Annotated in this window: 63 protein-coding genes and 1 tRNA gene (2 of these 64 only partly in view); 28 read left to right on the forward strand and 36 right to left on the reverse strand. The window is 71.3% G+C overall.

Annotation, left to right across the window (positions count from 1 at the left end; translation table 11 throughout):
* Together LNK82_RS28155 and LNK82_RS28160 are read right to left on the reverse strand one after the other, a co-directional pair.
* Nucleotides 1–331 carry the start of an MBL fold metallo-hydrolase gene (locus tag LNK82_RS28155; RefSeq protein WP_230570024.1) on the reverse strand. The gene continues 443 nt to the left of window position 1, outside the view, so 331 of the gene's 774 nt are visible here — the first part of the coding sequence; the start codon lies at nt 329–331; the stop codon falls past the left edge of the window.
* The gene (locus tag LNK82_RS28160) at nt 328–1,131 is read right to left on the reverse strand and encodes an NUDIX hydrolase (RefSeq protein ID WP_230570025.1); all 804 of its coding nucleotides are present in this window, start codon (nt 1,129–1,131) and stop codon (nt 328–330) included. Before LNK82_RS28160 ends, LNK82_RS28155 begins: the two co-directional genes overlap by 4 nt.
* Before the next feature lie 28 nt (nt 1,132–1,159).
* Between LNK82_RS28160 and LNK82_RS28165 the strand changes: the two genes are divergently transcribed.
* Both LNK82_RS28165 and LNK82_RS28170 read left to right on the forward strand, forming a co-directional pair.
* A complete protein-coding gene (locus LNK82_RS28165) occupies nt 1,160–1,516 on the forward strand; it encodes a hypothetical protein (protein WP_230570026.1) in 357 nt (118 codons plus the stop codon).
* 8 nt (nt 1,517–1,524) lie between these two features.
* A complete protein-coding gene (locus LNK82_RS28170; protein WP_230570129.1) occupies nt 1,525–2,424 on the forward strand; it encodes a Gfo/Idh/MocA family protein in 900 nt (299 codons plus the stop codon).
* 57 nt (nt 2,425–2,481) lie between these two features.
* On the opposite strand, the gene LNK82_RS28175 is transcribed toward LNK82_RS28170, so the two are convergent.
* From LNK82_RS28175 to LNK82_RS28200, 6 genes are all read right to left on the reverse strand, one after another.
* Nucleotides 2,482–3,729 carry a hypothetical protein gene (locus tag LNK82_RS28175; protein WP_230570027.1) on the reverse strand — a complete coding sequence of 416 codons (1,248 nt, stop codon included), beginning with the start codon at nt 3,727–3,729 and terminating at the stop codon, nt 2,482–2,484.
* A 92-nt stretch (nt 3,730–3,821) separates the two neighbouring features.
* Nucleotides 3,822–4,424 (reverse strand): hypothetical protein, encoded by a 603-nt coding sequence (locus tag LNK82_RS28180; RefSeq protein ID WP_230570028.1) that lies wholly within the window; start codon nt 4,422–4,424, stop codon nt 3,822–3,824.
* A 1-nt stretch (nt 4,425) separates the two neighbouring features.
* Entirely contained in the window at nt 4,426–4,884 is a 459-nt protein-coding gene (locus LNK82_RS28185) for a RidA family protein (protein ID WP_230570029.1), read from the reverse strand.
* Nucleotides 4,881–5,036, reverse strand: a complete 156-nt coding sequence (gene sp36, locus LNK82_RS28190; protein WP_106616451.1) for a Sp36 family protein — start codon at nt 5,034–5,036, stop codon at nt 4,881–4,883. Before sp36 ends, LNK82_RS28185 begins: the two co-directional genes overlap by 4 nt.
* Nucleotides 5,037–5,105: 69 nt before the next feature.
* Nucleotides 5,106–5,288 (reverse strand): DUF397 domain-containing protein, encoded by a 183-nt coding sequence (locus LNK82_RS28195; protein WP_230570030.1) that lies wholly within the window; start codon nt 5,286–5,288, stop codon nt 5,106–5,108.
* Entirely contained in the window at nt 5,285–6,142 is an 858-nt protein-coding gene (locus LNK82_RS28200; RefSeq protein WP_230570031.1) for a helix-turn-helix domain-containing protein, read from the reverse strand. The genes LNK82_RS28195 and LNK82_RS28200 overlap by 4 nt, the downstream gene beginning before the upstream one ends.
* Before the next feature lie 95 nt (nt 6,143–6,237).
* Between LNK82_RS28200 and LNK82_RS28205 the strand changes: the two genes are divergently transcribed.
* Genes LNK82_RS28205 through bagB form a run of 4 tightly spaced genes read left to right on the forward strand, consistent with a single transcriptional unit; the run spans nt 6,238 to nt 8,951 of the window.
* Nucleotides 6,238–6,507: a hypothetical protein gene (locus LNK82_RS28205; RefSeq protein ID WP_230570032.1), complete on the forward strand. Its 270-nt coding sequence runs from the start codon at nt 6,238–6,240 to the stop codon at nt 6,505–6,507.
* A gap of 32 nt (nt 6,508–6,539) precedes the next feature.
* Nucleotides 6,540–6,791 (forward strand): hypothetical protein, encoded by a 252-nt coding sequence (locus LNK82_RS28210; protein ID WP_230570033.1) that lies wholly within the window; start codon nt 6,540–6,542, stop codon nt 6,789–6,791.
* Nucleotides 6,792–6,846: 55 nt separating this feature from the next.
* Nucleotides 6,847–7,839 carry an ATPase BagA gene (gene bagA / locus LNK82_RS28215; protein ID WP_230570034.1) on the forward strand — a complete coding sequence of 331 codons (993 nt, stop codon included), beginning with the start codon at nt 6,847–6,849 and terminating at the stop codon, nt 7,837–7,839.
* Nucleotides 7,836–8,951: an ATPase BagB gene (gene bagB, locus LNK82_RS28220; RefSeq protein WP_230570035.1), complete on the forward strand. Its 1,116-nt coding sequence runs from the start codon at nt 7,836–7,838 to the stop codon at nt 8,949–8,951. Before bagA ends, bagB begins: the two co-directional genes overlap by 4 nt.
* A gap of 13 nt (nt 8,952–8,964) precedes the next feature.
* Here bagB and LNK82_RS28225 read toward each other — a convergent pair whose 3' ends face one another.
* Complete coding sequence (locus LNK82_RS28225) at nt 8,965–9,261, reverse strand: WhiB family transcriptional regulator (protein ID WP_123744590.1); 297 nt, start codon at nt 9,259–9,261, stop codon at nt 8,965–8,967.
* A gap of 256 nt (nt 9,262–9,517) precedes the next feature.
* Here LNK82_RS28225 and LNK82_RS28230 point away from each other — a divergent pair, with 256 nt between their 5' ends.
* The gene (locus LNK82_RS28230) at nt 9,518–11,989 is read left to right on the forward strand and encodes a penicillin-binding protein (protein WP_230570036.1); all 2,472 of its coding nucleotides are present in this window, start codon (nt 9,518–9,520) and stop codon (nt 11,987–11,989) included.
* Nucleotides 11,990–12,544: 555 nt separating this feature from the next.
* Here LNK82_RS28230 and LNK82_RS28235 read toward each other — a convergent pair.
* Nucleotides 12,545–13,012: a GatB/YqeY domain-containing protein gene (locus LNK82_RS28235; RefSeq protein WP_230570037.1), complete on the reverse strand. Its 468-nt coding sequence runs from the start codon at nt 13,010–13,012 to the stop codon at nt 12,545–12,547.
* A 64-nt stretch (nt 13,013–13,076) separates the two neighbouring features.
* On the opposite strand from LNK82_RS28235, the gene LNK82_RS28240 reads away from it, so the two are divergent.
* From LNK82_RS28240 to LNK82_RS28250, 3 genes are all read left to right on the forward strand, one after another.
* Nucleotides 13,077–14,036, forward strand: a complete 960-nt coding sequence (locus tag LNK82_RS28240) for a metallophosphoesterase (RefSeq protein WP_230570038.1) — start codon at nt 13,077–13,079, stop codon at nt 14,034–14,036.
* A 24-nt stretch (nt 14,037–14,060) separates the two neighbouring features.
* Nucleotides 14,061–14,137: transfer RNA gene (locus LNK82_RS28245), tRNA-Pro, on the forward strand.
* A gap of 399 nt (nt 14,138–14,536) precedes the next feature.
* On the forward strand, nt 14,537–14,947 hold the full coding sequence (locus LNK82_RS28250) for a PASTA domain-containing protein (protein ID WP_230570039.1): 411 nt from the start codon (nt 14,537–14,539) through the stop codon (nt 14,945–14,947).
* A 682-nt stretch (nt 14,948–15,629) separates the two neighbouring features.
* On the opposite strand, the gene LNK82_RS28255 is transcribed toward LNK82_RS28250, so the two are convergent.
* The 3 genes from LNK82_RS28255 to LNK82_RS28265 all read right to left on the reverse strand — a co-directional run bounded on the left by LNK82_RS28255 (nt 15,630) and on the right by LNK82_RS28265 (nt 17,789).
* Nucleotides 15,630–15,989, reverse strand: a complete 360-nt coding sequence (locus tag LNK82_RS28255) for a helix-turn-helix domain-containing protein (RefSeq protein ID WP_230570040.1) — start codon at nt 15,987–15,989, stop codon at nt 15,630–15,632.
* Between the two features lie 733 nt (nt 15,990–16,722).
* Nucleotides 16,723–17,484 (reverse strand): class I SAM-dependent methyltransferase, encoded by a 762-nt coding sequence (locus LNK82_RS28260; protein ID WP_230570041.1) that lies wholly within the window; start codon nt 17,482–17,484, stop codon nt 16,723–16,725.
* Between the two features lie 104 nt (nt 17,485–17,588).
* Entirely contained in the window at nt 17,589–17,789 is a 201-nt protein-coding gene (locus tag LNK82_RS28265; protein ID WP_073897285.1) for a hypothetical protein, read from the reverse strand.
* A gap of 251 nt (nt 17,790–18,040) precedes the next feature.
* Between LNK82_RS28265 and LNK82_RS28270 the strand changes: the two genes are divergently transcribed.
* Nucleotides 18,041–18,265 (forward strand): hypothetical protein, encoded by a 225-nt coding sequence (locus tag LNK82_RS28270; protein WP_230570042.1) that lies wholly within the window; start codon nt 18,041–18,043, stop codon nt 18,263–18,265.
* Here the strand turns inward: LNK82_RS28270 and LNK82_RS28275 are convergent.
* Nucleotides 18,262–18,429 carry a hypothetical protein gene (locus LNK82_RS28275; protein WP_230570043.1) on the reverse strand — a complete coding sequence of 56 codons (168 nt, stop codon included), beginning with the start codon at nt 18,427–18,429 and terminating at the stop codon, nt 18,262–18,264. The genes LNK82_RS28270 and LNK82_RS28275 overlap by 4 nt on opposite strands.
* A gap of 29 nt (nt 18,430–18,458) precedes the next feature.
* Here LNK82_RS28275 and LNK82_RS28280 point away from each other — a divergent pair, with 29 nt between their 5' ends.
* Together LNK82_RS28280 and LNK82_RS28285 are read left to right on the forward strand one after the other, a co-directional pair.
* Entirely contained in the window at nt 18,459–19,253 is a 795-nt protein-coding gene (locus tag LNK82_RS28280; protein WP_230570044.1) for a class I SAM-dependent methyltransferase, read from the forward strand.
* Nucleotides 19,250–21,058 (forward strand): S9 family peptidase, encoded by a 1,809-nt coding sequence (locus tag LNK82_RS28285; RefSeq protein WP_230570045.1) that lies wholly within the window; start codon nt 19,250–19,252, stop codon nt 21,056–21,058. The genes LNK82_RS28280 and LNK82_RS28285 overlap by 4 nt, the downstream gene beginning before the upstream one ends.
* 252 nt (nt 21,059–21,310) lie before the next feature.
* Here LNK82_RS28285 and LNK82_RS28290 read toward each other — a convergent pair whose 3' ends face one another.
* From LNK82_RS28290 to LNK82_RS28300, 3 genes are all read right to left on the reverse strand, one after another.
* Nucleotides 21,311–21,796, reverse strand: a complete 486-nt coding sequence (locus LNK82_RS28290; RefSeq protein ID WP_230570046.1) for a Dps family protein — start codon at nt 21,794–21,796, stop codon at nt 21,311–21,313.
* A gap of 15 nt (nt 21,797–21,811) precedes the next feature.
* A complete protein-coding gene (locus tag LNK82_RS28295) occupies nt 21,812–22,234 on the reverse strand; it encodes an organic hydroperoxide resistance protein (protein ID WP_230570130.1) in 423 nt (140 codons plus the stop codon).
* Between the two features lie 113 nt (nt 22,235–22,347).
* Nucleotides 22,348–22,908 (reverse strand): NADPH-dependent FMN reductase, encoded by a 561-nt coding sequence (locus tag LNK82_RS28300; RefSeq protein WP_230570047.1) that lies wholly within the window; start codon nt 22,906–22,908, stop codon nt 22,348–22,350.
* A gap of 79 nt (nt 22,909–22,987) precedes the next feature.
* Here LNK82_RS28300 and LNK82_RS28305 point away from each other — a divergent pair, with 79 nt between their 5' ends.
* Nucleotides 22,988–24,055: an alpha/beta hydrolase gene (locus LNK82_RS28305; RefSeq protein ID WP_230570048.1), complete on the forward strand. Its 1,068-nt coding sequence runs from the start codon at nt 22,988–22,990 to the stop codon at nt 24,053–24,055.
* A gap of 41 nt (nt 24,056–24,096) precedes the next feature.
* Here LNK82_RS28305 and LNK82_RS28310 read toward each other — a convergent pair whose 3' ends face one another.
* From LNK82_RS28310 to LNK82_RS28320, 3 genes are read right to left on the reverse strand one after another with little or no spacing between them, the layout of a single operon-like run.
* Nucleotides 24,097–24,813: a hypothetical protein gene (locus tag LNK82_RS28310; RefSeq protein ID WP_230570049.1), complete on the reverse strand. Its 717-nt coding sequence runs from the start codon at nt 24,811–24,813 to the stop codon at nt 24,097–24,099.
* Nucleotides 24,810–25,130 carry a DUF2563 family protein gene (locus LNK82_RS28315; RefSeq protein ID WP_230570050.1) on the reverse strand — a complete coding sequence of 107 codons (321 nt, stop codon included), beginning with the start codon at nt 25,128–25,130 and terminating at the stop codon, nt 24,810–24,812. The genes LNK82_RS28310 and LNK82_RS28315 overlap by 4 nt, the downstream gene beginning before the upstream one ends.
* 26 nt (nt 25,131–25,156) lie before the next feature.
* Nucleotides 25,157–25,459 carry a YbaB/EbfC family nucleoid-associated protein gene (locus LNK82_RS28320; protein ID WP_230570051.1) on the reverse strand — a complete coding sequence of 101 codons (303 nt, stop codon included), beginning with the start codon at nt 25,457–25,459 and terminating at the stop codon, nt 25,157–25,159.
* A gap of 92 nt (nt 25,460–25,551) precedes the next feature.
* On the opposite strand from LNK82_RS28320, the gene LNK82_RS28325 reads away from it, so the two are divergent.
* Nucleotides 25,552–25,788, forward strand: coding sequence for a hypothetical protein (locus LNK82_RS28325; RefSeq protein WP_230570052.1), 237 nt, complete (start codon nt 25,552–25,554; stop codon nt 25,786–25,788).
* Between the two features lie 93 nt (nt 25,789–25,881).
* Here LNK82_RS28325 and LNK82_RS28330 read toward each other — a convergent pair whose 3' ends face one another.
* Nucleotides 25,882–27,330, reverse strand: coding sequence for a catalase (locus tag LNK82_RS28330; RefSeq protein ID WP_230570053.1), 1,449 nt, complete (start codon nt 27,328–27,330; stop codon nt 25,882–25,884).
* A complete protein-coding gene (locus LNK82_RS28335) occupies nt 27,327–27,776 on the reverse strand; it encodes a Fur family transcriptional regulator (RefSeq protein WP_230570054.1) in 450 nt (149 codons plus the stop codon). Before LNK82_RS28335 ends, LNK82_RS28330 begins: the two co-directional genes overlap by 4 nt.
* Nucleotides 27,777–27,861: 85 nt before the next feature.
* On the opposite strand from LNK82_RS28335, the gene LNK82_RS28340 reads away from it, so the two are divergent.
* Together LNK82_RS28340 and LNK82_RS28345 are read left to right on the forward strand one after the other, a co-directional pair.
* The gene (locus LNK82_RS28340; RefSeq protein WP_230570055.1) at nt 27,862–29,031 is read left to right on the forward strand and encodes an MFS transporter; all 1,170 of its coding nucleotides are present in this window, start codon (nt 27,862–27,864) and stop codon (nt 29,029–29,031) included.
* 62 nt (nt 29,032–29,093) lie between these two features.
* Entirely contained in the window at nt 29,094–29,738 is a 645-nt protein-coding gene (locus LNK82_RS28345; protein ID WP_230570056.1) for a class I SAM-dependent methyltransferase, read from the forward strand.
* Here LNK82_RS28345 and LNK82_RS28350 read toward each other — a convergent pair.
* Genes LNK82_RS28350 through LNK82_RS28360 form a run of 3 tightly spaced genes read right to left on the reverse strand, consistent with a single transcriptional unit; the run spans nt 29,735 to nt 33,511 of the window.
* Complete coding sequence (locus LNK82_RS28350; RefSeq protein WP_230570057.1) at nt 29,735–31,174, reverse strand: gluconokinase; 1,440 nt, start codon at nt 31,172–31,174, stop codon at nt 29,735–29,737. The genes LNK82_RS28345 and LNK82_RS28350 overlap by 4 nt on opposite strands.
* 10 nt (nt 31,175–31,184) lie before the next feature.
* Nucleotides 31,185–32,249 (reverse strand): aspartate-semialdehyde dehydrogenase, encoded by a 1,065-nt coding sequence (locus tag LNK82_RS28355; RefSeq protein ID WP_230570058.1) that lies wholly within the window; start codon nt 32,247–32,249, stop codon nt 31,185–31,187.
* Nucleotides 32,246–33,511, reverse strand: a complete 1,266-nt coding sequence (locus LNK82_RS28360) for an aspartate kinase (RefSeq protein ID WP_230570059.1) — start codon at nt 33,509–33,511, stop codon at nt 32,246–32,248. Before LNK82_RS28360 ends, LNK82_RS28355 begins: the two co-directional genes overlap by 4 nt.
* 101 nt (nt 33,512–33,612) lie before the next feature.
* Here LNK82_RS28360 and LNK82_RS28365 point away from each other — a divergent pair, with 101 nt between their 5' ends.
* Together LNK82_RS28365 and LNK82_RS28370 are read left to right on the forward strand one after the other, a co-directional pair.
* Nucleotides 33,613–34,812, forward strand: coding sequence for a glycosyltransferase family protein (locus tag LNK82_RS28365; protein WP_230570060.1), 1,200 nt, complete (start codon nt 33,613–33,615; stop codon nt 34,810–34,812).
* Between the two features lie 37 nt (nt 34,813–34,849).
* Nucleotides 34,850–35,455: a nitroreductase family protein gene (locus LNK82_RS28370; RefSeq protein ID WP_230570131.1), complete on the forward strand. Its 606-nt coding sequence runs from the start codon at nt 34,850–34,852 to the stop codon at nt 35,453–35,455.
* Here LNK82_RS28370 and LNK82_RS28375 read toward each other — a convergent pair.
* A complete protein-coding gene (locus LNK82_RS28375; protein ID WP_230570061.1) occupies nt 35,452–35,751 on the reverse strand; it encodes a hypothetical protein in 300 nt (99 codons plus the stop codon). The genes LNK82_RS28370 and LNK82_RS28375 overlap by 4 nt on opposite strands.
* A 227-nt stretch (nt 35,752–35,978) precedes the next feature.
* Here LNK82_RS28375 and leuA point away from each other — a divergent pair, with 227 nt between their 5' ends.
* Nucleotides 35,979–37,769, forward strand: coding sequence for a 2-isopropylmalate synthase (gene leuA / locus LNK82_RS28380; RefSeq protein ID WP_230570062.1), 1,791 nt, complete (start codon nt 35,979–35,981; stop codon nt 37,767–37,769).
* 46 nt (nt 37,770–37,815) lie between these two features.
* On the opposite strand, the gene LNK82_RS28385 is transcribed toward leuA, so the two are convergent.
* Nucleotides 37,816–38,943 carry an epoxide hydrolase family protein gene (locus tag LNK82_RS28385; RefSeq protein WP_230570063.1) on the reverse strand — a complete coding sequence of 376 codons (1,128 nt, stop codon included), beginning with the start codon at nt 38,941–38,943 and terminating at the stop codon, nt 37,816–37,818.
* A gap of 63 nt (nt 38,944–39,006) precedes the next feature.
* On the opposite strand from LNK82_RS28385, the gene LNK82_RS28390 reads away from it, so the two are divergent.
* The gene (locus LNK82_RS28390) at nt 39,007–39,966 is read left to right on the forward strand and encodes a helix-turn-helix transcriptional regulator (protein ID WP_230570064.1); all 960 of its coding nucleotides are present in this window, start codon (nt 39,007–39,009) and stop codon (nt 39,964–39,966) included.
* On the opposite strand, the gene LNK82_RS28395 is transcribed toward LNK82_RS28390, so the two are convergent.
* Complete coding sequence (locus tag LNK82_RS28395; protein WP_308257294.1) at nt 39,953–40,129, reverse strand: DUF397 domain-containing protein; 177 nt, start codon at nt 40,127–40,129, stop codon at nt 39,953–39,955. The two genes, LNK82_RS28390 and LNK82_RS28395, sit on opposite strands and share 14 nt — an antisense overlap.
* A gap of 14 nt (nt 40,130–40,143) precedes the next feature.
* Entirely contained in the window at nt 40,144–40,965 is an 822-nt protein-coding gene (locus LNK82_RS28400) for a helix-turn-helix domain-containing protein (protein ID WP_230570066.1), read from the reverse strand.
* A gap of 210 nt (nt 40,966–41,175) precedes the next feature.
* Between LNK82_RS28400 and LNK82_RS28405 the strand changes: the two genes are divergently transcribed.
* The 3 genes from LNK82_RS28405 (at nt 41,176) to LNK82_RS28415 (ending at nt 42,563) form a co-directional block, all read left to right on the forward strand.
* Nucleotides 41,176–41,463 (forward strand): hypothetical protein, encoded by a 288-nt coding sequence (locus LNK82_RS28405; protein ID WP_230570067.1) that lies wholly within the window; start codon nt 41,176–41,178, stop codon nt 41,461–41,463.
* Nucleotides 41,463–41,933, forward strand: a complete 471-nt coding sequence (locus tag LNK82_RS28410; RefSeq protein WP_230570068.1) for a helix-turn-helix domain-containing protein — start codon at nt 41,463–41,465, stop codon at nt 41,931–41,933. The genes LNK82_RS28405 and LNK82_RS28410 overlap by 1 nt, the downstream gene beginning before the upstream one ends.
* A gap of 72 nt (nt 41,934–42,005) precedes the next feature.
* On the forward strand, nt 42,006–42,563 hold the full coding sequence (locus LNK82_RS28415) for a DedA family protein (protein ID WP_230570069.1): 558 nt from the start codon (nt 42,006–42,008) through the stop codon (nt 42,561–42,563).
* Here the strand turns inward: LNK82_RS28415 and LNK82_RS28420 are convergent.
* Nucleotides 42,547–43,146, reverse strand: coding sequence for a TetR/AcrR family transcriptional regulator (locus tag LNK82_RS28420; RefSeq protein WP_308257295.1), 600 nt, complete (start codon nt 43,144–43,146; stop codon nt 42,547–42,549). The two genes, LNK82_RS28415 and LNK82_RS28420, sit on opposite strands and share 17 nt — an antisense overlap.
* Before the next feature lie 73 nt (nt 43,147–43,219).
* Between LNK82_RS28420 and LNK82_RS28425 the strand changes: the two genes are divergently transcribed.
* Nucleotides 43,220–43,783, forward strand: coding sequence for a TIGR03086 family metal-binding protein (locus LNK82_RS28425; protein ID WP_230570071.1), 564 nt, complete (start codon nt 43,220–43,222; stop codon nt 43,781–43,783).
* A gap of 227 nt (nt 43,784–44,010) precedes the next feature.
* Complete coding sequence (locus LNK82_RS28430) at nt 44,011–44,298, forward strand: hypothetical protein (RefSeq protein ID WP_230570072.1); 288 nt, start codon at nt 44,011–44,013, stop codon at nt 44,296–44,298.
* Here LNK82_RS28430 and LNK82_RS28435 read toward each other — a convergent pair.
* Nucleotides 44,295–44,723: a winged helix-turn-helix transcriptional regulator gene (locus tag LNK82_RS28435; RefSeq protein ID WP_230570073.1), complete on the reverse strand. Its 429-nt coding sequence runs from the start codon at nt 44,721–44,723 to the stop codon at nt 44,295–44,297. The two genes, LNK82_RS28430 and LNK82_RS28435, sit on opposite strands and share 4 nt — an antisense overlap.
* An 81-nt stretch (nt 44,724–44,804) precedes the next feature.
* Between LNK82_RS28435 and LNK82_RS28440 the strand changes: the two genes are divergently transcribed.
* A complete protein-coding gene (locus LNK82_RS28440; RefSeq protein ID WP_230570074.1) occupies nt 44,805–45,506 on the forward strand; it encodes an SDR family oxidoreductase in 702 nt (233 codons plus the stop codon).
* A gap of 43 nt (nt 45,507–45,549) precedes the next feature.
* On the opposite strand, the gene LNK82_RS28445 is transcribed toward LNK82_RS28440, so the two are convergent.
* From LNK82_RS28445 to LNK82_RS28465, 5 genes are all read right to left on the reverse strand, one after another.
* Nucleotides 45,550–46,692, reverse strand: coding sequence for an ABC transporter ATP-binding protein (locus LNK82_RS28445; RefSeq protein WP_230570075.1), 1,143 nt, complete (start codon nt 46,690–46,692; stop codon nt 45,550–45,552).
* A complete protein-coding gene (locus LNK82_RS28450; RefSeq protein ID WP_230570076.1) occupies nt 46,689–47,687 on the reverse strand; it encodes an ABC transporter ATP-binding protein in 999 nt (332 codons plus the stop codon). The genes LNK82_RS28445 and LNK82_RS28450 overlap by 4 nt, the downstream gene beginning before the upstream one ends.
* Before the next feature lie 6 nt (nt 47,688–47,693).
* Nucleotides 47,694–48,620, reverse strand: a complete 927-nt coding sequence (locus tag LNK82_RS28455) for an ABC transporter permease (RefSeq protein WP_230570077.1) — start codon at nt 48,618–48,620, stop codon at nt 47,694–47,696.
* Nucleotides 48,617–49,621 (reverse strand): ABC transporter permease, encoded by a 1,005-nt coding sequence (locus LNK82_RS28460; protein ID WP_230570078.1) that lies wholly within the window; start codon nt 49,619–49,621, stop codon nt 48,617–48,619. The genes LNK82_RS28455 and LNK82_RS28460 overlap by 4 nt, the downstream gene beginning before the upstream one ends.
* 72 nt (nt 49,622–49,693) lie before the next feature.
* Nucleotides 49,694–51,373, reverse strand: a complete 1,680-nt coding sequence (locus tag LNK82_RS28465; RefSeq protein ID WP_230570079.1) for an ABC transporter substrate-binding protein — start codon at nt 51,371–51,373, stop codon at nt 49,694–49,696.
* A gap of 231 nt (nt 51,374–51,604) precedes the next feature.
* Here LNK82_RS28465 and LNK82_RS28470 point away from each other — a divergent pair, with 231 nt between their 5' ends.
* Nucleotides 51,605–53,821, forward strand: the 5' portion of a protein-coding gene (locus tag LNK82_RS28470) for an AfsR/SARP family transcriptional regulator (protein ID WP_230570080.1). It continues 1,044 nt past the right edge of the window; only the first 2,217 of its 3,261 coding nucleotides appear in the window; the start codon lies at nt 51,605–51,607; the stop codon falls past the right edge of the window.

Consider the following 53,821-nt stretch of genomic DNA (forward strand, 5'->3'; position numbering starts at 1 on the left):
CCTCCGCCAACCCCTCCCCACCCAACCGGAACGCCGGATCCACGGACCGCACCGGCGCATCCACCAGTCGCCCGAACGAACGTGCCCCATCCGAGTGGTCAGGGTGACCGTGCGTCAGCAGCACCACCTCCACCGGCGCTTCCAACGCGATCCGCCCCAGATGCACGTCGTCCGCAGGCCCGGGATCAACCACCACGCACGACGCCGACCCGGGCGCGCGCAGCACCCAGGTGTTCGTCCCCTCCAACGTCATCACACCGGGGTTCTCCGCCAGCAGCACCGCCGCCGTGGGCGTGACCTGCCGCAACACCCCATAAGCCAACCCGCTCACGGCACGACCACCCGGAACACCGACCCCTCCCGCACCAGCTTCGGAATCACCTTCGACACCGTCCGGGGCGCGTCCACCACCGCCGCCACCGACCCCAACTCGTCCAACTCCGACAACGTCACCCAAGTGGGCGGCATCAACGCCCGCCGCCCGTCCTTCCACTCCGCCAACGCCTCCGCGGGCCGCTGCCAAGCCGCGTCCGAAGCCTCCGTGGTCACCCCGTCGGCACTCTGCCCCTCCGGCAGCACCGCCACGAAGAAGTACGTGTCATACCGCCGGGGCTCCTCCACCGGCGTCAACCAGTTCGCCCACGGCCGCAGCAGGTCCGCCCGCAGCACCAACCCCTCCGAAGCCAGGAACTGCGCCAACGACAACTCCCGCCCCACCAACGCCGCACGCGCCGCGGCGTAAGCGGCCGTGTCGGCCACCACCGACGACGACGAAGGCCCGGCCAGCAGCACCCCGGACTCCTCGAACGTCTCCCGCACCGCCGCGCACACCAACGCCGTGGCCAACTCGACGGAACACCCGAACCGCGAGGCCCACCACGACGGCGGCGGCCCGCTCCACGCCAAGGACGTGTCCGCGTCACGCCGGTCGACCCCACCACCGGGGAACACCGTCATCCCACCCGCGAACGCCATCCCGGCCACCCGCCGCAGCAGGAACGCCTCCAGCCCCGCCGCGCCATCACGCACCAGCACCACGGTCGCCGCGTCACGGGGCTCCACCGGGGGCCCGCTGAAGTCCGGGGGCACCGCGGAGGCCGGCAACACGAGTTCATCGGGGAGTTCGCGCACGACCCGAGCCTACGAGGATCATCCGCATGTGGACACCACGCGCAAAGGCTGCCTCCTCAACGTCCTGCTGTTCGTCACGGGCGCGATCCTGGGCACGGCCCTGACGGCGACGGCCGCCGTGATCCTCTTCCTCCCCGGCAGCTCCACGACCAGCACGAACGAGGGCTCGCCGAACGTCTACGTCAAAGAGCGCTCGAGCCTGATCGGCGGCACGCACCACGAGGTCTGGCTCGGCCGGACACCCGACTACGGCCACGTCGTCGAGATCCCGAGCGGCTGGGACACCACGCCCGAGGTCGAACGCCGCCCGGACGGCGTCGAGCTGCGGTTCGACCACGGCGGCCGGATCTTCGTCCCGCAATCGAGTTACGTCGGCGGCCGATGAAAGGCAGGATGGGCCAAGTGGACGAACAGCTGCGCGTAGGACTCGTCGGTGCCGGCCCGTGGGCGACCATGGTGCACGCGCCGGGCATCGCCGACCACCCGGGCACCCGCCTGACCACGATCTGGGCCCGTCGCGAAGAGGCGGCCACCGAACTGGCCGCGGCTCACGACGCGGCCATCGCCAAGACACCCGACGAGCTCATCGCGGACGTGGACGCGGTGGCGTTCGCCGTTCCGCCGGGCGTCCAGGCCGAGATCGCGATCAAGGCCGCCGAGCAGGGCAAGCACCTCATCCTCGAGAAGCCGATCGCGGCCGGTCTCGCCGACGCCGAACGCCTCGCCGACGCCGTCAAGGCCAACGGCGTCGCGTCACTGGTGGTCCTCACCAAGCGCTACGCCCCCGAGACCCGCGAACAACTGGCCCAACTCGAGCAGCAAGGCGGCTGGGTGGGCGGCAGCGCGCGCTGGCTCACCGGAGCGCTCCTCGGCGGCCCGTTCTCGCACTCGCCGTGGCGGCACGAACGCGGCCCGCTGGACGACATCGGCCCGCACGCGTTCGACCTGCTCGACGCCACCCTGGGCACGATCACCGACGTCATCGCGGCCAACCGCTCCGAGCACGGCCTGTGGCAGATCGTGTTCCGGCACGAGGGCGGCGCGACCAGCGTGGCCACGATGACCATGACGTTGCCGCTCGACCCGGGCATCGCCGAGGTGATCGTCTACGGCGAGCACGGCCACCGCGTGCTGGCGGACCGCGGCACGACCGCGCAACAGGCCTTCACGAACCTGCTGGACGACTTCGTGGCCATGATCGACAGCGGCACCACCGAGCACCCGCTGGACGTCCGCCGCGGCCTGCACCTGCAGCGGATCATCGACCTGGCCCGGAGGAAGGCCGAAGCGTGAAGCAGCTCGGCCCTGCCGCCCCCTCACCAGGGACGACAGGGCCGAGCTGTGGCACCTCTAGCCGGGGTACTTGCCGTTCGTCGGCTTGGGCGTCCCGTTGACGAACTCGGGACCACCCGGCCACGACTGCTGCTCCCGCTGCGCCAGCTCCTCGTGCAGCTGCTGCAACAACGCCCGTTCCCGGTCGCTGAGCTTGGCGTCCACGGTCGGCGGCAGCTGCACGGCGGCGGGCGCCTGCCCCTCCGCCAACGCGGCCTGCAACGCGGCCAGGTCGTCCGGCCCGAGCTCCGTGGTGACCTCGGCCCGCGACAGCGGGTGGTCGTCCGGGAACGCGAACATCGGCATCGGCGGCCGTTCGTCGACCACGGGCGGCGGCTCGACGGGTGTCTCCTCGACGCGCACGTCCAGCACCTCGTCCGGGTGAACGTCGACCACCTCGTCGACGACCTGGACGTCATCGACCCGAACGTCGTCCACACGAGCGTGGTCGACGTGGACGTGGTCGACGTGGACGTCCTCGACGCGCGCTTCCTCGACGTGGACGTCCTCGACCGGCTCTCGCACCGGCAGCCGCTTCACCGGCTTGGGTGGGAACGGCTGCACGCCCTCGTAGGACTCGACGCGCGCCCGACGTGACTTGGAGCCGTTCTGGGGTTCGACAGGCACCGGTTCCGGCTCGACCACCGGTGCCTGGCCCCGCGGTTCACCGTCGAACCACGCGGCCGAGTCCGGTGGTGGTTGCGGGCTCGTGGACCCCGACGGGAAGAACACCTCGCGCGCCGTGGTGACGGCCGCCGCGTGGTACTCGCCGAGTTGGGTGCCCACGGACAGCACCTCGACCGCCGCCCGGATGCCCGCCTTGCGCAGCACGGTGTCCACCCGGTAGGCGGTGGCCGGCGCGAAACCCGCCGGGCCGATGTCCACCAGGACGAGCCGCTGCGGCAGCGGTCCGGGCGTCGCGCCGGCCGGGGTGGACCGCCACGTGGCACGCACGCCGCGCACGTCCGGCAGCACCGACACCGTCTTGCCCAGCACGTCGCCCAGGCCCTCGGCCGGGTCGGACTCCACGCTGAACCGGTGCTTGACCACCGGCACGCGCTCCACCGCGAACAGCTTGTCCGCCAGCGTCCGGTCCGACCGGACCTCGCCCAGCAGCCAGCCGATCTCGTGGCGTTCCTCCGGCGACACCGGGATGCGGCCGGCCAGCAGGCAGCCGACGACGAGCTCCACGGCTCTGTCCAGCTCAGCGACCGCCAGCAGCTCCCGAGCCTGTGTCAACGCGTCGTCGTCGACACGTCCGGCCAACGCCAACAGGAGGTCGTGTAAACGGACGGGGAGTCCCACTCCGTCGTTCGTCACGCCTGTTCTCCTTCCGGCTCGCGCGGGAGCGCCGAGCTCTATACGGGCACCAAGTGCCCGTCGGCGTCAGCGCCGGCGCACACCAGCTCCGATGCCGCCAACGCCGCCCTGTGGTAGGGCGGCAGGTCCAGTCCGGCGGGCAGGACCTCAACACACGGGTCGTGCTCGCCGAGCGCCCGCAGCACTCGCTGGAGCTCACCGGTCAGCCGGGCTTCGCCGGTCGAGGCGGTGACCAGGATCAGCCTCCTGGGTCCGCCCTCGCCCAGCCGCCACGAGGACCGGACTTCGCCGACCCCGAGGCGTCCCCGCAAGGTCGCTCCGAGCACCACGGTCGCGGAATCACCCATCGACACCCGATCGGGTGATTCCGGGGAGAAGGTGTAGCCGGATTCGGGCAGTTCGTCCAGCCCTTTGACAGAACTGATCGTGGACCGGTCGGCCCCGTGCGGCACGAGGGCGTCCGCCAGCAGGCGCTGCTCGTAGTCCGTCAGACCGATCCTGTCGTGCAGCAACGTGCGCGGGAGGGCTCTCGCGAGCACCGCGACGGCGTCCGTGGCGGCCCAGTCCCGGAACCTCCAGAGGAGGTCGTCCGGCAGCCGCCCGGCCAGCCTCAGCAACAGCTCGTGGCACGTGTCCGACATCTCACTCCCCGATCTCGACGATCAGTTCCACCTCGACCGGCGCGCCCAACGGCAACTCGGCGACGCCGACCGCGGCCCGCGCGTGCCGCCCTGCTTCACCGAACACCTCGGCGAGCAGGTCGGAGGCCCCGTTGATCACGGCGGGCTGGCCCGTGAAGCCGTCGGCGGAGGCGACGAACCCGACCAGTTTGACGACGCGCACGACCTTGTCCAGGCCGACCAGCGCGTCGACGGCGGCCAACGCGTTCAGCGCGCAGGTGCGGGCGTGCGCCTTGGCCTCTTCGGGGCTGATGTCGCCGCCGACCTTGCCGGTGGCCGCGAGCGAGCCCTTGACGAACGGCAGCTGCCCGGACGTGAAGACCAGCTGCCCGGTGCGCGCGGCGGGCACGTAGGAGGCGACCGGAGCCGCGACCTCGGGCAGTTCGACACCCAGCTCGGCCAGACGTGCCGTCCAGCTCATGCCTTGGGCCGCTTCAGGTAGGCGACGTGCTGCTCACCGCTCGGGTTCGGCAGCACGGTGACCAGCTCCCAGCCGTCGTCACCCCACTGGTCCAGGATCGCCTTGGTGGCGTGGATCAACAGCGGGACCGTCGCGTACTCCCACTTCTGCATGAGCGGCAGCCTAGCGGGGTGTCGAATGGGGGCACCCGTCCGAGTACCCCCATTCGTGTCACGCCGTGCTCAGACCCGAGACCGCTTCACATCGGCCAGGAACGCGGAGAAGGCCCGCACGCCGAACTCCAACGTCCCGCCGTCCCGGTTCTTGGTGTCCCGCACCCCGGCGACCTGCCCACCGATCGCCAACTCGACGCACTGGGCGTCAGAACCGCTCCTGCTGCTCTTGCGCCATGTCCGGTCGGTCATGCCACTCCCAGTCTCTGCCGTACTGCCCGGATGAGGCCCACGGAGTCCTCCGCCGTGAGCGCGAGGCGCGCAGCGTCGTCCCAGACCGCTGACAGCACCTCGGCTTCCTCATCGTCTACGGGGATCATCCCGGTCAGGGCTTCCACATAGGCGGCGCGCGGCTCGTCCGACTGGTCGAAGTCGAGCAGGAACATCGCCCCGACCTGGGCCCCGTACGCCCCGGCCGCGTGGGACAGGACCTGGATCGTCACGTTCGGCCGCCCTGCCATCTCCACGAGGTGGTCCAACTGGTCCGCCATCACCTCGGGGCCGCCGACCAGGCGGTGGAGTGCGCCTTCGTCGATCAAAGCTTGGTACTCGACCGGGTTCTCCCTGGTCAATGCCGCCTGCCGATCGGACCGCTCGGCCGCCGCGTGCGCATCCCAGCTGTCGCCGATGATGCGCCGGCGCGCGGCGCGTGCGAGGGCTTCGGCGTAGCCGGCGGTCTGGAGCAGGCCGGGGATCAGGGCCGAGTCCAGGGTGCGTTCCCGCACCGCCTCCAGCTCGTCCATCCGGAGGCGCTTGTAGTTGGCGGGCAGGTCGCGGGCGTGCTCGATCGCCGAGGGGTCGACGTCGGCGACCTCCCAGAGCTGGAGCGCGTGCGTCTTCTCCTCCGGGGTCGCCCCGATGACGTCGAGCACCATGGCCAATGCGGGCCAGCGCGCCAGGGCCTCGCCGGACAGCATGCGGGTGATCGTCGGGCGCGACACCCGCGACTGCTTGACGACGTCGTCCACCTTGAGCCCGGACCTGTCCAGGATCGGGCGGATGTGACGTCCGAGGCGTCGCTTGCCGCGCGTCGAGCCGATAGCCATTCGATCACCCTAACCACTGTCCGTGACGGTCCATCCATCGAACTTCACTCGTTCGATTTCCAAGATTTGAACAGCTCGAACGGTAGCATTCAGCCATGGAAGACGCAGATGTGGTCGCGGAGGCTCCGAAGCTGTTCGCGATCGTCCAGGAGGACGCCGAGGACGGGTGGGTCGCGGCGTGGGGCCTGGACTTCGGGGACGGCACGGCGGAGGTGACGGGTCCGGAGGGTGGTCCGGGCCTGCGGATCTCGACCACGAGCGCGGAGCGGGCGCTCTGGTACTTCGCGATCGACAGGACGGCGCGGGCGCGCCTGGTGTGGGTGGAGGGGGAGGAGGTGGTGCCGGAGCCCCAAAGCGTGACGTGACTGGGCGATCACGCGGCGCTAGCGTTGATCACGTGGAAACGTGGCGGATCGTCGCCACCAGCGCGTTCCTGCTGGGCGGGCTGGTGATGATCCTGGTCGGGATGGCGCAGGCGCGCGATCGCAAGGGCGCCAAGCGGCCCGACGTGATGCGGGCGTTGCTGGTCGGGGCGGTGATCGTCGCGGTCGTGGCGGTGCTGATCGCGTACGTGCTGCCGTCGGTCCTGGCGTGGGGCGTCGTCGCGGCGACCGCCATCGCGGTGGTGTTCGTCACCATGTGGGACTGACCGTGGCAGGCGGCGTGGCCAGCGGTTCTCAGGGCGGCGCGCATAGGCTGATCTGGTGAACGGCTGGACCGACGAACTCGCCCGTGCGCGACTGCACGTGGTGACGGGCAAGGGCGGGACCGGCAAGACCACGGTCGCCGCCGCGCTCGCGCTGGCGCTGGCCACCGGTGGACGGCGCGTGCTGCTGGTGGAGGTGGAGAACCGGCAGGGCATCGCGCAGCTGTTCGACCGCCCGCCGCTGCCGTACTCCGAGGAGCGGATCGCGTCCGCGCCCGGTGGCGGCGAGGTGCGCGCGCTCGCGGTGGACCCCGAGGCGGCGTTGCTCGAGTACCTCGACATGTTCTACAACCTCGGCTTCGCCGGCCGGACGTTGAAGAAGATGGGCGCGATCGAGTTCGCCACCACGCTCGCCCCCGGCCTGCGGGACGTGCTGCTCACCGGCAAGGTCAAGGAGTGCGTGCGCCGCGCGGGCAAGACCGGGCGGCACGAGTACGACGCCGTCGTGCTCGACGCGCCGCCGACCGGTCGGGTGGTCCGGTTCCTGGACGTCACCAGGGCCATGGCCGACCTCGCCAAGGTGGGGCCGATCAAGGGTCAGAGCGACGGCGTGGTCAACCTGCTGCACTCCGGTGACACGGCGGTGCACCTGGTCGCGCTGCTCGAGGAGATGCCGGTGCGGGAGACGTTGGACGCGGTCGCCGAGCTGGACGCCGCCGACCTGCGGCCGGGCGCGGTGTTCGTGAACCGGGTCAGCCCGCCGCGGCTGCCCGCGCGGTCGGTCGCGTCGGCGTCCGAGGGGCGGGTCGACGTCGGCCGGGTGCGCACCGGGCTGGAGGCGGCCGGTCTCGACGTGGACGGCGACGTGCTGGACGGGCTGGTCGAGCAGACCGTGGAGCACGCGTTGCGCGTCCGCATGGAGGAACGGGCGAAGGAGAAGCTGGCCGAGGCGGACCTGCCGACGCTGGAACTGCCGGAGGTGACCGACGGGGTGGACGTGGCCGCGCTCTACGAGCTGGCCGAGGTGCTGGTCGGGCGGGGTGTGCGGTGAACCGGCTCGACGTGGACGCGCTGCTGGACGACCCGGCGACCCGGGTGCTGGTGTGCTGCGGGTCCGGTGGCGTCGGCAAGACGACCACGGCGGCGGCGCTGGCCGTGCGCGCCGCCGAACGCGGCAGGCGTGCCGTCGTGCTGACCATCGACCCGGCGCGCAGGCTGGCGCAGTCGCTCGGCCTCGGCGAGCTGGACAACCAGCCGCGGCGCGTCGAGGTGGAGGGCGTCAAGGGCGAGCTGCACGCGATGATGCTGGACATGCGTCGCACGTTCGACGACATGGTGTGGCAGCACGCCGGTCGTGAGCGGGCGGAGCAGATCCTCGCGAACCCGTTCTACCAGACGATTTCCACGTCGTTCTCCGGCACGCAGGAGTACATGGCGATGGAGAAGCTCGGCCAGCTGGTCGAGCGCGACGAGTGGGACCTGGTCGTCGTGGACACGCCGCCGAGCCGGTCGGCGCTGGACTTCCTGGACGCGCCGCAGCGGTTGTCGACGGTGCTGGACGGCAAGCTGATCCGGATGCTGTCGGCGCCCGCCCGGGCGGGCGGGCGCGGCATCCGCAAGATCGTGGGCGCGGGCTTCGGCCTGTTCACCAAGGCCGTGTCCACGATCGTCGGCGGCCAACTCCTGCAGGACGCTTCGACGTTCGTGCAGGCGTTCGACAGCATGTTCGGTGGCTTCCGGCAACGCGCCCAGGCCACCTACGAGCTGCTGCGATCACCCGGAACCGGATTTCTGGTGGTCGCGGCGGCCGAACCGGACGCGTTGCGCGAAGCCAGCTACTTCGTGGAGCGGTTGAGCGCGGAACGGATGCCGTTGACCGGCCTGGTCGCGAACCGGACGCACCCGGTGCTGGCCCCCTTGCCGGCACCAGGCGCGTTGGCGGCGGCGGACCGGCTCGAGCGCACTGGGGACGCTCCGCTGGCTGCCGCGGTGTTGCGGGTGCACGCGGATCGCGTGGCCGTCGCCGATCGGGAGAAGCGACTGCTCGCGCGGTTCACCCGTGCGCACCCCGGTGTTCCGCTGATCGGGGTACCCGCGCTGCCTACCGACGTGCACGACCTGGACGGCCTGCACGAGATCGGTCGGCGGTTGGCGGGCGAGTAGGGAGTCCGGCCGGTCAGCCGACCGCGGACTCCTCGTGGTGCTCCTGACGTGCGGTGTCGAGGAGCTCGTGCCATGAGGTGACGTCCGGGCGACGCCGCAGCAACGCCCGCCGTTCACGCTCCGTCATGCCGCCCCACACACCGAATTCGATCCGGTTGTCCAGGGCCTCGGCGAGGCACTCGGTGCGCACCGGGCATCCCAGGCACACCACCTTCGCCTTGCGCTGCTCCGCGCCGCGCACGAAGAGCTGGTCCGGCTCTTCGTCACGGCACGAGGCCTTGATCCGCCAATCCCCCTGCACCTGCTGCATATCCCCCACCTCAGTTCACACAGTGCCCAGACGTTCTAAATCCGCCACACCCCTGCCGCGGATGCCGTAGGCTCACCATCGAGTGGTCATGCCGTTGGCTGCTGTCTTGGACAGTGACGGACTGTAGAGCCTTCCGGTTCCACCTCCAACCCTGGGTTGCCCACCTGTTACCTGTCTTGAGTACGAGTACTCATCCTGCGTAATCAACTGTGCGCGAATCCGATCACCTCTTCAGGTGCCGCGTACGCTGACCTGCATGCGAGCCAGGAACGGCGTGCTGAAACTGCTCGGGCTGTGTCTGCTGGCGGGAGTGCTGCTGGCAGGCATGTTGTTCCCTGTCGTCGGCTCGCTGGGGATGGTGTCGAACAGAGCCAGCGACACGGTCGACAGCATCTCCGCCGACCTGGTCACCACCGACCCGCCGTTGATCTCCACGATCACCGACAAGGACGGCGCGCCGATCGCCTACCTGTACGACCAGTACCGCGTGCTCGTCGAGCCCGACATGATCTCGCCGACGATGAAGGCCGCGCTGGTCTCGGTCGAGGACCGCCGGTTCTACGAGCACCAGGGCGTGGACTGGCGGGGCACGATCCGGGCCGGGCTGACGAACCAGTTCAGCGGCTCGGTCACGCAGGGCGCTTCCACGCTCACGCAGCAGTACGTGAAGAACTACCTCGTGCACGTCGTCGCGCGCAACAACCAGGTGGAGCAGCAGAAGGCGCAGGAGCAGACGGTCGCGCGCAAGGCCCGCGAGTGGCGGATCTCGTTGCAGCTGGAGAGCCAGCTGAGCAAGGAGGAGATCCTCACCCGGTACCTGAACGTGGTGCCGTTCGGCTCGACGATCTACGGCATCGCGGCGGCGTCGCAGGCGTACTTCAACACCACGGCGGACAAGTTGACCGTGCCGCAGGCGGCGATGCTCGCGGGCATGGTCAACAGCCCGTCCGCGCTGAACCCGGAGGTGTTCCCGGAGAAGGCGTTGGAGCGGCGCAACCAGGTGATCGACAAGATGGTCGAGAACGACAAGCTGTCGCGTGACGCCGCCGAGGCCGCGAAGGCCGAGCCGCTCGGTCTGGCGACGCCGGTGCGGACGCCGCCCAGCGGGTGCGTCGGGGCCGGGCCGGAGCACGGGTTCTTCTGCTCCTACGCGCTGAACTACTTGGAGCGCAACGGTTTCAGCCAGGAGCAGCTGAAGACCGGCGGCTACACGATCCGGACCACTTTGGACCGCACGATCACCGATCACGCGAAGCGCGCGGCCGAGGCCCAGGTCGCGAAGTCGACCGACGGGATCGCGAACACGATGGCGGTCGTGCGGCCGGGCAAGGAGCGGCACGACGTCGTGGCGCTGGTGGCGAACCGCGACTACGGGTTGAAGGCCGACCAGTTCCAGACGCAGTTCGACCTGCCGTCGGGGGTGGAGAACAAGTTCGGGGCCGGGTCGGTCTACAAGGTGTTCACGGCCGCGGCGGCGTTGGAGAAGGGCATGGGCATCGAGAGCACGATGGCCACGCCGAACTCGTACGTGTCAAGGGTCTTCAAGGGTGGTGGGGACAAGTGCCCGCCGGCACCGGAGCCTGCCACGCGGTGGTACTGCCTGGGCAACGCGTCGTCGACGTACCCGCCGCAGATGTCGTTGCAGACGGCGTTGCAGACCTCGCCGAACACCGGGTTCGTGATCCTGGAAGAGCAGCTGGGCATGGACCCGGTGGTGGACATGGCGTCCCGGTTGGGGATGCGCCAGACGATGGCGACGAACATCGCGGGCGTGCGGCCGGACCCGAAGGCGAAGAGCAAGGAGCTGCGGATCTCGCAGACCGAGTTCTACAAGTCCAACGGCGGCAACGCTTCGTTCACGTTGAGCCCGGCCCCGGTGAGCACGTTGGAGCTGGCGAACGTCGCGGCGACGATCATGAGCGGCGGCGTGTGGTGCCCGCCGTCGCCGATCGCCCAGATCGTGGACCGCGCCGGCCAGCCGGTGCCGATCAACGAGGCGCCGTGCGAGCAGGTCGTGGCCGAGCCGTTGGCGAACGGGTTGGCCGTCGGCATGTCGAAGGACGACCAGGGCAGCGGAACCGCCGCCGCCGCGGCGCGGCAGTTCAAGTGGACCCGGCCGATGCTGGGCAAGACGGGGACGACGGAGGACTACAAGTCGGCCGCGTTCATCGGCGCGACGCCGGACTTCGCCGGTGCGGTGCAGACGTTCAACGACGGCGTGGAGCCGCGCGGGATCTGCGTCAACGGCGGCCCGCCGCGCTTGTGCGGCAAGGGTGACATCTACGGCGGCACCGTTCCCGCGCGGACGTGGTTCGACATGATGACGAAGGTCCACGAAGGACTGCCGGTGCGCGGCATGCCGGCCGTCGAGGAGCGCTACCTGAAGGGCGGCAGCGAGATCCGGGTGCCCGACGTCGTCGGCCGGAACGTCAACGACGCCACCAGGATCCTCGAACAGGCCGGCTACAAGGTCTCCGCGCAGAACCGCAACTCCGAGCAGCCCAAGGGCCAAGTGGTCAGCCAAACACCGCGCGGCAGCGCCCTGAAGGGCACCGTGATCACCCTGCTGGTCTCCACGGGCTACGTCCCCCCACCGCAGGCGAGCGATCCCCCGCCGACCACCGAATCCCCCAACCCGGGCCAAGGCCAACCGGGCCGTCCAGGCGACCCGGGCCACCCCACGGGCCCACCACAGATCACCATCCCCACCGACCCACCCCGCCGCTGACCACCCCACCGGCTTGGCGCGGCGCACCGCCCCGTCACTACCCGCCCGCTCCCGCACCCCGCCACCACCCGCCGAGACCCGGGGTCCTTGGCTGCGGTCCGCGTGCGGCCAGGCTGCGCGCGGCGGTGCGGCCCCGGGCCGGCAGGCCTGGCCGTGCGGCAATGGCGCGGGCACGGGGGGTCCGAACGTCCCCGAGGCCCCACTGGCTCCGGGGTCCGGCGTGGCGGTTCGGTTTGTCGGGTCGTCGGCCCGGTGCCGTGGGCTGTGGCCGTGGCGGCGGGCGGTCGCCGTGGCGCGGTGGCGGTGTGGCGGTGGCGGTGGGCGGTCGGGGGTGGTTTCGGCGGTTCCGCTGGTTTCAACCGAGGTGCGGTAACAGTGTTTCCGTACATTTTCGCGCGATGATCACCCGATCGTGTACGTCCTGACCGCCCCGACTGCCTCGACCGCAGGTCGACCGCCGACCACGCGACCCCAACCGCAACCGTCTCGCGTTCCCGCGCAGGCGCGGGCGAGTCGTCTGCGGACCGGCTCCAGACTACCGCGATCAGCGGCGCCTCAGGCGAGCTTGGCCTTGACCGCGGCGGCGACTCGGCCGCCGTCCGCACGACCCGCCACCTGGCCGTTGACGATCTTCATGACCTGGCCCATCTGCCGCTGGCCGGGCTGTTCCCCCAGCTGCTCGGCCACCTGGGCGATCGCGGCGTCGACCAAGGTCGCCAACTCGGCGTCGTCGAGCTGCGCCGGCAGGTAGGCCTCCAGCACCTTGGACTCGGCCTGCTCCAACTCGGCCTGCTCGGTCCGCCCGGCGCCGGCGAACGCCTCCGCCGCCTCCTTGCGCTTCTTCACCTCACGGGTGATGACCTTGAGCACCTCGTCGTCGCTCAGCTCGCGAGCGCTCTTGCCGGAGACCTCTTCGGTGGTCAGGGCGGCCAACGTCATCCGCAGCGCACCAGCCCGCACCGTCTCCCGGCCCTTGATCGCCGCCGTCAGGTCCGCCTGCAACCGCGCCTTCAACTCCGCCATGAGCCGGAACGGTACCGGGAAGCCCGTCTCACCCCGAATCGGTCAACCCCCTACCCTCGACTACGTGAACACGCTCGTCCGAACGCTGCTTGCCACGACCGCCCTGGGCACCGCCACGCTCGCCTACGCCGCGGGCATCGAGCGCAGGCGGTGGACGTTGCGCGAAGCGACGGTGCCGGTGCTCGCGCCGGGCTCGTCGCCGCTGCGCGTGCTGCACCTCTCCGACCTCCACATGATGCCGGGCCAGAAGTCCAAGCAGCGGTGGGTCGCGGCGTTGGACGAGTTGGAGCCGGACCTCGTCGTGAACACCGGGGACAACCTGGCTCACAAGCAGGCCGTGCCCGCCGTGGTGCGCGCGCTGGGTCCGCTGCTGAACCGTCCCGGCGTGTTCGTGTTCGGCAGCAACGACTACTACGCGCCGCGCCCGAAGAACCCGGCCCGCTACCTGCTGCCGTCGGCGAAGACGCGGCGCGTGCACGGCATCCCGCTGCCGTGGAAGGACCTGCGCGCGGCGATGATCGAGCGCGGCTGGCTGGACCTGACCCACGCGCGCCGCCGGTTCGAGGTGAACGGCCTGGAGGTCTTCGCCGCGGGCCTGGACGACCCGCACCTCAAGCGCGACCGGTTCGACGAGATCAGCGGCCCGCTGCCGGACGTGCCGCTGCGGCTGGGCGTGACGCACTCCCCCGAGCCGCGCGTGCTGGACCCGTTCGCGGCGGAGGGCTACGACTTGGTGCTGGCGGGCCACACGCACGGCGGCCAGCTGCGCATCCCGGGCTACGGCGCGATCGTGACGAACTGCGAACTGGACCGCTCGCGTGCGCGGGGCGTCTCGCGGTGGGGCGCGCACATGTGGCTGAACGTGTCGGCCGGCCTGGGCACGTCGCCGTACGCGCCGGTGCGCTTCGCGTGCCCGCCGGAGGCGAGCCTGTTGACCTTGGTGCCGCGTCCTGTCGACGCAGGTCAGGACGTGTCCGAAGCGAAAAGGGATACCCGGTTCGGAGTGGGTGGGAACGTCAGGTAGAGTTCTCCTCGTTCGATCGCAAGCCGGGGTGTGGCGCAGTTTGGTAGCGCGCTTCGTTCGGGACGAAGAGGTCGCAGGTTCAAATCCTGTCACCCCGACCAGGTCAGAGGCCCTTTCCTCCGCAAGGAGGAGGGGCCTCTTCCCGTTTCGGGAGAACCGGGAGAGACGATCATCGAATTTCGGATCATCGCGCGATCTCCAGAACTCGCCCCGACGGGGCGCTCCCGCGTCCGCAACAACTCGCCCAATCCCGTCACCGGCGACCCCGGCGCCATCGCCGTCCGCGCGTCCAGCGCCGCCTCCCACCGATCGGTGGCGGCGGAGCGGTAGGCAGCGCCGGTGCAGATCAGCGAGGACGAAGTGCGGCGACCGACGGCGGCTCAGCCATCGACCACAGTGACGTCGATCCAGTGGTTGGCGCCACCCGCACGCCCTCGACGGCGTAACGCGCTAGGTCCAACGGCCGACATGGGCAGGCGAAGCACTCCGAAGGGAAACTCGTGAAGACTCGCTTAGCCGTCACGCTCGCCGCCGCAGCACTGCTCGCCGCCTGCTCTCCGACCACCAGCAGCGCGCCCGACGTGACTCCGACCCAGGACGCCGCCAAGACCACCACGATCGCCGAGACCACCGTCGCGCCGGTCACCACCACAACGACCGCCGCACCGCCCGCGCCCGCCGCACCCACGACGTGCACCGTTCCAGACGTCGTCGGCATGGTCCACCAGACCGCCCAGGACACCATGCAGGCGGCTGGTCTGTACAACCTCCGCGAGCAGGACTCCACCGGCCAGGGCCGGGTTCTGGTCCTCGACCGCAATTGGACCACCACCGCGCAGAGCGTCGCCGCCGGCCAGGTCGTGGACTGCATGACCGAGATCTTGCTGTCTGCCAAGAAGATCGGCGAGTAGCCCTCCTGCGCCGGCCTGTGCGGTGGACCCCGACCGGCGAGATCTCCGACCTGTCGATCCGACTCGCCCGCAAGTACGCGGTCAAGACCGACAGAACCGTCACACGGGACATCAGCCTGTTGGCGAAGCACGGACTGCTTCTGCGTCGCCGAGGTCGTGCGTCCGAACCTCACACTGCTCCACACCTTCGTTCCGCTCCGACTCCAACCCGACGCAGACCGAGAGACGCGGAGGCGCCCGCCGCACGCGGTGCGGCCTCTGCGCTGTGATGCCACCCGACCGGTGATGCAGGTCTGGTAGCGAGAAGCCCTGCCCTCCGATGCGGCGGACAGGGCCGTGGGCGGGTCGGCACAAGGTCTCGGAGGTCCGCACACCCAGTGCGGACCCTGCGCGGAACTCAGTAGCGGGTGATCGCGGTCTTGATCGCGTCGAAGGACACGGCGGCGACCGGTTGCGCCGACCCGTTGATGCGCTGCCGCGTGGGGTTGGTCGCTGGACACCGGCCGCGCGCAACGCCTCAGCGAACGGCTTGGCCTCTTAGCCGATGCGGTCGGCGAGTTCGGACACCGCGACTAGGCCCGTCTCATCATCCCCGATGACGTCGAGGCTTGAGCCGGTGGCGGGCGCGGTCACGGGTGGTGAGGCCGTGACGCGCGCTCTCTGCTCGGTCGGCCCGGCTCGGTCACACGCCCCGCAGTGGCGGGTACGGCTGGTCCGGCTCGGGCGGTGCGTTCTGCTTGTTCAGGTTCCTGGCTTCCTGGAGTTGGTCCTCCAGGGTGACGATGCGGCACGCGGCGTCGAGGCTCATGCCCTGGTCGACCAGTTCCCGGACCCGGGCGGCCAACCGGAGTTGGTACCGGGAGTAGCGGCGGTGGCCGCCTGACGAGCGCTCCGGCTCGATCAGCTTCGCCTCGTCGAGGCCCCGCAGGAAACCCGGCGTGGTGCCGAGCATCTCCGCGGCCCTGCCCATCGTGAAGGCGGGGTAGTGGTCGTCGTCCAAGTTGTCCGCCGCGGGTCGCGGCTCGTTCGTTTCTGGGGTCATCGCACCTCCGCGCCACGAGGGGCCCGGTGCCGTCTGTCGGCACCGGGCCCCAGGGTTTTGGGGTGCCCCCCAACGGCCACGCGGGCGGGTTTACCGGGGCGCGGGAGGGTCGGGGGGGCCCGCCCCCCCCCGCGCCCGGGGGGGCCGGGGGCGGGCGGCCGCCCCCGCGCCCCAGGGTTATGGGTTCCCACCATCCGGCCTCGCGGCCGGTTTACCGTGTCCGCGTCATCCGCCCGTACAGCGGCGGAGACTGCGTGGATCGCGTTTGCGTAACCGGAGACCACCTTCCAATCTTTCTGGACTGCGGTACCCGCCTGGCCCGACTTCAGCCCGAGGCAGGCGATCCGATGGTGTTCAACCCTTCCCTTCTTCTCTGGTTTCCGGACTTCCTCGCCACTCGTTCGACGGCCGACACCGGACTTCTCGCTTGCTCCGGCTCACCTCGCCGACCGCCCGGCCACCGCGCTGGAACCCCTTCCACTGATCGGCTCCAGCTCGCCTGACCGCCTTGCCACTGCACGCGCGGGTCTGTCGGCTCGGGGTGCGACTTGCTGTCCTGCGTAAATCGCTTGCACTCCCGGTACTGCACGCGCCGACTGCCCTCGCATCACGGGTAGTTCGTCATCTCCCGTGCCGATCGGACGTTCTCTCTCGTACAAGGAGAACACTACACACGTCGAGGTGCGAATGTCTACTCCGGCGATCATAGATTTGCTCGATCGGGCAGCGGCGACTACCTGACCTGGGGAGATGTCAGTCGCGCCTTCCAGATCTCCTCGCTCGGCCACTGGCTCGCCCACGCGGACGACACCTCGTGGAACTCGCGGTTCGCCGGGGTGGGCGCTTGGATCTCGATCAGGTCGTCCACGGTGAAGCCGGACGAGCGCAGCAGCCGCAGCATGTCGCCGTGCGGCAGGGTGAACTCGGTGGCGTCGCCGTAGTCGACCCGGCTCAGGCCGAACTGCGGGCGCATGAGCGACGTGGACGCCGTCGTGCCGTCGCGGGCGCACAGGGCGAACAGCGGCGACCGGTGGAGGAAGACCAGGTGGCCGCCGGGCCGCAGCAGGCGTGCGGCTTCCGGGATCCAGCGGTGCGGGTCGCACCAGAGGGAGGCGCCGTACTCGCTGATCGCGAGGTCGAAGGTGGCGTCGTCGCGGGGCACGCTCTGGGCGTCGCCGAGGAGCAGCGGGAAGTCGAGGCCGAACTCGGCCTGCATCTCGCGGGCGGTGTCGAGTTGGCGGGCCGAGATGTCGATGCCGACGGGACGGGCGCCGAGCCGGGCGAGCCACGCGGACACGTAGGCGGTGCCGCAGCCGAGTTCGATGACGTCCATGCCGGCCAGGTCGGGCGGCAGGACGGAGACCTCGGACTCGGGGGTGGCCCACAGGCCCCACTGCGGCTCGGTCTTCGCCCAGTGCTCACGGGCCAGTGGTCCGTGCGCCGCCGCGGCGGTGTCTTCCCAGTGACGGCGGTTGAGTTCCGTGTGGTCGATCATCCGCCCATTGGAGTGGCTCGCCCACCCACTGGCGAGCGCTTTTCACGCGCCGGAGCGGCCGGGAGGGTTCACGCCGGTCCTCCCGGCCGCGCGTCGACCGGACGTCACTTGACGTGCGGTCGCAGCTCCGCGAGGCGCCGGAGGAGTTCGCCGACCTCGTTCCAGTCGAGCTTCGCGGACTCGCCGGGCGGGGTGTGGATGCAGACGTTGCCCTCTTCGGTGAGCGACACCTCCAGCGTCCGCCGACGACCCAGGGCGTCGACGCACCCGACGCGACCGCCCTGCCGAACCGTGTTCTCGATCATCGGTCAGACCTCCCTGCGCTGCCACCCGTGTAATCCGTGATTCGTTCGGACCAACGCGGACGTTACGAACTACTCCTCGCTGTTTCTTAATTCGTCCACCGCCGCCTTCCGTGAAGCTTCGTCACGTTCGGTTACACCGTTCGAGTGAATGTTGACGGTTCAAGTGACGTTGCGTAACGAGCGGCAGGGCTCAGGCGACGACGAGTCAACGCGTCGCGCCGCCGCCACCGCCGCCAGCAGGGAGATGCCCGATGACCACCACGACCACCAGCACCGCCGCCGTCAAGAGCTGGGTCCCCGTCGTCGCCACGATCCAGGTCACGCTCGGATTAGCCGGTCTGGTGGCGGTTCTCGCCTCGCCCACCGCGGCCGTCGTCGTCGCGACCGCGGTGGCGCTGATCGCCCTCACGTGCCGCGCCCTGCTCCGCGCGTCACGCCAGGTGGACCGGATCCTGGCCGAGGAACTCGACCGCTAGTCCACCCCGCAGCCGGTCAGGTCGCGCACGACCGGGTCACGCTCCGTCGCGTCCGGCGCCCGGAACGTCTCACGCAACGTGAACGCGAACGGCGCCGGACCGTCCAGCGTCGCGAGCACCCGGCCGATGTTCACCTGCGCCATGTCGTACCCATCCCCGATCACGACCGCACGCCGGACGGGAACATCGACTCATGGGAGATCTCACCGAGGTGCGGCGGGTGTACGGGACGGGCGACCTGGCGGCGTTGCCGGTGTTCGCGGGCGGCTTCATCAACTTCGGCTACTGGGCGGGCATCCCGCTGGACGGCGGGCTGACCGTCGAGCAGCGGATCGCCTCGCAGGAGGCCCTGTACGACCTGGTCGTGGCCGCGCTGTCGATCGGGCCGGGCGACCGGGTGCTGGAGGTCGGCTCGGGGCACGGCCTGGGCGCGCGCCGCGTCCTGCGCCGCGGGCCGGCGGTGGTCCGGGGCGTCGACCTGGTGCCGGAGCAGGTCGCGCGGGCGGCGCGGGCCAACGACGACCCGCGGGTGGCGTTCGTCCGGGGCGCGTGCGACGACCTCCCGTTCCCCGCCGGCTCGTTCGACGCGCTGCTGTCCGTGGAGGCCGCGCAGCACTTCGAGGACGTCCCGGGGTTCGCGCGCGAGAGCGCCCGCGTGCTCGCGCCGGGCGGCCGGTTCGCCGTCGCCACGTTCTTCACCAGGACGGATGACGCGCCCGAGCGGCTGGCCGGGTTGCTGAAGACGTTCGCCTCCGGCCTCGACCACGCCCACCGCGTCGACGACGTGGTGCGCGACCTGCGTGGAGCCGGGTTCGCCGACGTCACCGCCCGCAGCGTCGGCGAGCACGTGTGGCGCGGCCTGGACCGGTGGCTCGAGCTGGGGCCGCGCCCCGACCACTGGGACCGCAACTGGTTGCGCGCCGTCGAGCAGGGTCTCCTGGACTACTACCTGGTCACCGCGCGGAAGCCGGCAGGATCGGGTGCGTGACGACGCACCCGACCGCCGAAGTGCCCGACCCGCTGTTCGCCGACGCCGAGGCCGAAGCCCGCTGGCGGGCCCGCTTCACGGCCCCGCGCGTGAGCCTGCCCGGGTGGGCCGACGACGCACCCGACCGCAGCCTGTACCTGTCGAACTCCAGCGGGGTGTGGGAGATCTACGCCTGGGACCGCGCGAGCGACACCCACCGCAAGGTGACCGACCGCCCGAACGGCACGTCGCACGGCGCGCTCAGCCCCGACGGTGACACGATCTGGTGGTTCGCCGACACCGACGGTGACGAGTTCGGCACGTGGGTCAGCGAGCCGTTCCAGCCGGGCAGCGACCCGAAGCCCGCGGTGGACGGCGTGCAGGCGGGCTACCCGGCCGGGTTGGAGATCGGGCACGAGGTCGTGGCGGTCGGCACGTCCACCGACGACGGCACCACCGTGTACGTGGCGCGGGGCGGCGGGCCGGCCGAGGTGATCTACGCGCACGAGAACGACGGCGGCGTGTCGGCGTTGTCCAAGGACGAGACGCTGGTCGTGCTGTCGCACTCGGAGCACGGCGACAACCGGCACGCGGCCCTGCGCGTAGTCACCCCGTCGGGTGAAAAAGTCGCCGAGAAGTGGGACGGGCCGGGCAAGGGCCTGGACGCGATCGCGTTCAGCCCGGTGCGGGGCGACAACCGGCTGCTGGTCGGGCACGAGCGGCGCGGCAAGGAGGAGCTGCTGATCTGGGACGTCGCGGCGGACACCGAGACCGAGGTCGTGGTCGACCTGCCCGGCGAGATCAGCGCCGACTGGTACCCGGACGCGAAGTCGCTGCTGGTCGTGCACACGTTCCAGGCCCGCAACACGCTGCACCGCTACGACCTGGCCACCGGCGTGCTGCACGCGTTGGACACCCCGCACGGCTCGGTCGGCGGCGCGAACGTGCGGCCGGACGGCGCCGTGGAGTACTCGTGGTCGTCGGCCGCGCGGCCGGGCGTGGTGCGGGTGCTGGACGTGGACGGCGACGAGCGCGTGCTGCTGGAGCCGCCCGGCCACAAGGCGCCGCCGTCGGTCGACCTGACCGACGTGTTCGTGGGCGAGGTGCACGCCCTGGTCGCCCGGCCCGCCGGCGCGCCGGACGGTCCGCTGCCGACGGTGTTCCACCTGCACGGCGGGCCGCACTCGGCGGACGAGGACCGGTTCTCCGCGTACCGCGCGGTGTGGTTGGACGCCGGGTTCGCCGTGGTGCACGTGAACTACCGCGGGTCCACCGGGTACGGGTCGAAGTGGCGTGACGCGATCGAGGGCCGGCCGGGGTTGACCGAGCTGGAGGACGTGGCGGCGGTGCACGAGTGGGCCGTCGGGTCCGGTTTCGCCGACCCGGCGAAGTGCGTGGTCAACGGCGCGTCGTGGGGCGGGTACCTGTCGCTGCTGGCGCTGGGCACGCAGCCGGAGCGGTGGGCGGCCGGTGTCGCGGGCGTGCCGGTGGCCGACTACCTGGCCGCGTACGAGGACGAGATGGAGCCGCTGCGGGCGTTCGACCGGGCGTTGTTCGGCGGTTCGCCGGAGGAACTGCCCGACCGGTACCGCGAGTGCTCGCCGTTGACGTACGTGGACGCGGTACGCGCGCCGGTGCTCGTGCTGGCGGGGGAGAACGACCCGCGCTGCCCGATCCGGCAGATCGACAACTACCTGGAGCGGTTGGCGGCGCGGGGGGCGGCTTACGAGGTGTACCGGTACGACGCCGGGCACGGGTCGCTCGTGGTCGCGGAGACGATCCGGCAGACGGCCGCCGAGGTCGCGTTCGTGCAGCGCGTGCTCTAGGCGCGGCCGGGCCGGGTCGGGCGGACCGAGCCGCAGGGCGCGGCCGAGCTGGGCGGACACCGGCCTGCGGGGCGAAGCTGCGCAGGAGTCCCCGCCCAGGGGATCCCTGTTTTCGATGTTACCGCTGGGGTCCGACATCTTCGGGGGCCGCCGGATGTCCGGCGGCCCCCGAAAGGTCGGTCGCGTCTCCGCTCGGTCAGGTCGCGGGTCAGGTCGGCGGGTCAGGCCCGCCGCGCGGCCAGGCAGGGCGGGTCAGGCCTGCTGCGCCTGCCACATCCAGTGCGCCTGCTCGAAGTTCTTCGTGATCTCGATCAGCAGGTCCTGGGTGACGAGGTCGGACTTGTCGGTCTCGTCGATGCGCTTGCGCAGCCGCCCGATCAGCTCGCCCAGCGCCGTGACGACGGCCGCGACGACCTCGTCCTCCTTCAGCCACCCGCCGGGGAACTCCGGCACGCCCGAGCCCTCCGCCACGGTCTTCGCCTTGCCGTCCGGCGAGATGCCGAGCGCGGCGGCCCGTTCAGCCACCTCGTCGGTGTACGTGCGGGCGGTCGTGACGAGTTCGTCCAGCTGGAGGTGGACGCTGCGGAAGTTCTTGCCGACCACGTTCCAGTGCGCCTGCTTGGCCACCAGGGACATGTCGACCAGGTCGACCAGCGTGGCCTGGAGCACCGCCCCGACCGACGCCTTGTCCGCGTCGGACAGCGGACTGGTGATCGGAGACTTCTGCGACTTGCTCATGGGTCTGACGCCTCCTCAGACGGTGGTCGTGAGGGCCACCTCGATGTTGCCTCGCGTAGCGTTGGAGTAGGGGCAGATCCGGTGCGCCGCGGCGGCCAGCTGCTCGGCCACGTCCTGCTCGACGCCCGGGATGTGCGCCACCAGCTCGACGGCCAGCTGGAAGCCGCCGCTGCCGTTGGCGCCGAGGTCGACCTTCGCGGTCACCGACGTCTCGCCGATCTTGACCTTCGCCTGCCGCGCGGCGACCTTCAGCGCGCTGTGGAAGCACGCCGCGTACCCGGCCGCGAACAGCTGCTCGGGGTTGGTCCGGTCGCCGCCGGGGCCGCCCAGCTCCTTGGGCGTGGAGAGCTGCTCGTCGATCACGCCGTCGGAGGAGCGGACCTCTCCGTTGCGACCGTCTCCGACTGCGATGGCTTCCGCGGTGTAGAGCACCTGCATCTTCAACGCTCTCCTTCGAGCTGGTGGTCGGGCCCGTCGATCAGCCCAACACCCGGCCGAAGCCGAACCACACCCGGTCGTGTGGCAGCTCACGCCCCCTCACACGTACCCGCTCAGCCCGCCCTCGACACGGCGAACTCGGCCACCTGTCGCCCGATCGTGCGGAGTTGGTCGGCGACGGACGGCACCGTGCAGCCGCCTTCCAGGTCGAACTCGACCTCGCGCGAGTTCACCGCCGCGCCCAGCGGCGTGGGCCAGCCGCGCAGCGCGTGCACGATCGAGCGCAACGCGGTCAGCGTGGTCACCGACGCCTGCCAGCCCTGGGCCGTGGCCACGCAGCCGACCGCGCGGCCGTCCAGGTAGGGGCGCTCGTCGCCGCGCAGGTCCTCGATGTAGTCCAGGGCGTTCTTGACCAGGCCGGACACCGTGCCGTGGTAGCCGGGCGAGACCAGCACGACGCCGTCCGCGCCGCGCAGCGCCTCGACCAACCGGTGCGCGTTCTCCGTGCGGTCCGGGATGGCCGGGTCGTAGAACGGGAGCACCAGGTCGGGCCCGGAGACCTCGACCACCTTCGCGCCCGCGTCCACGGCGCCCTCCAAGGCGATCCTCATCGCGCGCTCGGACTGCGAGTTGGGGCGGAGGGATCCGCCGATGCCCACCACGGTGACCGTCATGGTGCCCGATCCTGCCACCTGGACCTAACTGGAGGTCCAGTGCTCGCCCCAACCCCTACCGGCGAGTAACGTACGTCTCATGTCGAAGCTCGCCGAGTCGATCCCCCCCGGTGTCCTGGCCGGTGCCCTGCGCTTCGCGTTCGGCCTGCCCGCGCCGCTGCGCAGGCTGATCGCCGGCCGTCCCATCACGGTGGACGGCCAGCGGCTGCACCCGGAAGCCCAGCTGCTGCTGAGGTTGCAGCAGCTCAGCGGCGAGGACTGGCAGACGACCACGCCCGCCGCGAACCGCCTCGCGCTGACCCGCACCAACGCGCTGGTGTGCGGTCCCGTCATCGGTGGCGTGGCGGTGCGCCCGCTGTCGCTGGACGGCGTCGGCGCGCGGTTCTACGAGCCGACCGGGCTGGCCGCCGGTTCGCCGCTGCTGGTCTTCTACCACGGCGGCGGGTGGGTCAGCGGCGACCTGGACAGCCACGACAACCTGTGCCGGTTCCTCGCCGTCGAGGGCGGGGTGCGGGTGCTGTCGGCCGACTACCGGCTCGCGCCGGAGCACCCGTTCCCGGCGGCGGCGGACGACGCGCGGGCGGCGTTCGAGTACGCGGTGGCGCACGCCGATGAGCTCAGGGTCGACCCGCGGCGGATCGCGCTGGGCGGTGACAGCGCGGGCGGCAACCTGGCGGCCGTCACGGCGTTGCACGCGGGCGAGGTGAAGCCGGTGTTCCTGCTGCTGTTCTACCCGGCGGTGGACGCGTCGGTGCGGCGGCGGTCGCGGGAGCTGTTCGGCAACGGGTTCTTCCTCACCGACCAGAAGATGGACTGGTTCCTGGACCACTACGCGCCCTCGCGCGACACGCACACCGACCCGCGGCTGTCGGTGCTGCTGGCGGAGGACTTGAGCGGGCTGCCGCCCACGTACCTGGCGACGGCCGGGTTCGACCCGTTGCGGGACGAGGGCGAGGCGTTCGCGGAGAAGTTGGCGCGGCAGGGCGTGCCGGTGGTGCTGCGGCGGTACGAGGGGCTGTTCCACGGCTACGCGAACATCCTCGGCGTCGGCGGCGTGTTCCGGGAGGCGGTCGCGGAGGCGGTCGGGTCGCTGCGCACCGGGTTGGCGCTGGCGAACACGCGGCAGGACATCCCCGAGACCGCGTGACGCGCGGCCGGTCGCCCGGGTGGGCGACCGGCCCCTTCAGCTCAGTCGCCGCTGCCCGCGGCGCCGCCGGACGCGCCCGCTCCCGCCTGCCCGCCCTCCGGCGTGCCGGCCTCGCCCCCGCCCTGCGGGACGCCGCCTTCGCCGGGGCCTCCCGTCGTGCCGCCTGCCGACGGTCCGCCGCTCTCGGCGTCGTCCATCGTGGCGTTGAGCTCCGCCCGGAGCGTGGCGACCTCGTCCTGCACCGACTGGCAGACCTTGATGACGTCGGCGACGGCGGTGTGCACGGTCTCCTCCGCCTCCGCGCCCTCGCCGGTCACGTCGTCGAGCCAGCTGCCGTCCAGCACCATCGAGACGGCGGGGTCGGCGTGGGCGGCGATCGCCAGGACCTGGTCGGCCGCGGTGCCGGCGAGCTGGTCCATCCGCGCGGAGATCCGGTCGACCTCCTTGATCAGCTCCTCCAGCCGCTTGCGCTCGTCGACCAGCGCGTCGAGCTCCTCGGCCATCTCGGCGCGGGCGGAGTCCGACGCGGACCCCTCTGAGCTCGCCTCGTGCTCGGCGATCGCGGCCTGCTGCTGCTCGATCGCCTTGTCGAGGTCGGCGGCGGCCGTGCGGAGCCGGTCGACGTAGCCCTGGACCGCCTGCGGGTCGTAGTCGATCTGCCCGATCGCGCCGATCGGGTCGGGCGAGCCGACCGCGCCGGCGGCCTGGGCCAGCCGCGCGCAGCCGTCCATCGCCTTCCGCAGTGCCGGGTGGGTCATCGCAGGCCCTCCCCGGAGCGGTTGACGCCCTCGGCGCTGTCCGCGTCCGACCGGTCGTACTCGTCGGCGTCCCGGCGCACCTTGTCGGCGATCTCGGCCAGCCGGTCGCGACGGCGCGCGATCCCGTCCCGCCGGCGCCCGACGATCGCGTCCAGGTCCGCCGCGAGCCCGGCGCCCGGGCCGGAGACGCCGAACGCGCCGCTCGGGACGGTGGTGTCGCCCAACGAGCTCGCCACCGCGTCCGCGTGGTCGCCCGCGCGGCGGAACCCGTCGGCGGACCGGCGCATCCGGTCGCTGTCGACCTTGAAACCTGCCATGACCTCCCCCTTCGCTCCTCTGGCCGCTACCGCGCGCCCAGGTAGTACGAACGCCGCTCCGCCACCAGCTCGCGCGCCTGGCGCTGCGCCTCGGACGCGGCCTGGAGGACCGCGTTCGCCAGCACCTTCGGGTCGACCCGGCCGACCAGCGTCGCGTTGACCGCGACCTCGACGACCTTGGCCGTGTGGTCGACCCCGATCTCGACCAGGCCGCTGTCGTCGCGGCCGAAGACGACCCGGTCGGCGAGGTCGCGCTTGAGCGCGAGCCGCGCCTGGTCGAGTCGTTCGGCGCGGGCCGCCAGCTCGTCCAGTGAAGGCTGATCCGTCATGCGCACGACCCCCGATCGGCGGCACGGTGTCCCCGTTCGGACGAAGATCAACCGAGCCTGGTTCCGTTATTCGTTACGGTAATCTGAAGATCGTGGGCTACTGGGTGAGGGTCAGGGTGGGTGACCCGCCACCGCCCCCCATTCCGATCACGGACAGCGAGCCCCGCTGGGTTCGGGCCACCCGGCGCCACGCCGTGGCCGCGCCGCCGCGTCCCGCCGACGGTGAGGCCGTCGCGGAGTCGGAGACGCGGAAGACGTGGCTGGTGGACTCGTTCGAGCTGGTCGTGCCGCGTTACCCGTGGCAGAAGGGCCGGGAGACCGGTCCATGAGGACAGGGCCGCCCGGACGAATCCGGACGGCCCTGTCGGGGTGTGCACTATCAGGGGTGCACAATTCGGGGTAGCACTATTCGGGTGGCACGGTCACTTGCCGAAGGCGGCGGCGATCTTGTCGCCGGTCTCCTTGTCGATGTTGCGCCAGTACTCGAAGACCCGCTCCAGCACCGGCTCGGACACGCCGTTGGACGCGTGCGCGATCACGGTCTGCACCAGGCGCTCGCGCTGGCCCGCGTCCATCACCTCGCGGATCAGGGTGCCCGCCTGGCCGAAGTCGTCGTCCTCCGCGTGCAGCTTGTAAGCCGAACGGGTGACCGCGTCCTCGACGCCGTACGACGACGCCACCTCGCCGGCCGCCTCGACGGACGCGTGCGGGCCGCCGTAGGAGTTCGGCGCGTACACCGGGTCGACGGCGTTGGTGAAACGCATCGCGCCGTCCTTGGAGTACGAGTTCACCGGCGACTTCGGCCGGTTCACCGGCAGCTCGTTGTAGTTCGCGCCGATGCGGTACCGGTGGGCGTCCGGGTACGAGAAGATCCGGCCGATCAGCATCTTGTCCGGCGACGTGCCGATGCCGGGCACCAGGTTGGTCGGCTCGAACGCGGCCTGCTCGATCTCCGCGAAGTAGTCGGCCGGGTTGCGGTCCAGCACGAGCTTGCCCACCTTGATCAGCGGGTAGTCGGCGTGCGGCCACACCTTGGTCAGGTCGAACGGGTTGAAGCGGTACGTCGCGGCGTCCGCGTAGGGCATCACCTGGACGTGCAGCGTCCACGACGGGAACTCGCCGCGCTCGATGGCGTGCCACAGGTCGGCGCGGTGCGCGTCGGCGTCCTCGCCGGCGATCTTCGCGGCCTGCTCCGAGGTCAGGGTCTCGATGCCCTGGTCGGTCTTGAAGTGGTACTTCACCCAGAAGCGCTCGCCGGCGGCGTTCTCCCACAGGTACGTGTGCGAGCCGTAGCCGTTCTGGTGGCGCCACGTCTTCGGGATGCCCCGGTCGCCCATCAACCACGTCACCTGGTGCGCGGTCTGCGGCTGCAGCGTCCAGAAGTCCCACTGCATGTCGTGGTCGCGGCGGCCGGTGTCGGCGCGGCGCTTCTGCGAGCGGATGAAGTCCGGGAACTTGATCGGGTCGCGCAGGAAGAACACCGGCGTGTTGTTCCCGACGATGTCGTAGTTGCCCTGCGTCGTGTAGAACTTCAGCGCGAAACCGCGCGGGTCGCGCCAGGTGTCGGGCGAGCCGAGCTCACCGGCGACGGTGGAGAAGCGCAGCAGCGTCTCGGTCTTGACCCCGGGCTGGAACAGGGCCGCCTTGGTGAAGCGGCTGATGTCCTCGGTCGTCTCGAAGTAACCGAACGCACCGCCACCCTTGGCGTGCACGACCCGCTCGGGCACCCGCTCCCGGTTGAACTGGGCGTTCTTCTCGATCAGGTAGTGGTCCTGCAGCAGGATCGGGCCGTTGGCGCCGAGGGTCAGCGAGTGGTCGTCGCTCGCGACCGGGATGCCTGCGTTATTGGTGGTGTGACGCGCTTCGGTCACGCTGGTAGCTCCTTCTGAGGGGTTCGGCAGTCGGTGCCCAGGCAATCCGGGCAGAGACCCCAGAAGAGGACCTCCGCCTCGTCCACGGCGAAGCCGACCGTGTCCGAGGGTTCCAAGCAGGGCGCGGCGCCGTGGACGCAGTCGACGTCCTCGGTCCGCCCGCAGTCCCGGCAGACGAGGTGGTGGTGGTTGTCGCCGGTCCGCGTCTCGTACCGCGCCGGGTGCCCGGCGGGTTCGATCCGGCGCAGCAACCCGGTCCGCGCGCACGCGTGCAGCACGTCGTAGACGGCCTGCGTCGACACGGACCCCAACCTGGCCCGCACGCCCTCGGCGACCGCGTCGGCCGTGGCGTGGGGGTGCTCGGCGAGCCATTCGAGCACCGCGATCCGGGGCGCGGTGATGCGCAGCCCGGCGTCCTTGAGCAGCTCGCGTGGTCCTGGGGTCATGGCTCCACCACTCCACCACGCTTTCTGGAACCAGTCAAGAAAACGAACGGTTAAACCTGTTGCCCGCGCGAGTGAAGATGAGCACGTGAACGTCTCTCATTACCTGGCCGTCCTCCGAACGCCGCGCGTGCCCGGTTTCATGCTGTTGATGCTGCTGGCGCGCGTGCCCCCGACGGCGGCGGGCATGACGATCACCATGCACGTGCTCCTCGGCCTGGAACGGGGTTACGGCGCCGCGGGCCTGGTCGGGGCGGTCAGCACGGTCGGCATCGCGCTGGGCTCACCGCTGATGGGCCACCTGGTCGACCGCCGTGGTCTGCGCGCGATGCTGGTCCTGTCGATGGTCACCGAGGGCGTCTTCTGGTTCGTCGCGCCGCTGCTGTCCTACGAGGTGCTGCTCGTCACGTGCTTCATCACCGGCATCACCGTGATGCCCGTCATGTCGCTCGGCCGCCAGATCCTGACCGCGCTCGTGCCGGACGACCGCAGGCGCACCGCGCTGGCGATGGACTCGATGGCCGTCGAGGTCTCGTTCATGGCCGGGCCGGCGCTGGGCGTGGCGCTCACCACGCAGGCGTCGAGTCGGACGGCGATGTGGGCGATCGGCGCGTCCATGGTCCTGATCGGCGCGATCCTGTACGCGGTGAACCCGCCGGTGCGGCACGAGGGCGAGACCGGGGCGCGCGTGCCGCGGCGGGAGTGGCTCGACGGGCGGCTGCTCGGCGTGCTGATCAGCGCGGGCGGTGCGACGTTCGTGCTGTCGGGCGTCGAGGTGTCGGTGGTGGCCTCGATGCGCGGGCTCGGGCTGACCGGGTGGACCGGCGTGATGATCGTGGTGATGTGCGTGGCGTCGTTGGCGGGCGGTTTCCTCTACGGCGGGCTGACGCGCGTGCCGCCGTTGTGGGCGCTGATGGGCGGCATGGGGCTGCTGGCCGTGCCGATCGGCCTGTTCGGCTGGTCGCCGTGGTGGCTGGCGCTGGCGCTCGTGCCGACGAACTTCCTGTGCGCGCCGACGATCACCGCGACGGGCGAGCTGATCACGAAGTACGCGCCGGTGTCCGCGCGCGGCGTGGCGATGGGCCTGCAGAGCTCGGCGTTCACGCTGGGTGTGGCGCTGGGCGCGCCGGTCACCGGTTTCGTGATCGACCACTCGTCGCCGGCGTGGGGCTTCGCCGTGGCGGGTGTGGGCGCGGTCGTGGTCGCGGCGGGCACGGTGGTGCTCAGCCGCCGCACGGCGGCGGTCGCGGTGGGCTGATCGGGAAGAACATCACCCGTTCGGACCCGTCTCCACCACGCTCCGCGCACCTCTATTCCACCATGGAATCCGATTTCTGGTTCGACTCCTGGGAGCAGGGCGGCACGAAGACCAGCTTCCACCTGCGGGACGTGCACGAGCACGCCCGGCTGCTGGCCCGGCTCGGCCTGGTGGCAGGCGCCCGGGTCCTGGTGCCGCTGTGCGGCAAGACGACCGACCTGCGGTTCTTCGCCGAGTCGGCGGCGGAGGTCGTCGGCGTCGAACTGGTGCCCAGGGCCGTCGCCGAGTTCTTCGCCGAGAACGGCCTGGACCCGGTGCAGGAGGAGCCCGACGTGTTCCGCTGCGGCAACCTCGTGATCCGCCGCCAGGACATCTTCAAGCTGGGGCCGGAGCAGATCGGCCCGGTGGACCTGGTGTACGACCGGGCGTCGCTGATCGCGTTCCCGGAGGACATGCGGCAGCGCTACGCCGACACGATCACCCGGCTGGTGCGGCCCGGCTCCAGGTACTTCATCAACACCCTGGAGTACCACCCGAGGCTGCCGTCGCCGCCGTTCTCCGTCGGCCCGGAGGAGGTCGTCGAGCTGTTCGGGCGCGCGTTCGACGTCGAGCACGTGGCCGCGGAGCCGAGACCGGGGCACCGGATGGTCGAGAAGTTCGGCCTGACCGGCCTGGTGGAGCACGGCTTCCTGCTGCGGGCGCGCTAGGGCTGGTGCCGACCCAGGTCGCGCAGGGCCTGGTAGAGGCGGTCGATGGTGGGGCGCGACCGGGCGTAGTGGCGGACCGCGTCCGGGTCGGGCTGGATCGTCTTCACCGGTTCGACCAGCTCGGCGGCGACGGTCAGCGAGGGGATCTCGCCCAGCGCCCGCCAGGCGACCAGCGCCGCGCCGACGCCGGAGCCCTCGCTGTCGTCGGCCAGTTCCAGCTCCAGGCCCAGGGCGGACGCCAGCACGGTCGCCCACAGGTCGCTGCGGAACGCGCCGCCGGTCACCCGGACCGCGTGCACGTCCGCCACCGACCGCACCGCGTCCAGCACCAGCGCCAACTGCTGCGCCACGCCCTCGACCAGCGCACGGGTGATCTCGGCCCGCCCGTGCTCGCGCCGCAGCCCGATCAACGCCGACGTCACGTCCGCGTCCCACCACGGCGCGCGCTCCCCCAGCAGGTACGGCAGCGCGATCACGCCGCCCGCGCCCACCGGCACCTCCGAAGCCTCCTCCAGCAGGTCGCGCACGTCGACGCCGAACGTCTCGGCGGCCCACTGCGCCACCACGCCGCCGTTGCTCACCGCACCGCCGAGCACCCACAGCCCTTCGGCGACGGCGTAGCAGAACACCCGCCCCTGCTCGTCCACGACGGGCTCGTCGCGCACCACCCGCAGCGCGCCGCTCGTGCCCAACGACACCGCCGCCACCCCCGGCACGACCGCGCCGACGCCGAGGTTCGCCATCGGCCCGTCGCCGCCGCCCAGGACGACCGGCAGGCCGGTGGGCAGGCCCGGCACGTCCAGCGCCAGCGGCAGCGAGTCCACCGGCGCGTGCAGGTCGGGGAGCTGCCCGGCGTCCACGCCCGCGAAGGCCAGCGCGTCCGGGTGCCAGTCCAGCGACCGGAGGTCCATCAACCCGGTCGCGGACGCCGAGGAGTGCTCGGTCGCCAGCACACCGGTCAACTGCAGCGCGACGAAGTCCTTGAGCCCGCACCACCGCGCCGCCGTGAACCCCCGGTCGCGGAACCACGCCAGCTTCACCAGCGGCGACATGGTGTGGATCGGGGTGCCGGTCGCGCGGTGCAGCGCGATCCCGTCGGCCGTGCCGCGCAGCCGCTCCGTCTGCTCCAGCGCGCGGTTGTCCGCCCACGACAACGACGGCGTGACGGGCGTGCCCGAGGAGTCCAGCCCGAGCAGGGTGTGCATCGCGCCGGTCAACGACAACGCCCGCACGGCAAGCCCCCGCGCCGCGACCTCGCGCAACGCCTTGAGCGCCGCGTCCCACACCTCGACCGGGTCGTGGGTCGCCTCGCCGGAGGGCGTGGTGCGCATCGGGTAACCCTGCTCCGCCGATGCCACCACGCCCGCGTCCCGGTCCACCGCGATGACCTTGGTCGACGTCGTCCCGAGGTCGATCGCGAGCACTACGTCCGCCATAGGGGTGAACCTACAGGCGGGTGGCCAGCTCCTCGGCGATCTCGTAGGTGTTCAGCGCCGCGCCCTTGCGGAGGTTGTCGCCGCACACGAAGAAGTCCAGCGTGTTCGGGAAGTCCAACGCCTGCCGCACCCGGCCCACGTAGGTCGGGTCGCCGCCCACGACGTCCGCCGGCGTCGGGAACTCCTTGGCCGCCGGGTCGTCGACCAGCACGATGGACGGCTGCGCCTCGAAGATCTTGTGCGCCTGCTCGACGGTCACCTCGCGGGCGAACGTGGCGTGCACCGCCAGCGAGTGCGTCGTCACCACGGGCACGCGCACGCAGGTCGCGGACACCTTCAGGTCCGGGATGCCGAGGATCTTGCGCGACTCGTTGCGGACCTTCAGCTCCTCGCTGGTCCACCCCTCGTCCTTCAAGGACCCGGCCCACGGCACCACGTTCAACGCCAGCGGCGCGGGGAACGGCGAGTCCGACACCGGCAGGCCGGCGGCCTCCAGCGTCTCGCGCACGTCGCCCGCGCGCACGCCGACCTCCTTGCCCGCCAGCGCCGAGATCTCCGCGTACAGCCGGTCGATCGCCGCCTGCCCGCCGCCCGACGCGGCCTGGTACGACGCGACGACCAGCTCGCGCAGCTCGAACTCCCGGTGCAGGGCGCCCAGCGCGGCCATCATCGACAATGTCGTGCAGTTCGGGTTCGCGATGATCCCCTTGGGGCGCACGCCGATCTGGTCGGCGTTCACCTCGGGCACCACCAGCGGCACGTCGGGGTCCATCCGGAACGCGCCCGAGTTGTCCACCGCGACCGCGCCCTTGGCCGCGGCGATCGGCGCCCACTCGGCCGACACCTCGTCCGGCACGTCGAACATCGCGACGTCCACGCCGTCGAACGCCTCCGGCGACAGCGCGACGACCGTCAGCTCCTCGCCGCGCACGGTGATCTTCTTGCCCGCCGAGCGCGCGGACGCGATCAGCCGGACCTCACCCCACGGCACGGACCCCCGGCCGTTGATGATGTCGATCATGACGGTGCCGACGGCACCGGTGGCCCCCACAAGAGCCAGGACAGGTCCGCTCATCGCCCACTCCCCGCGTACACCACAGCTTCTTCGTCGCCACCGAGGTCGAACGCGTCGTGCAGCGCGCGCACGGCGTCGTCGAGCTGCGTGTCGCGGCAGATGACCGAGATCCGGATCTCCGAGGTGGAGATGATCTCGATGTTCACGCCCGCCGACGCGAGCGCCTCGCAGAACTGCGCGGTCACGCCGGGGTGCGAGCGCATGCCCGCGCCGACCAGCGACACCTTGCCCACGTGCTCGTCGTAGAGCACCTGGTCGAAGCCGATCTCCTCGCGCGACTTCTCCAACGCGGCCACGGCGCGCGGTCCGTCGTCCTTCGGCAGGGTGAACGTCACGTCGGTGCGGCCGGACACGGCCTGCGAGACGTTCTGCACGACCATGTCGATGTCGAGCTCCGCCTGGGCCACGACGCGGAAGATCCGCGCCGCCATGCCGGGCAGGTCGGGCACCGCCGTCACGGTGACCTTGGCCTCGGACCGGTCGTGCGCGACGCCGGTGATCATCGCCTGTTCCACGGGAAGGTCCTCCACTGACCCGGACACGATGGTCCCGGGCTTGTTGCTGAACGAAGATCGGACGTGCACCGGGACGCCGTAGCGGCGGGCGTACTCGACGCAGCGCAGCATGAGCACCTTGGCCCCGCACGCCGCCATCTCGAGCATCTCCTCGTAGGTGATGGTCTCCAGCCGCTTGGCGTTCGGCACGATGCGCGGGTCGGCGGTGAACACGCCGTCGACATCGGTGTAGATCTCGCAGACGTCGGCCTTCAGCGCCGCCGCCAGCGCCACCGCGGTGGTGTCGGTGCCGCCGCGACCGAGCGTGGTGATCTCCTTGCTGTCCTGGCTGACGCCCTGGAAGCCCGCGACGATCGCGATGGCGCCTTCCGCGAGGGCGTCCTGGATGCGGCTCGGCGTCACGTCGATGATGCGCGCCTTGCCGTGCACGGACGTGGTGATCACGCCGGCCTGCGAGCCGGTGTAGGAGCGCGCCTCGGCGCCCAGCGAGCTGATCGCCATCGCCAGCAGCGACATGGAGATGCGCTCACCGGACGTGAGCAGCATGTCCATCTCGCGGGCGGGCGGCACCGGGGACACCTGGCGCGCGAGGTCGAGCAGCTCGTCGGTCGTGTCGCCCATCGCGGAGACGGCGACGACGACCTCGTTGCCCGCTTTGCGGGTCGCGACGATGCGCTCGGCCACCCGTTTGATCCGCTCGGCGCTCCCGACCGAGGAACCGCCGTACTTCTGGACGACGAGCGCCACAGACCCACTCCTCCCAGGTGCTTCAAGCCCAGCTCATCGGGGAGACTACCTGGCCCAAGGAGTGGACAGCCCTCGCCGTGACGGCCACTACTCTCCACCCCGTGTCGACCCTGGAGGCCGTTCGCGTGGAGCCGGAGGACGCGCCCAGCGCGCGTGAGCGGTTGGCGCGCGTGGCCAGACACCGGGTCACCGCGGCGCTCGCCCCCGCCCTGCTCTACCTGGCCGTCCGCGAGCTCGGCCTGCTCGCGCTGCAGCTGATGGCGGCGCGGTGGGACAAGGACGTCACGCGGGCGCTCACGTCGTGGGACGGGCAGTGGTTCCTGGGCATCGCCGAGGGTGGCTACGCGAACGTGCCGACGTGGCTGGTGGACGCGTTCGGGCGGCGGACGGCGGAGACGCCGCTGGCGTTCTTCCCCGGCTACCCGACGCTGGTGCGCTGGGTGGACGGGCTGCCCGGCGTGCCGACGGTCGGCGCCGCGTTCGCGGTGAGCCTGGTCAGCGGCGTGCTGTGCGCCTACGGGCTGGCCCGGCTCGGTTCCCGGGTGTCCGGCGGGTCGCAGCGGGCCGGGCTGGTGCTGGTGGTGCTGTTCGCGGCGTCGCCGATGGCCGTGGCGCTGTCGATGACGTACTCGGAGGCGACGTTCTGCGCCCTCGCCGTCTGGTCGCTGGTCGGCGTCGTGGAACGGCGCTGGGTACTGGCCGGGGTGTGCTGCGCGGCGGCGGGGCTGGTGCGGCCGACGGCGGCGGCGCTGGTCCTGGCGGTGTGCGCGGCGGCGCTGGTCGCGGCGTGGCGGCGGCGGGACGACTGGCGGCCGTGGGTGGGCGCGCTGGTCGCGCCGCTGGGGCTGGTCGGCTACCTCGGGTACGTCGCGGCGCGCACCGGGCGGTGGGACGGCTGGTTCGCCGTGCAGCAGATCGGGTGGGACTCGCGGTTCGACGGCGGCGCGGCCACCTGGAAGTTCGCGCTGCTCATCCTGGGCGAGCCCCGGTCGGTGCTGGAGCTGGCCACGGTGTGGCTGCTGGTGGTGGCGCTGGCCCTGGTGGTGCTGAGCCTGCGGCGCGGGCTGGAGTGGCCGCTGGTCGTCTACGGCGCGGGCGTGCTCGCGATGGACCTCGGGTCGAACGGGCTGATGAACTCGAAGGCGCGGCTGCTGCTGCCCGCGTTCACGCTCCTGGTGCCGATCGCGCTGGCGCTGGCGCGGCGGCGCACCAGCACGGTGGTGGCGGTGCTCGTGGGCGTGTCGGTGTTCAGCGCGTGGTTCGGCGCCTACGCCATCACGGCTTGGCCGTACGCGATCTGATCGACAGGATGGGTCGGTGGACGGCAACGACCTGATCATGCGGCGCTGGAGCCCGCGGGCGTTCGACGGCGCGGCCGAGGTGGCGCCGGACACCGTGCGCGCGCTGCTGGAGGCGGCCCGGTGGGCGGCCTCGCACGGCAACACCCAGCCCGCCCGGTTCCTGGTCGGCTACCGCGGCGATGACACGTTCGGGCGAATCTTCGCGGCGTTGCGGCCGGGCAACCAGGCGTGGGCGGGCCGGGCGTCGGTGCTGCTCGTGGGCGCGGTGGCCGAGTCGGACGAGCGCGGGCCGGTGCCGAACACCGAGTTCGGGTTGGGGCTCGCGGTGCAGAACCTGGTGCTGCGGGCCGTCGAGCTGGGCCTGGTCACGCACCAGATGGGCGGGTTCGCGCCGGACGCGGTGCGCGAGGGGTTCGGGCTGCCCGAGCACGTGCGGCCGGTCGTCGTGATCGCGGTCGGGCTGCTCGGCGACGACGCGGACCTGCCGGAGGACCTGCGGGCCAGGGAACGGCGGCCACGCGTGCGCAAACCGTTGAGCGAGACTGTTTTCGCAGGTAGGTGGGGTCAGCCTGCCTTCGAGGAGGAACCCCCGGACCCCGCCGCAGGGGGGAGGACGGCAGGGTCCGGGGAGGAACGGGGCTAGCGCGCGACGACGCGGGCCAGCAGGCCGGCGACGACGAGCCAGAACACCGCGGCGAGACCGTAGTTCAAGATCACGTCGAGGTTGGCGTTGCCGGTCTGGAACAGCCCTGGGAAGAACAGCGCCAGCGGCTCGGCGAGCTGCTGGATGAAGCGGAAGAACGCGTTCGCCGTGTTCACCCCGATGAGGAGCATGAGGATGTACAGCACCTCGATGCCCGCGAACACGGCGCCGACGCCGCGGATCACTCGGGCAGCGGTGTAGTTGCCACTGCGCGTTGAGGTTCGCCATCTGGACATGTCAAGAAGGTGCCCACCCCACGATCGAGTGAAACTCGGACGGGTGAAGTTCCACCATCTGGGCGCTCGGTTCCACCTCGGCGCGGAATCCGGTTAACCTGTCCGTCATGGCACGCGCCCTCCTGCTTCGCCGCCGTGACGGGGTCTGATCAGACCGGCCCCCCGTCGCGGGACGAGCGTTGCCCGCCGGTCGTCTTCCCACCGGCACCCGCAGGAGCATTCCGAACATGAGCGCGACTCCCGACGCCTACACCTCCGGCACCAGCCGCATCCGACCGCCGGCCCGTCCCGTGGCCGACCAGCCGGTCTGGAACCCGCAGCGCGGCACGTCCATGCCCGTGCACCGCTACCGGCCGTTCCACGAGCAGGTGGAGACGGTCGACGTACCCGACCGCACGTGGCCGACCAAGCGGATCACGAAGGCGCCGCTGTGGTGCGCGGTCGACCTGCGCGACGGCAACCAGGCCCTGATCGACCCCATGTCCCCCGCCCGCAAGCGCAAGATGTTCGACCTGCTCGTGCGGATGGGCTACAAGGAGATCGAGGTCGGCTTCCCGGCCGCCTCCCAGACCGACTTCGACTTCGTCCGCGAGATCATCGAGGACGGCGCGATCCCGCCCGACGTCACCATCCAGGTGCTGACCCAGTGCCGCCCCGAGCTGATCAGCCGCACGTTCGAGTCGCTGCGCGGCGCGGGCAAGGCGATCGTGCACTTCTACAACTCGACGTCCATCCTGCAGCGCCGGGTCGTGTTCAAGTCCGACCGCGAGGGCATCAAGAAGATCGCCACGGACGCCGCCGCGTTCGCCCTGGAGCAGGAGAAGGACTACCCGGAGACCGAGTTCCGCTACGAGTACTCGCCCGAGTCCTACACCGGCACCGAGCTGTCGTACGCGCTGGAGGTCTGCGACGCGGTGTCGGAGATCATCGCGCCGACGCCGGAGAAGCCGCTGATCATCAACCTGCCGGCGACGGTGGAGATGGCCACGCCGAACGTCTACGCCGACTCGATCGAGTGGATGTCGCGCAACCTGGCCCGCCGTGACTCGATCATCCTGTCGCTGCACCCGCACAACGACCGCGGCACCGGCGTGGCCGCCGCCGAGCTGGGCTACCTGGCGGGCGCCGACCGGATCGAGGGCTGCCTGTTCGGCAACGGCGAGCGCACCGGCAACGTGTGCCTGGTGACGCTGGGCATGAACATGTTCAGCCAGGGCGTCGACCCGCAGATCGACTTCTCCGACATCGACGAGATCCGGCGCACGGTCGAGTACTGCAACCAGCTGCCCGTGCCCGAGCGGCACCCGTACGGCGGAGACCTGGTGTTCACCGCGTTCTCCGGCTCGCACCAGGACGCGATCAAGAAGGGCTTCGAGGCCCTGGAGGACGCCGCCAAGGCCGCCGGGCAGCACGTGGACGAGTTCCCGTGGGAGGTCCCGTACCTGCCGATCGACCCGAAGGACGTCGGCCGCAACTACGAGGCCGTGATCCGGGTGAACTCGCAGTCCGGCAAGGGCGGCGTGGCGTACCTGATGAAGACCGAGCACCACCTGGACCTGCCGCGCCGGCTCCAGGTCGAGTTCTCCAAGGTCATCCAGGAGGTCACCGACACGCAGGGCGGCGAGATCGGCCCCAAGGACATGTGGGACGCGTTCTCCGAGGAGTACCTGGACGCCACCGCGCCGTTGAAGCTGCTGCGCCAGAAGGTGTCCGGCGACGGCAGCGGCCACGAGACGATCAAGGCCGTGGTCGTCGTGGACGGCGAGGCGCAGGAGATCACCGGCGGCGGCAACGGCCCGATCGCCGCGTTCGTGGACGCCCTGGCCACGGTCGGCTACGACGTGCGCGTGCTGGACTACTTCGAGCACGCCATGTCGTCGGGTGACGACGCGCGTGCGGCGGCGTACCTGGAGTGCGCCGTGTCCGACCGCGTGCTGTGGGGCGTCGGCATCGACAGCTCCACGGTCGCCGCGTCGCTGCGCGCCCTGGTGTCGGCGATCAACCGCGCCCACCGGTAGCTCGACGAGGGTCGCCTCGCCGTCGAAGTGACGGCGAGGCGATCTCTCATCGCAGGCCCGCGAAGAACGCCCGCACGTCCTCGACCAGCAGGTCAGGCTGTTCCATGGCCAGGAAGTGGCCGCCCCGGTCCAGCTCGGTCCAGCGCACCACGTCGTGGTCGCGCTCGGCCCACCGGCGGATCGTCACGTCGCGGGCCGAGACCAGGACTCCCGTCGGCACGGTGGTCGGGTCGGTGTCGGACCACCCCTTGGCGGAGATCTCCTCGTAGTAGACCTGCGCCGCCGACGCGGCCGTGCCCGTCAGCCAGTACAGCGAGACGTCGGTGAGGATGCGGTCCCGGTCGACGCTGTCCTCGGGCAGGCCGTCCTCCGGGTGGGTGAGCTCCTTGAACTTCTCCACGATCCACGCGAGCTGGCCCACCGGCGAGTCGTGCAACCCGTAGGCCACGGTCTGCGGCCGTTTCGAGTTGCACTGCAGGTAGCCGTCGTTGAAGTTCTCCATCGCCTCCCACCGCCGCTGCTCGACCTCGGTGAGGCCCTCGACCTCCCCGTCGGGGAACGTCAGCAGGGCGTTCAGGTGGAGGCCCACCACCCGGTCGGGCGCCTGCCTGCCCATCTCGGGCGCGACCCAGGCGCCGGTGTCGTAGCCCTGCACGCCGTACCGCTCGTACCCGAGCGCGGCCATCAGCTCGACCAGCACCCCGGCCATCCGCGCCGCGCCCATGCCCGGCCCGGCGAGCGGGGTGGAGAAGCCGAAGCCCGGCAGGGACGGGATGACGAGGTGGAACGCGCGGGCCGGGTCGCCGCCGTGCGCGCGGGGGTCGGACAGGGGTCCGATGACGTCGAGGAAGTCCGTGAACCCGCCCGGCCAGCCGTGCAGCAGCACGAGCGGCAGGGCGTCCGGTTCGGGTGAGCGGACGTGCAGGAAGTGCACGGTCTGCCCGGAGACGGTGGCGAGGTGCTGCGGGTGGGCGTTGATCGCGGCCTCGTGCGCGCGCCAGTCGTAGGTCGTGCGCCAGTGCTCGGCGAGGTCCTTCAGGTAGTCCACCGGGACGCCCCGGCTCCAGCCGACGCCGGGCAGCTCGTCGGGCCAGCGGGTGGCGGCCAGGCGGGCGTTCAGGTCGTCGAGCTGCGCTTGGGGCACGTCGATGCGGAACGGGTGGATCTCGGTCATGGCGGCGACGGTAGGAGGGCCTTGGGACAGTTCCGGTCCTAACGGTGGGGCAGGCTCGACGTCATGGTGGACACGTCCGCGCGGCTGCTCCGGCTGCTGTCGCTGTTGCAGGCCCGGTGCGAGTGGTCCGGCGCCGAACTCGCCGAACGGCTCGACGTCACCACCCGCACGGTCCGCCGTGACGTCGAACGCCTGCGCGACCTCGGCTACCCCGTGCACGCGACCCAGGGCACCGCCGGTTACCGCCTCGGGGCGGGCGCCTCGCTGCCGCCGTTGCTGCTGGAGGACGACGAGGCGGTGGCCGTGGCGGTGGGCCTGCGCACGGCGGCGGGCGGTTCGGTGGCCGGGATCGAGGAGACGTCGGCGCGGGCGCTGGCCAAGCTGGAACAGGTGCTGCCCGCGCGCCTGCGGCACCGGGTCGGCGCGCTGCACTCGGCGACCGTCCGCGTCGGCGCGGGCGGGCCGAAGGTGACCCCGGACGTTCTCGTGGCCATCGCGGACGCCTGCCGCCGGCACGAGTCGCTGCGGTTCGACTACACCAGCCCGCGCGGCGGCGAGACGACCCGGTCCGTGCAGCCGCACAGCCTGGTCAGCTTCACCCGGCACTGGTACCTGGTCGCCTGGGACACCGACCGCGACGACTGGCGCAGCTTCCGCGTGGACCGGCTGGCGCTGCGCACCCCGAACGGCCCGCGCTTCGCCCCACGCGAACCACCTGGTGGTGACGTGGGGGCGTACCTGGAGCACCGGCTCTCGTCCCGCGCGTGGCCGGTGCGGGCGACCGTGACGCTGCACGAACCGGCGGTCGCCGTGGCCGACCGGCTCTGGCCGGGCATGGGCGTGGTCGAGCCCGTGGACTCGCGCAACTGCCTGCTGCACGTCGGCGCGGAGACCGCAGGGGACCTGGTCTGGATGATCACGTCGGTAGACGTCGACTTCACCCTGACCGACGGCCCGCCCGAGCTGGTCGACGCGCTGAACGCGCACGCCGACCGCTGCCTGCGGGCGGTCAGGAGGTCTTAGCGAGGAACGCCGCCCAGCGGTCGGTCGGGAAGGTCAACACCGGGCCGTCGGCGTTCTTCGAGTCGCGGACCCCGGTCACGGCGTCGGTTACGGCCACCTCGACGCAGTTGCCGTTGTTGGCCGAGTAGCTGGACTTCATCCATCGGACGGGGTAGTCAGGCATGGCCATCTCCGTTGCTACCGGTCCTTGAGCAGTGACGTGATCAAGGATTCGGACTCGCGTTGAGTCAGCGCCGTCTCGCGAAGGCTCTTAGCTGACATGCTATAGGCCCTGACCTGCGCGGGGGTCTGCACGTTGAGCGCGCCCTCCTGCATCTCGACGTACACGGTATCCCGGAAGTTCTCAAAGCTGAGCAGCACGAATGGGCCCGTGTCCGCCGCGTGGACACCGACGCTCGTCGGAATCACCTGGATGTCCACATTGGATCGCTCACTCAACGCCAGCAGGTGTTCCAGTTGCGCCCGCATGGTTTCGCCACCGCCGACCGGTCGGTGCAGCGCCGACTCCTCGATGATCGCGTGCAACGCCAACGGGTTGTCCTGGGCGAAAAGCCGCCGTTGACGCTCCATCCGGAAGTGCACGACCCGGTCACCGTGATCAGGTCGAACCCGTCGGGAAGACGTGGTCACCGCAGTGGCGTAAGCCTCGGTCTGGAGGAGCGCGGGCAGGACGATCGGCTCGTAGGTGAACTCGGTCGCGGCGAGCCGTTCGAGGCCGACGAAGGTCTGGAACCAGTCCGGGACGACGTCGGTCCACGCGCCCCACCAGGTGCTCTCGTCGTCCTGGCCGGCGAGGGCGACGAGCCGGTCGATGTCCGCGCGGTCGGCACCGTAGAAGCCCAGGAGTATCGCGACCTCGTTGGGGCGTTGGCGGTACATGCCGCCCTCGATCTGGCTGATCTTGCCCGAGGTGCAGCCCAACACCTTCGCCGCCTCGGTGCCCTTCTTCCGTGCCCGCTCGCGGTGGTCCCGCAGTTCATTGCCGATCAGCCAGCTCAACGCCGAGGGCTCAGCCACCCGTCCTCCTTCACGTCGCCGGCAAGTGTGCCCGGTGGCGACGCAGTCCCGGCAGTCACCCGATTGAGGAATACCTAAATTCTTAGCTAATCTCTAGCTTAGCTCTCGCGACCTAAGGTCGTGGCTGGTCCGGCTCCCGTGCGAGTGACGACGCGCGGGAGCCGGCCGGTCCTCACCAACCAGGGAGGGCTCGTGTGGCAGGAACTGCATCTCCAGGTCAGGAACCGACTGGCCGTGGTCGAAGGGGTCGCGACCGGCGGCGATGAGCGGGTGGCGGCGGACTTGGCGCGATCCGAGGTCCCGCTCCTCGTGACCGCGATCCGCGTGCTGCTCGACGGCCACCGGCCCGACTCCGAGGGCCACTGCCGGGCCTGCTGGGGCCGGAGGTGGTGGCAGCGGCCCACCGTTCCGTGCCGGCAGTACCTGCTCGCGCGCACGGCGTTGCTGGACCTGCCCGCGAACGCGCGGGAGGTGGCGTGATGGCGGCGCCGACGTTGCGCGGCCGACTGCTGGGGCGGGAGGTCCGGGCGCTGCGGGAGGCGGCCGGGCTCGGTGTCGAGGAGTTGGCGGCCCGGTCCCGGGCGTCGGTGCGGCAGATCGAGCGGGTCGAGGCCGGTTACGCGCCCGTCCGGTTCCCCGACATGGTGGCGTGCGCGCCGGCGCTCGGGGACGAGTACCAGCGGCTGTTCACGGTCTCGCAACAGGCGCACCTGCCCGAACTGCGGTGCGAGTGGGGCGAGGAGGCGACCCTCGTGCTCGACCTGCTGCACGCCACGGCCACCGGGGTGCACACGGTCGGGGGCGGGGCACGGCCGTTCACGTTGTTCCTCATGCCGGAGGGGTCGGACGTCGTGTTCCACGCGCACCTGGCGTCCGCGTTCTTCACCGAAGAAGTCGGCGAGATCAGTGCCGCGCATCACATCATCGAGGCCCTACCAGCGGATTTGTGACGTCGAGCTAACGGGTTGCTGAAGACCCTCTCAGGTTGGAGACGATCGGGAACCGCCCCGCGTTCGGAGATCATGACCGCGTTCGTGGTGCTGTTCGTCGTCGCCGTCGTGCCCCTGGCGCCGACCGAGGCCGTGCTGATCGGCTACGGCGTGCTGGCCGCCTCCGGCGAGCTGTCGCTGACCGCGGTGATCGCCGTGGCGGCCCTCGGCTGCACCCTCTCCGACTTCGTCAACTTCGGTGTCGGGCGTGGGGTCGGGTTGCGGGCGCTCGAGAAGGTCGGGCGGCGGCCCGGCCCGCGCGCGGTGATCGCGTGGACGGCGGAGCGGCTGGCCACGCGCGGCGAGTCGATCCTGGTCGCGGTGCGGTTCGTGCCCGGCGGCGGGCTGGTCGGCGCGGTCCTGGCCGGGTCGCTGCGGTGGCGCCTGCGGCGGTTCGCGCCGATCGCGGTGGTCGGCGCCACGCTGTGGAGCGCCTACACGGCCACGCTCGGCTACTTCGGCGGGCAGGTCTTCACCGACCCGGTGGTGGCCACGCTGGTGTCGTTCGCGGTGGCCACGCTGATCGGCGTGCCGATCGGGATGGCGGTGCGAGCCGCTCAGCGCAGAGAGCCGCTCAGCGCAGGGCCGTGACCGCCTGGGCCAAGCGGTTGCGCACCGCGACGCGGGCCCGTTCGTACGCGTTCGGGTCGTCGTGCAGGACCGACTGGGCGTTGGCCATCTCCAGGAACGCGATCAGCTCGAACGCGACCTGGTCCGGGTCGGCGATCCCCGGGATCGCGGCGACGGTCTCGCGGACGTAGGAGTTCCACTCGCGCCCGTACCCGGCGATCGCGTCGCGCACCCGTCCCGGCCGGGCGTCGAACTCGGCCTGCACGGCGTAGAAGAAGCACCCGCCGGGGAACGTGCGGTTCTCCGAGTACGCCAGCCACCCGTCCAGCATCACCGTCAACCGGGCCAGGCCCGGCGGCTCGACCAGCGCCGGGTCCACGACCTGCCGCACGAAGATCGCCGCCGCCGCGCGCACGGTCGCCAGCTGCAGCTCCTCCTTCGACCCGAAGTGCGCGAACACCCCGCTCTTGCTGACCTCCAGCTCCGTGGCCAACCGCCCGATCGACAGGCCCTCCAGCCCCTCCACCGACGCGATCTCCGCCGCCCGCCGCAGGATCTGCCGCCGCGTCTGCTCGCCGCGCTCCACCCGTCCGTCGACCTTCACGGCTTCCACGCTAGCCCCTTGACCGCTCGCAAACTAATTGTACGATCGTTCGTACAACTTGAGGGGTGGACACATGGATCTCCTGGACCTGAACCGGTCGTCGCTCGACCTCAACCTGAAGCTCATGGCCGAACTGGACGAGGCGCACCTGGACCTGCCCACGCCGTGCGCCGGCTGGACCGTCTACGAGCTGCTGCGCCACCAGGTCGAGTCCACGCTGGCGTTCACCGCGTCGGTCCGCCGCACGGCCGTCGACGCGCCCGCGAGCGACGACCTGACCGTCGCCTACCGGGTCGCGACCGACGCGGTCACCGAGGCGTTCCGCGCGGACGGCGTGCTGGAGCGCGAGGCGGAGTTCCCCAACCACGGCCTGCGCCGCGGCCGTGAGCTGGTGGCCGGGCACTTCATCGACAACCTGGTGCACGCCTGGGACCTGTCCCGCGCGATCGGCGTGGACAGCACGCTCGACACCGAGCTCGCCACCGCCGCCTACCGGATGTCGCGGTACTTCCCGACCACGCCGGACGTCCGAGGTCCGGGAGCCGCGTTCGCGATGCCGGTCGCGGTGCCGGAGGACGCGCCGATCACCGACCGCCTCGTCGGCCTGCTCGGCCGTTCGCCGAACTGGCCGGCGTGACGTGACCACCGGGTCGGGGGGGGGGCCCCCCCCGGGGGGGGGCCCCCCCCCCCCCCCCCCGGGGGGGGCGCGGGGGGGGGGGCGGGGGGGGGGGGGGGCGCGGGGCGGGGGGGGGGGGCCCCCCGCCCCCCCGCCCCCCCCCCCCCCCCCCCGCTACCCCGGTATGACGCCGGGGATGGCTCCGCGGTGTGACGACCCGCGCCTCGCGCGCGCCTAGCGTTCGTGCCGTGAAAACCCTCGGCATCCACCCGCGGCCCGGGGTCCTCCGCGCGCTCGTCGCCGTGGTCCCCGCGCTGCTCGCGCTCTACCTGGTGGCACGGGGCTGGTTCTACCCGCTCTGGCCGGACACCATCGGCGCGATCGGCCACCCGTTCACCGCCGACCCCGGCCTCGGCGGCGCGTGGGGCGGACCCACGCTCGTCGGCGCGTGGCTCGTGCACGCCCTCATCGCGCTCGCCATCCAGGCCGTCTGCCTGGCGGTCCTCCGCCTGCTCTACCGGCCCGCGAGCCGCTAGCCCTGCTCCGGGTGCACGTCGCCCGCAGGCACCACGGCGCCTTCGCCGTCGACGAACCGCACGTTCACCCGGCGGCCGTCGTCCGTCCGGTAGACGACCGTGGACACGGTGTCCGGCAGGTGCTCGTCGCCCCACTCCTGCAACGCGCACAGCACCAGGTTCACCCGCCTGCCCGCCTCGGTCAGGCAGTAGGCGTCGCGCGGTCGCTGCCCCGGCTCCCGGTAGGACCGCCGGACCAGCAGGCCGCTGTCGACCAGCTTCGCGAGCCTGGCCGTGAGCACGTCGGAGGCGATGCCGAGGCGCGCGCGGAACTCCGAGAAGCGGGTCGCACCGGCGAGGGCCTCGCGCAGGACGAGGAACGTCCAGCGCTCGCCGACGAGGTCCACCGCCTTGACCAAGGAGCAGTTCTCGTCCGGTGCCGTCACGGGCCCAGTATGGCTCGGTTGTGCATCCCAAGCCAGCCAGGCTAGGTTGGCAAAGCCAACTCACCTCGGGGAGAACCCTCCATGAAGATCGCCAACTCGGTCGCCCTGGTCACGGGGGCCAACCGCGGCCTCGGCCTGCACTTCGCGCGGCAGTTGCGGGAGCGGGGCGCGGCGAAGGTCTACGCCACCGCGCGCGACGCGGGCTCGATCGACCTGCCGGGCGTCGAGGTGCTGTCGCTGGACATCACCGACCCGGCCGCCGTCGCCGCCGCGGCCTCGGCCGCCGTCGACGTCACCCTGCTGGTCAACAACGCGGGCATCATCACCGGCGAGAACCTGGTCACCGGCGACCTCGCCGCGATCCGGCTGGAGCTGGACACGCACTTCTACGGCACGTTGGCGATGATCCGGGCGTTCGCGCCGATCCTCGCGGCCAACGGCGGCGGCGCGATCGTGAACGTGCTGTCGTCGATGTCGTGGGTGTCCTACGACCGCGCCACCGCGTACAGCGCGGCGAAGGCGGCGCAGTGGAGCCTCACCAACGGCGTGCGGGTGGAGCTCGCGGGCCAGGGCACGCTGGTCACCGGCGTGCACCTGGGCCCGACGGACACCGACATGACCGCGGGCATGGACGTGCCGAAGAACGACCCGGCGGACGTCGTGCGCGCCGCGCTGGACGGCGTCGAGGCCGACCTCGTCGAGGTGCTGGCCGACCAGGGCGTGGTCGACCTGAAGGCCGCGCTGTCCGCAGACCCGCGCACCCTCTACCCGCAGGTGGTCTGAGCACCGGTCCGGGGGCGCCGGACGGCGCCCCCGGACGCGGGGCTCACGGGTTCAACGCCTCCGTCATCGAGGCGGGTCCGACCAGGGGGATGTCCGGCGAGATGCCGCCCTCCTCCACCAGCTCGGCCTCGACCTCGTGCGGCCGGATCCTGCCGGCCCGGATGTCCTCGGCCCAGTGGCACGCGACCTTGTGCCCCGGCAGCACCTCGCGCAGCGCGGGCCGCTCGGTGTCGCACCGGGTCGCCTGCTTCCACGGGCAGCGCGTGTGGAAGCGGCAGCCCGTCGGCGGGTTGGCGGGCGAGGGCAGGTCGCCGGTGAGCAGGATCCGCTCGCGCTCGTCCTCCACCACCGGGTCCGGCACGGGGATCGCGGACAGCAAGGCCCTGGTGTACGGGTGCAGCGGCTCGGCGTAGAGGTCGTCCGAGGTCGCCTCCTCCACCAGGCCGCCCAGGTACATCACGCCGACCCGATCGGAGATGTGCCGCACCACGGCGAGGTCGTGCGCGATCACCAGGTAGGTGAGCCCGAACTCGTCCTGCAGGTCCTCCAGCAGGTTGACCACCTGCGCCTGCACCGACACGTCCAGCGCGGACACCGGCTCGTCGGCGATGATCAGGTCCGGCTCGACCGCCAGCGCCCGCGCGATGCCGATGCGCTGCCGCTGGCCGCCGGAGAACTCGTGCGGGTACTTGCGCAGCGACGTGGACGGCAGCCCGACCGCCGACAGCAGCTCGCGCAAGCGCTTGCCCGTCGTCTCCCGGCCCTTGTCCAGGCCGTGCGCCCGCAGGCCCTCGACCAGCAACGACTCCACCGACTGCCGCGGGTCCAGGGACGACATGGGGTCCTGGAACACCATCTGCATCCGGCGGCGCATCCGGCGCAGTTCCTCGCCCTTGAGCCCGACCAGGTCCGTGCCGTCGAACAGCACCCGCCCGTCGGTCGGCTCGACCAGCCGCAGCATGCCGCGACCCAGGGTCGACTTGCCGCAGCCGGACTCGCCGACCAGGCCGTAGGTCTCGCCGCGGTCGATCCGCAGGTCCACGCCGTCGACCGCGTACACGTGGCCGACCGTGCGGTCGACCAGCAGGCCGCGCTTGATCGGGAAGTGGATCTTCAGGCCCTCGACCGACACCAGCGTGTCGCCCGTGGGCGCGTCGGCTGCTGCCGGTTCGACAGCGGCGGTCATGCGGGCACCTCCTGGGCGGCGGGCGTTCCCGGCAGCACCGGGTTGTGGCAGCGCAGCGAGCGCACGTCACCGGCCTCCAGCTCGGGCGTGACCTCGCGGCACACCGACAACGCGTTGGGGCAACGGGGGGCGAACGCGCACCCGTGGTCCCACGGGATGTTGTCGGCGACCGAACCCTTGATGGGGACCAGCTTCTCGCCGCGCGCGCCGTCGAGCCGCGGGATCGACGCCAGCAGGCCGTGCGTGTACGGGTGGCGCGGGTCGGCGAACAGCGGGTACCGCTCCGCCTTCTCCACGACCCGGCCGCCGTAGAGCACGTTGACCTCGTCGCACAGCCCCGCCACGACGCCCAGGTCGTGCGTGATCATGATCAGCGCCGTGCCCATGTCCCGCACGAGCTCCTTGAGCAGGGCGAGGATCTGCGCCTGGATCGTCACGTCCAGCGCCGTGGTCGGCTCGTCGGCGATGAGCAGCCGCGGCCGGCACGCCAGCGCGATCGCGATCAGCGCGCGCTGCCGCATGCCGCCGGAGAGCTGGTGCGGGTACTCGCTCAGCCTGCGCTGCGGGTCGGGGATGCCGACCCGGCCGAGCAGGTCGGCCGCCTCCACCATCGCCGCCTTGCGGGACATGCCGCGGTGCCGTTCCAGCACCTCGGTGACCTGCAGCCCGATCGGGATCACCGGGTTGAGGGACGACAGCGGGTCCTGGAACACCATGCCCAGGTCGCGGCCTCGCCGGTTGCGCATCTCCTTGTCGTTCAGGGTGAGCAGGTCGGTGCCCTCGAACCGGACCGAGCCGGTGACCTTGTTGCCGCGCGAGGGCAGCAAGCCCATGATCGCCAGCGAGGTCACGGACTTGCCGCAACCGGACTCGCCGACCAGTCCCACCGTCTGCCCGGGGTCGACGTCGAAGGAGACGCCGTCCACGGCGGTGAAGGGCTCGGTGCCCCTGCGCTGGAAGACCACCCGCAGATCACGCACTTCGAGCAACGCCATCGCGGTTCACCTCCGGTTCTTCGGGTCGAGCGCCTCGCGCAGCGCCTCGCCGAGCAGCGTGAAGCCCAGCGCGACGATGATGATGGCGATGGCCGGGTAGAACGCCAGCTCCGGCTTGACGTCGATGTAGCGCTGCGAGTTGCCGAGCATCAGCCCCCACTCGGCCCGGGACGGGTCCGGGTCGCCGAGGCCGAGGAACGACAGCGACGCCGCCTCGATGATCGCGGTCGCCAGGGTCAGCGTCGACTGCACGATGACCGGGCCGAGCGAGTTCGGCAGCATGTGCCGGAACACGACGGTCCGCCGCCGCACGCCCAGCGCCGTCGCCGCGAGCACGTGGTCGCTGTGCCGTTGCGCGAGCATGGCGCCGCGCAGCAGCCGGGCGAAGATCGGCACGGTGGTCACCGCGACCGCGATGATCACCGTGGTCTGGCTGCCCCGGCTCGCCAGCGCCGCGATCGAGATGGCCAGCAGCAGGCTGGGGATCGACAGCATGATGTCGGTGAACCGCATCAGCCAGCTGTCCACCCAGCCGCCGAACGCGCCTGCCGCGCCGCCGATGAGCATGCCGAGCGCCAGGCCGATCAACGTCGCGCCGACGCCGACGATCAGCGACTGCTGCGCGCCGACGAGCAGCCGGCTGAAGAAGTCGCGGCCCAGCTCGTCGCCGCCCAGCAGGAACCCCGGCATCGGGCCGGGGATGAAGTCCGGCCGCAGGTCCTCCAGCAGTTCCGGGTAGCGCTGGTAGGGGTCCTTCGGCGCGATGAACGGCGCGATGATCGCCAGCACCAGGAACATCAGCACGAGGAACGCGCCGATCAGGGCGACCGGGCTGCGCAGCATCCGCCGCAGCGCGTCGGCGGCCAGGCTCGTGCCCGCCGACTCCGCCAGGGCGTCCACCCGCTGCTGCTTGCGCTTGAGGAGACTGGTCATGATGCCCGCACCCTCGGGTCGATGATCGCGTAGGAGATGTCGACCAGCAGGTTGACGAGCACGTAGACCACCGCCGCGAGCAGCAGCAACGCCTGCAGGCGCGGGTAGTCCCGGCGCTCGATCCCCTGGGCCAGCAACGATCCGAGCCCGCCCCACACGAACACCCGCTCGGTGAGCACGGCGCCGCCCAGCAGCAGACCGGTCTGGAGGCCGATCGTGGTCGACACCGGCAGCATCGCGTTGCGCAGCACGTGCCGGCGGCGGACCAGCGTCGCCTGCAGGCCCTTGGCGTTGGCCGTGCGGACGAAGTCCTCGTTGAGCACGTCGAGCACCGAGGCGCGGGTGATCCGCACGATGACCGCGAGCGGGATGGTGCCCAGCGCGATCGCGGGCAGCACGAGGTGCCACAGCGCGTCGGCCGCGGCGTCCCACTCCTGGGTCAGCAGCCCGTCGAGCACGGCGAAGTTCGTGACGTGCGTCGGGTCGATGGTGACGTCCTGCCTGCCCGACGGCGGGAACAGCGCCAGGTCCTGCGCGAACAGCTGCTTGAGCAGGATGCCGAGGAAGAACACCGGCACGGCGACGCCGACCAGCGTGCCGATGACGGTGGCGTTGTCCAGGAACCGCCCCCGGTAGCTGGCGGCCAGGTAGCCGAGCGGGATGCCGAGCACCACGGCGAACAACAACGCGGTCAGGCCCAGCTCGATGGTGGCGGGCAGCGCGCGGCCGATCTCGGCCACCACCGGCTCGCCGCTGATCAAGGAGCTGCCGAAGTCACCGCTGAGGATGCGGCCCATGAACTTGAGGTACTGGATGAAGATCGGTTGGTCGAGGCCGAGGACCTTGTTGAGCGCCTCGATCTTCTCCGGGGTCGCCTTGTCGCCGAGCAACGCGCCGGCCGGGCCGCCGGGCAGCGACCGCAGCCAGACGAAGACCAGCAGCGACAGGATCAGCAGTGTGGGGATCGCCTGGAGCAGGCGACGGACTATGAATCGCAGCATGATGGAAGCCCTCTGGACAGCACGGGTGGTGACGCCCGGATCACGAGCGCCACCACCCGCCTACCGTTCGGTTCAGCCCTTGCTCACCGTGTCGAAGCGCTCGTCGGTCAGCGGGCTGGGCACGAGGCCCGAGATCTTGCTGCTGACCACGATCGCCGGCGGCGAGTGGGACACCGGGATCGCGGGCAGGTACTTGCTCATGAGGTCGCGGTTCACCTGCTTGTAGGCGTCCGCGTGCTTCTGCTGGTCGACGACGCCGTCGGCCGCGGCGATCCCGTCGAACATCGACTGGTCGGCGAAGCCGAACTCCTTCTTCTCCCGGCCGAAGAACGTGCCGACGAAGTTGCCGGCGTCGTTGTAGTCGCCGGTCCAGCCGAGCAGGTGCAGGTCGTGCTTGCCGAGCTTCTGCACGTCGTCCTTGTAGCCGCCGTTCCACGGGCGGGACACGATCTCGGCGTTGATGCCCGCGGCCTTCAGGTCGTCGACGATCACCGCCGCGATCTCGGACGGGTTCGGCATGTACGGCCGGCTGACCTCGGTGGGCACGTAGAACTTCAGGCTCAGGTTCGACACGCCGGCCTGCGTGAGCAGCTCCTTGGCCTTGGCCACGTCGTGCGGGTACTTCTGCACGTCGTCGGCGTAGCCCGCGACGGTCTTCGGCATGAACTGCGTCGCCACCTCGGCGCCCAGCGGCAGCTTGGTCTTCACCAGCTGCTCGCGGTTGACGGCGTAGGCGATGGCCTGGCGGACGCGCAGGTCCTTCAGCGCCGGGTTGTTCGCGCCGTTGATGCCCAGGTAGAGGATGTTGAACGCGGGCCGCGGGGTGACGTTGAAGCCGTCGGTCTTCAGCGAGTTGTAGTCCGCCGGGCTCGGGAAGTCGTAGCCGTCGATCGTGCCGGCCTTGAGTTCCTGCTTGCGCGCGTTCTCGTCCGGGATGATCTTGAAGATCAGCTTGTCGAGCTTGGCCTTCTCGCCCCAGTAGTCGTCGTTGCGGACCAGGGTGATGGTCTTGTTGGCCTTGTCGAACTTCTCCAGCTTGAACGCGCCGGTACCGGTCGGGTGCTCGGTCGCGTAAGCCGGATAGGTGAACGAGTCGCCCGACTGCACGACGTTGTCCGCGTCGTACTTCTTCAGCGCCTCGGGGCTGGAGATGGAGAGCGCGGTCAAACCGAAGGCGGCCGGGAAGGCGCCCTTGTACTTGTTGAGGTTCAGCACGGCGGTGTGCTCGTCCTTGGCCTCACAGGACTTGTAGACCGGCTCGCCCGCCGCGTCGCCCTCGTTCTTGGCGAAGCCCTCGAACACGTCGCCGTAGTAGATCATCTGGCTCTGGGCGGCGGCGCCCTTCATGTTGAACCAGCGGTCCATGTTGAAGCAGACGGCCGCGGCGTCGAACGCCGTGCCGTCGTGGAACTTGACGCCCTTGCGCAGGTCGAACGTCCACGACTTGCCGTCTTCGCTCGGCGTCCACTTCTCCGCGAGACCCGGCGCGAGGTCGGCGGTGCCCCGCTTGTAGGTGACCAGCGTGTCGAACATCTGGCGGATGGGGCGGAAGCTCTCGCCGTCGTCGTTGAAGATCGGGTCGAAGTTCTTGGGCTCGCCCGCGGCGCCGAAGACCATCGTGCCGCCGACCTTGCCGGACCCCGAGTCGTCGCCGCGCTCGGATTGGGCACAGGCCGACAGTGCCAGTGCCGCGACGCCGGTCAGGCCGATCGCGGCCAACCATCGGCGCCGGGCCGTTCGAGATTGAAGCATTTGACACACCCCTAGGGAAATCCGGGATCTCACGGTGTGGTCACGGACCCTAACCGGTCCCCACAACCCTTCCGACTCGTCCGAGGTCACGATCCGGCCACGTGAATCAGCATTAACACACGTCCCGCTCAACTTCGCTGACCCAACGTGACCACGCCGGATCGGGCAAACACCCTCCTACGCTGTACAACGGACAACAGAAACCCGCACACGCGCGGAGGGAGGTCGCTGGTGAGCCCTGTGGTCGAGTTCCGCGTCCTCGGCCCGTTGCAGGTGCTGGTCGACGGCGAGCAGGTCGTGGTGCGGGCGGGCCGGCAGCGGTCCCTCCTTGTGTCTCTTCTCATGCGCGCCGGCGCCGGCGTCTCGGTCGACGAGCTCGCGGAGCACATCTGGGGCGCCGACCCTCCCGCGCGGGCCCGAGGCACGCTGCAGACCTACGTGATGAGACTTCGGCAGGTGCTCGGACCGGCGGTGCCGATCCGGACCGTGCCCGACGGCTACCTGATCGACGTCGACGAGCGCACCATCGACGTGATGCGGTTCGAGCAGCTCGTCGAGGAGGGCGAGCGGGAGCGGGCCGCGGGCAGGCTGGAGTCGGCGTCGGCGATCTTCACCGCGGCGCTGGCGCTGTGGCGCGGACCCGCGATGGTGGACGTGCCGTCGGAGGTCCTGCACCGCGACGAGGTGCCGCGCCTGGGCGAACGGCGGCTGCACGTGGAGGAGCGCCGGGTCGAGGTCGACCTCGAGCTGGGCCGCCACGCCGAGCTGATCCCCGAGCTGTCCCGGCTGACGAGCGAGCACCCGCTGCGGGAACGGCTGTGGGCGCAGCTGATGGTCGCGCTGTACCGGTCCGGGCGGCAGGCCGACGCGCTCGGCGCCTACCGGCGGGTGAGCGGGCTGCTGGCCGACCAGCTCGGCATCGACCCCGGCGACGAGCTGCGGCGCGTGCACCAGCAGGTGCTCGGCGGCTCGCCGTCGCTCGACCTGGGCCAGAACGCGCCCGCCGCGCGGCGTGACCGGGTGGTGCCCTCGCAGCTGCCCGCCGACATCGGCGACTTCGTGGGCCGTGAGCAGGCCGTTCAGCTGATCGAGGCGTTGCTGCGGACCGCTCAGGGCGTGCCCGTGGTCACGCTGGCCGGGCCGCCGGGCGTCGGCAAGACGGCGCTGGCCGTGCACACGGCGCACAAGATGCGGCACTGCTTCCCCGACGGGCAGCTGTACGTCAACCTGCGCGGTTACGCCCAGGGCCCGCCGTTGAGCGCGGTGGACGTGCTGCCCCGGTTCCTGCGCGCGCAGGGCGTGCCACCCGAGTCCGTGCCGCTCGACCAGGACGAGCAGGAGGCGATGTTCCGGTCGCGGCTGACCGACCAGCAGGTGCTGCTGGTGCTGGACAACGCGGCCAACGCCGAGCAGATCCGGCCGCTGCTGCCCGGCTCGCCGGGGTGCGCGGTGCTCGTGACCAGCCGCGACACGCTGCGCGGGCTGGCGGTCAGCCACGCCGCGTCCAACGTGCGGCTCGACGTGCTCGACCGGTCCGAGACGCGGGCGCTGCTGGCCGGGATGCTCGGCGAGGAGGTCGTGGCGTCGCAGTCCGACGCGGCCGACGAGCTGGCCGAGCTGTGCGCGCACCTGCCGCTGGCGCTGCGGATCGCGGCGGCGAACCTGCTGTCCCGGCCGGAGATCACCATCGCGTCCTACGTGGAGGAGCTGCGCGCGGGCAACCGGCTCGCGGCGCTGGCCGTGGAGGGCGACGAGCGGGCGGCCGTGCACGCGGCGTTCGACCTGTCGTACACGGCGTTGAAGCCGGAGCTGGCGTCGCTGTTCCGGCTGCTGTCGCTGGCACCGGGCGACATCACGCCGGACGTGGCTGCGGCGCTGGGCGGGCTGACCACGCAGGACGCGCGGCGGCGGCTCGACCGGCTGGCCACGGCGAACCTCGTGGACCACCACTCGCCCGGCCGCTACCAGTTCCACGACCTGCTGCGGGACTACGCGGCCGAGCGGCGCGGGATCGAGGACGACCCGGAGGAGAGCGCGCAGGCGTCGCGGCGGCTGCTGGACTGGTCGATCCGGTCGGTGGACAACGCCACGGACGCGTTCAAGAGCACCTTGCTGCGGCTGCCGCGCACCGACGTGGTGGCGGGCGTGACACCGCGCCTGTTCTCCACCTCGGCGGAGGCCCTGGCCTGGCTGGACGCCGAGCGCGGCAACCTGGTCAGCCTCGTCGTGCACGCCGCCGACCGCCAGCCCGACCGCGACGTGTGGCAGCTGGCCGACGCGCTGCGGCGGTACTTCTACACGATCGGGTTGCCGGTGGAGTGGCTGGCGACCGCGAAGGCCGGGCTGTCGGTCGCGCAGTCCTCCCAGGACGCCCTCGGCGAGGTGGCGATGCTGTCGTCGCTCGGCACGCTGTACTGGGCGATCGGGCAGCACCGGGTGGCCGTCGAC

Origin of the sequence: Saccharothrix luteola, assembly GCF_020859565.1 — a bacterium.
In the GTDB taxonomy this organism is placed as follows: Bacteria; Actinomycetota; Actinomycetes; order Mycobacteriales; family Pseudonocardiaceae; genus Actinosynnema; species Actinosynnema luteola.

Coding starts and splice junctions, on each gene's coding strand:
- LNK82_RS28410 (WP_230570068.1), top strand. CDS start 41,463: ATGGCGGCGCCGACGTTGCGCGGCCGACTGCTGGGGCGGGAGGTCCGG.
- LNK82_RS28185 (WP_230570029.1), bottom strand. CDS start 4,884: ATGAGCTGGACGGCACGTCTGGCCGAGCTGGGTGTCGAACTGCCCGAG.
- LNK82_RS28370 (WP_230570131.1), top strand. CDS start 34,850: ATGCGGCGCTGGAGCCCGCGGGCGTTCGACGGCGCGGCCGAGGTGGCG.
- LNK82_RS28205 (WP_230570032.1), top strand. CDS start 6,238: ATGGAAGACGCAGATGTGGTCGCGGAGGCTCCGAAGCTGTTCGCGATC.
- LNK82_RS28335 (WP_230570054.1), bottom strand. CDS start 27,776: ATGACCCCAGGACCACGCGAGCTGCTCAAGGACGCCGGGCTGCGCATC.
- leuA (WP_230570062.1), top strand. CDS start 35,979: ATGAGCGCGACTCCCGACGCCTACACCTCCGGCACCAGCCGCATCCGA.
- LNK82_RS28310 (WP_230570049.1), bottom strand. CDS start 24,813: ATGACCCACCCGGCACTGCGGAAGGCGATGGACGGCTGCGCGCGGCTG.
- LNK82_RS28280 (WP_230570044.1), top strand. CDS start 18,459: ATGGGAGATCTCACCGAGGTGCGGCGGGTGTACGGGACGGGCGACCTG.
- LNK82_RS28445 (WP_230570075.1), bottom strand. CDS start 46,692: ATGACCGCCGCTGTCGAACCGGCAGCAGCCGACGCGCCCACGGGCGAC.
- LNK82_RS28375 (WP_230570061.1), bottom strand. CDS start 35,751: ATGTCCAGATGGCGAACCTCAACGCGCAGTGGCAACTACACCGCTGCC.
- LNK82_RS28300 (WP_230570047.1), bottom strand. CDS start 22,908: ATGACGGTCACCGTGGTGGGCATCGGCGGATCCCTCCGCCCCAACTCG.
- LNK82_RS28425 (WP_230570071.1), top strand. CDS start 43,220: ATGGATCTCCTGGACCTGAACCGGTCGTCGCTCGACCTCAACCTGAAG.
- LNK82_RS28295 (WP_230570130.1), bottom strand. CDS start 22,234: ATGCAGGTGCTCTACACCGCGGAAGCCATCGCAGTCGGAGACGGTCGC.
- LNK82_RS28440 (WP_230570074.1), top strand. CDS start 44,805: ATGAAGATCGCCAACTCGGTCGCCCTGGTCACGGGGGCCAACCGCGGC.
- LNK82_RS28255 (WP_230570040.1), bottom strand. CDS start 15,989: ATGACCCCAGAAACGAACGAGCCGCGACCCGCGGCGGACAACTTGGAC.
- LNK82_RS28290 (WP_230570046.1), bottom strand. CDS start 21,796: ATGAGCAAGTCGCAGAAGTCTCCGATCACCAGTCCGCTGTCCGACGCG.
- sp36 (WP_106616451.1), bottom strand. CDS start 5,036: ATGCAGAAGTGGGAGTACGCGACGGTCCCGCTGTTGATCCACGCCACC.
- LNK82_RS28385 (WP_230570063.1), bottom strand. CDS start 38,943: ATGACCGAGATCCACCCGTTCCGCATCGACGTGCCCCAAGCGCAGCTC.
- LNK82_RS28305 (WP_230570048.1), top strand. CDS start 22,988: ATGTCGAAGCTCGCCGAGTCGATCCCCCCCGGTGTCCTGGCCGGTGCC.
- LNK82_RS28265 (WP_073897285.1), bottom strand. CDS start 17,789: ATGATCGAGAACACGGTTCGGCAGGGCGGTCGCGTCGGGTGCGTCGAC.
- LNK82_RS28320 (WP_230570051.1), bottom strand. CDS start 25,459: ATGACGGATCAGCCTTCACTGGACGAGCTGGCGGCCCGCGCCGAACGA.
- LNK82_RS28450 (WP_230570076.1), bottom strand. CDS start 47,687: ATGGCGTTGCTCGAAGTGCGTGATCTGCGGGTGGTCTTCCAGCGCAGG.
- LNK82_RS28455 (WP_230570077.1), bottom strand. CDS start 48,620: ATGACCAGTCTCCTCAAGCGCAAGCAGCAGCGGGTGGACGCCCTGGCG.
- LNK82_RS28345 (WP_230570056.1), top strand. CDS start 29,094: ATGGAATCCGATTTCTGGTTCGACTCCTGGGAGCAGGGCGGCACGAAG.
- LNK82_RS28230 (WP_230570036.1), top strand. CDS start 9,518: ATGCGAGCCAGGAACGGCGTGCTGAAACTGCTCGGGCTGTGTCTGCTG.
- LNK82_RS28415 (WP_230570069.1), top strand. CDS start 42,006: ATGACCGCGTTCGTGGTGCTGTTCGTCGTCGCCGTCGTGCCCCTGGCG.
- LNK82_RS28195 (WP_230570030.1), bottom strand. CDS start 5,288: ATGACCGACCGGACATGGCGCAAGAGCAGCAGGAGCGGTTCTGACGCC.
- LNK82_RS28465 (WP_230570079.1), bottom strand. CDS start 51,373: ATGCTTCAATCTCGAACGGCCCGGCGCCGATGGTTGGCCGCGATCGGC.
- LNK82_RS28460 (WP_230570078.1), bottom strand. CDS start 49,621: ATGCTGCGATTCATAGTCCGTCGCCTGCTCCAGGCGATCCCCACACTG.
- LNK82_RS28355 (WP_230570058.1), bottom strand. CDS start 32,249: ATGAGCGGACCTGTCCTGGCTCTTGTGGGGGCCACCGGTGCCGTCGGC.
- LNK82_RS28260 (WP_230570041.1), bottom strand. CDS start 17,484: ATGATCGACCACACGGAACTCAACCGCCGTCACTGGGAAGACACCGCC.
- LNK82_RS28270 (WP_230570042.1), top strand. CDS start 18,041: ATGACCACCACGACCACCAGCACCGCCGCCGTCAAGAGCTGGGTCCCC.
- LNK82_RS28180 (WP_230570028.1), bottom strand. CDS start 4,424: ATGTCGGACACGTGCCACGAGCTGTTGCTGAGGCTGGCCGGGCGGCTG.
- LNK82_RS28390 (WP_230570064.1), top strand. CDS start 39,007: ATGGTGGACACGTCCGCGCGGCTGCTCCGGCTGCTGTCGCTGTTGCAG.
- LNK82_RS28225 (WP_123744590.1), bottom strand. CDS start 9,261: ATGCAGCAGGTGCAGGGGGATTGGCGGATCAAGGCCTCGTGCCGTGAC.
- LNK82_RS28350 (WP_230570057.1), bottom strand. CDS start 31,174: ATGGCGGACGTAGTGCTCGCGATCGACCTCGGGACGACGTCGACCAAG.
- LNK82_RS28170 (WP_230570129.1), top strand. CDS start 1,525: ATGGGCCAAGTGGACGAACAGCTGCGCGTAGGACTCGTCGGTGCCGGC.
- LNK82_RS28315 (WP_230570050.1), bottom strand. CDS start 25,130: ATGGCAGGTTTCAAGGTCGACAGCGACCGGATGCGCCGGTCCGCCGAC.
- LNK82_RS28395 (WP_308257294.1), bottom strand. CDS start 40,129: ATGCCTGACTACCCCGTCCGATGGATGAAGTCCAGCTACTCGGCCAAC.
- LNK82_RS28200 (WP_230570031.1), bottom strand. CDS start 6,142: ATGGCTATCGGCTCGACGCGCGGCAAGCGACGCCTCGGACGTCACATC.
- LNK82_RS28235 (WP_230570037.1), bottom strand. CDS start 13,012: ATGGCGGAGTTGAAGGCGCGGTTGCAGGCGGACCTGACGGCGGCGATC.